This window comes from Terriglobia bacterium (genome assembly GCA_035712365.1).
Taxonomy (GTDB): Bacteria; Acidobacteriota; Terriglobia; order UBA7540; family UBA7540; genus SCRD01.
Genome location: DASTAW010000040.1, coordinates 115,344 through 159,466 on the forward strand (window position 1 = coordinate 115,344; position 44,123 = coordinate 159,466).

At 59.1% G+C, this 44,123-nt stretch carries 42 protein-coding genes and 1 tRNA gene (1 of these 43 only partly in view); 23 read left to right on the forward strand and 20 right to left on the reverse strand.

The window, feature by feature from the left end; genetic code table 11:
• The 9 genes from VFQ24_12645 to VFQ24_12685 form a co-directional block, all read right to left on the reverse strand.
• Positions 1-142 carry the 5' end (the start) of a type 1 glutamine amidotransferase domain-containing protein gene (locus VFQ24_12645; protein HET9179198.1) on the reverse strand. It extends 410 nt beyond the left edge of the window, so only the first 142 of its 552 coding nucleotides appear in the window; its start codon is at positions 140-142; its stop codon lies off the left edge, out of view.
• A gap of 133 nt (positions 143-275) precedes the next feature.
• The gene (gene rsmB / locus VFQ24_12650) at positions 276-1,628 is read right to left on the reverse strand and encodes a 16S rRNA (cytosine(967)-C(5))-methyltransferase RsmB (GenBank protein HET9179199.1); all 1,353 of its coding nucleotides are present in this window, start codon (positions 1,626-1,628) and stop codon (positions 276-278) included.
• Positions 1,629-1,636: 8 nt separating this feature from the next.
• A complete protein-coding gene (gene fmt / locus VFQ24_12655; GenBank protein HET9179200.1) occupies positions 1,637-2,575 on the reverse strand; it encodes a methionyl-tRNA formyltransferase in 939 nt (312 codons plus the stop codon).
• Positions 2,576-2,633: 58 nt separating this feature from the next.
• On the reverse strand, positions 2,634-3,143 hold the full coding sequence (gene def, locus VFQ24_12660) for a peptide deformylase (GenBank protein ID HET9179201.1): 510 nt from the start codon (positions 3,141-3,143) through the stop codon (positions 2,634-2,636).
• A gap of 121 nt (positions 3,144-3,264) precedes the next feature.
• On the reverse strand, positions 3,265-4,329 hold the full coding sequence (locus VFQ24_12665; protein HET9179202.1) for a YncE family protein: 1,065 nt from the start codon (positions 4,327-4,329) through the stop codon (positions 3,265-3,267).
• 85 nt (positions 4,330-4,414) lie between these two features.
• On the reverse strand, positions 4,415-5,590 hold the full coding sequence (aroC, locus tag VFQ24_12670; GenBank protein HET9179203.1) for a chorismate synthase: 1,176 nt from the start codon (positions 5,588-5,590) through the stop codon (positions 4,415-4,417).
• Positions 5,591-5,691: 101 nt separating this feature from the next.
• Positions 5,692-6,471, reverse strand: coding sequence for an ABC-2 family transporter protein (locus VFQ24_12675; GenBank protein ID HET9179204.1), 780 nt, complete (start codon positions 6,469-6,471; stop codon positions 5,692-5,694).
• 163 nt (positions 6,472-6,634) lie between these two features.
• Positions 6,635-7,489: an ABC-2 family transporter protein gene (locus tag VFQ24_12680; protein HET9179205.1), complete on the reverse strand. Its 855-nt coding sequence runs from the start codon at positions 7,487-7,489 to the stop codon at positions 6,635-6,637.
• A gap of 2 nt (positions 7,490-7,491) precedes the next feature.
• The gene (locus VFQ24_12685; protein ID HET9179206.1) at positions 7,492-8,493 is read right to left on the reverse strand and encodes an ATP-binding cassette domain-containing protein; all 1,002 of its coding nucleotides are present in this window, start codon (positions 8,491-8,493) and stop codon (positions 7,492-7,494) included.
• A 195-nt stretch (positions 8,494-8,688) separates the two neighbouring features.
• Here VFQ24_12685 and VFQ24_12690 point away from each other — a divergent pair, with 195 nt between their 5' ends.
• The 3 genes from VFQ24_12690 (at position 8,689) to VFQ24_12700 (ending at position 12,797) form a co-directional block, all read left to right on the forward strand.
• Positions 8,689-9,651: an ROK family protein gene (locus VFQ24_12690; protein HET9179207.1), complete on the forward strand. Its 963-nt coding sequence runs from the start codon at positions 8,689-8,691 to the stop codon at positions 9,649-9,651.
• Positions 9,652-9,950: 299 nt separating this feature from the next.
• Complete coding sequence (locus tag VFQ24_12695; GenBank protein ID HET9179208.1) at positions 9,951-11,309, forward strand: pitrilysin family protein; 1,359 nt, start codon at positions 9,951-9,953, stop codon at positions 11,307-11,309.
• Between the two features lie 12 nt (positions 11,310-11,321).
• Positions 11,322-12,797, forward strand: coding sequence for a pitrilysin family protein (locus tag VFQ24_12700; GenBank protein ID HET9179209.1), 1,476 nt, complete (start codon positions 11,322-11,324; stop codon positions 12,795-12,797).
• Positions 12,798-12,814: 17 nt separating this feature from the next.
• Here VFQ24_12700 and VFQ24_12705 read toward each other — a convergent pair whose 3' ends face one another.
• Positions 12,815-13,228 (reverse strand): secondary thiamine-phosphate synthase enzyme YjbQ, encoded by a 414-nt coding sequence (locus VFQ24_12705; protein ID HET9179210.1) that lies wholly within the window; start codon positions 13,226-13,228, stop codon positions 12,815-12,817.
• A gap of 194 nt (positions 13,229-13,422) precedes the next feature.
• On the opposite strand from VFQ24_12705, the gene pdhA reads away from it, so the two are divergent.
• From pdhA to VFQ24_12750, 9 genes are all read left to right on the forward strand, one after another.
• On the forward strand, positions 13,423-14,487 hold the full coding sequence (gene pdhA / locus VFQ24_12710) for a pyruvate dehydrogenase (acetyl-transferring) E1 component subunit alpha (protein HET9179211.1): 1,065 nt from the start codon (positions 13,423-13,425) through the stop codon (positions 14,485-14,487).
• Positions 14,488-14,604: 117 nt separating this feature from the next.
• Positions 14,605-15,585 carry a pyruvate dehydrogenase complex E1 component subunit beta gene (locus VFQ24_12715; protein ID HET9179212.1) on the forward strand — a complete coding sequence of 327 codons (981 nt, stop codon included), beginning with the start codon at positions 14,605-14,607 and terminating at the stop codon, positions 15,583-15,585.
• A 29-nt stretch (positions 15,586-15,614) separates the two neighbouring features.
• A complete protein-coding gene (locus VFQ24_12720; GenBank protein HET9179213.1) occupies positions 15,615-16,886 on the forward strand; it encodes a pyruvate dehydrogenase complex dihydrolipoamide acetyltransferase in 1,272 nt (423 codons plus the stop codon).
• A 116-nt stretch (positions 16,887-17,002) separates the two neighbouring features.
• Positions 17,003-17,221, forward strand: a complete 219-nt coding sequence (locus tag VFQ24_12725) for a hypothetical protein (protein HET9179214.1) — start codon at positions 17,003-17,005, stop codon at positions 17,219-17,221.
• Positions 17,222-17,753: 532 nt separating this feature from the next.
• A complete protein-coding gene (locus tag VFQ24_12730; GenBank protein ID HET9179215.1) occupies positions 17,754-18,227 on the forward strand; it encodes a hypothetical protein in 474 nt (157 codons plus the stop codon).
• A gap of 49 nt (positions 18,228-18,276) precedes the next feature.
• Complete coding sequence (locus VFQ24_12735; protein HET9179216.1) at positions 18,277-18,516, forward strand: hypothetical protein; 240 nt, start codon at positions 18,277-18,279, stop codon at positions 18,514-18,516.
• 481 nt (positions 18,517-18,997) lie between these two features.
• Entirely contained in the window at positions 18,998-19,501 is a 504-nt protein-coding gene (locus VFQ24_12740; protein ID HET9179217.1) for a ferritin-like domain-containing protein, read from the forward strand.
• A gap of 159 nt (positions 19,502-19,660) precedes the next feature.
• On the forward strand, positions 19,661-19,828 hold the full coding sequence (locus VFQ24_12745; protein HET9179218.1) for a hypothetical protein: 168 nt from the start codon (positions 19,661-19,663) through the stop codon (positions 19,826-19,828).
• A 354-nt stretch (positions 19,829-20,182) separates the two neighbouring features.
• Positions 20,183-21,217, forward strand: a complete 1,035-nt coding sequence (locus VFQ24_12750; protein ID HET9179219.1) for an AI-2E family transporter — start codon at positions 20,183-20,185, stop codon at positions 21,215-21,217.
• Positions 21,218-21,570: 353 nt separating this feature from the next.
• Here the strand turns inward: VFQ24_12750 and VFQ24_12755 are convergent.
• Positions 21,571-21,645 (reverse strand) — tRNA-Gly (locus VFQ24_12755).
• A 249-nt stretch (positions 21,646-21,894) separates the two neighbouring features.
• Positions 21,895-23,247: a neutral/alkaline non-lysosomal ceramidase N-terminal domain-containing protein gene (locus VFQ24_12760; GenBank protein ID HET9179220.1), complete on the reverse strand. Its 1,353-nt coding sequence runs from the start codon at positions 23,245-23,247 to the stop codon at positions 21,895-21,897.
• A gap of 231 nt (positions 23,248-23,478) precedes the next feature.
• Between VFQ24_12760 and VFQ24_12765 the strand changes: the two genes are divergently transcribed.
• Complete coding sequence (locus VFQ24_12765) at positions 23,479-24,861, forward strand: APC family permease (protein ID HET9179221.1); 1,383 nt, start codon at positions 23,479-23,481, stop codon at positions 24,859-24,861.
• A gap of 61 nt (positions 24,862-24,922) precedes the next feature.
• Here the strand turns inward: VFQ24_12765 and VFQ24_12770 are convergent, their stop codons facing one another.
• From VFQ24_12770 to VFQ24_12780, 3 genes are all read right to left on the reverse strand, one after another.
• Positions 24,923-26,341: a Gfo/Idh/MocA family oxidoreductase gene (locus tag VFQ24_12770; protein HET9179222.1), complete on the reverse strand. Its 1,419-nt coding sequence runs from the start codon at positions 26,339-26,341 to the stop codon at positions 24,923-24,925.
• Between the two features lie 120 nt (positions 26,342-26,461).
• The gene (locus VFQ24_12775) at positions 26,462-28,336 is read right to left on the reverse strand and encodes a thiamine pyrophosphate-binding protein (GenBank protein HET9179223.1); all 1,875 of its coding nucleotides are present in this window, start codon (positions 28,334-28,336) and stop codon (positions 26,462-26,464) included.
• Positions 28,337-28,615: 279 nt separating this feature from the next.
• Complete coding sequence (locus tag VFQ24_12780) at positions 28,616-28,936, reverse strand: hypothetical protein (GenBank protein ID HET9179224.1); 321 nt, start codon at positions 28,934-28,936, stop codon at positions 28,616-28,618.
• 263 nt (positions 28,937-29,199) lie between these two features.
• Here VFQ24_12780 and nifS point away from each other — a divergent pair, with 263 nt between their 5' ends.
• The 5 genes from nifS to senB all read left to right on the forward strand — a co-directional run bounded on the left by nifS (position 29,200) and on the right by senB (position 35,143).
• Positions 29,200-30,381 (forward strand): cysteine desulfurase NifS, encoded by a 1,182-nt coding sequence (gene nifS, locus VFQ24_12785; protein HET9179225.1) that lies wholly within the window; start codon positions 29,200-29,202, stop codon positions 30,379-30,381.
• A 45-nt stretch (positions 30,382-30,426) separates the two neighbouring features.
• Complete coding sequence (gene mnmA / locus VFQ24_12790) at positions 30,427-31,575, forward strand: tRNA 2-thiouridine(34) synthase MnmA (protein HET9179226.1); 1,149 nt, start codon at positions 30,427-30,429, stop codon at positions 31,573-31,575.
• A gap of 60 nt (positions 31,576-31,635) precedes the next feature.
• The gene (locus VFQ24_12795) at positions 31,636-32,646 is read left to right on the forward strand and encodes a transglutaminase domain-containing protein (protein HET9179227.1); all 1,011 of its coding nucleotides are present in this window, start codon (positions 31,636-31,638) and stop codon (positions 32,644-32,646) included.
• Positions 32,647-32,690: 44 nt separating this feature from the next.
• Positions 32,691-34,064 carry a selenoneine synthase SenA gene (senA, locus tag VFQ24_12800; GenBank protein ID HET9179228.1) on the forward strand — a complete coding sequence of 458 codons (1,374 nt, stop codon included), beginning with the start codon at positions 32,691-32,693 and terminating at the stop codon, positions 34,062-34,064.
• 74 nt (positions 34,065-34,138) lie between these two features.
• The gene (senB, locus tag VFQ24_12805; GenBank protein HET9179229.1) at positions 34,139-35,143 is read left to right on the forward strand and encodes a selenoneine biosynthesis selenosugar synthase SenB; all 1,005 of its coding nucleotides are present in this window, start codon (positions 34,139-34,141) and stop codon (positions 35,141-35,143) included.
• 69 nt (positions 35,144-35,212) lie between these two features.
• Here senB and VFQ24_12810 read toward each other — a convergent pair whose 3' ends face one another.
• The 3 genes from VFQ24_12810 to VFQ24_12820 form a co-directional block, all read right to left on the reverse strand.
• Positions 35,213-35,746 (reverse strand): macro domain-containing protein, encoded by a 534-nt coding sequence (locus VFQ24_12810; GenBank protein ID HET9179230.1) that lies wholly within the window; start codon positions 35,744-35,746, stop codon positions 35,213-35,215.
• Between the two features lie 119 nt (positions 35,747-35,865).
• Positions 35,866-36,369, reverse strand: coding sequence for a mismatch-specific DNA-glycosylase (locus VFQ24_12815; GenBank protein HET9179231.1), 504 nt, complete (start codon positions 36,367-36,369; stop codon positions 35,866-35,868).
• A gap of 44 nt (positions 36,370-36,413) precedes the next feature.
• Positions 36,414-37,136: a gamma-glutamyl-gamma-aminobutyrate hydrolase family protein gene (locus tag VFQ24_12820; GenBank protein ID HET9179232.1), complete on the reverse strand. Its 723-nt coding sequence runs from the start codon at positions 37,134-37,136 to the stop codon at positions 36,414-36,416.
• Between the two features lie 146 nt (positions 37,137-37,282).
• Here VFQ24_12820 and argC point away from each other — a divergent pair, with 146 nt between their 5' ends.
• From argC to VFQ24_12845, 5 genes are read left to right on the forward strand one after another with little or no spacing between them, the layout of a single operon-like run.
• On the forward strand, positions 37,283-38,371 hold the full coding sequence (gene argC, locus VFQ24_12825) for an N-acetyl-gamma-glutamyl-phosphate reductase (GenBank protein HET9179233.1): 1,089 nt from the start codon (positions 37,283-37,285) through the stop codon (positions 38,369-38,371).
• Positions 38,368-39,165 carry an acetylglutamate kinase gene (gene argB / locus VFQ24_12830; protein HET9179234.1) on the forward strand — a complete coding sequence of 266 codons (798 nt, stop codon included), beginning with the start codon at positions 38,368-38,370 and terminating at the stop codon, positions 39,163-39,165. Before argC ends, argB begins: the two co-directional genes overlap by 4 nt.
• Positions 39,165-40,382 carry an aspartate aminotransferase family protein gene (locus tag VFQ24_12835; protein HET9179235.1) on the forward strand — a complete coding sequence of 406 codons (1,218 nt, stop codon included), beginning with the start codon at positions 39,165-39,167 and terminating at the stop codon, positions 40,380-40,382. The genes argB and VFQ24_12835 overlap by 1 nt, the downstream gene beginning before the upstream one ends.
• Complete coding sequence (argF, locus tag VFQ24_12840) at positions 40,379-41,347, forward strand: ornithine carbamoyltransferase (GenBank protein ID HET9179236.1); 969 nt, start codon at positions 40,379-40,381, stop codon at positions 41,345-41,347. The genes VFQ24_12835 and argF overlap by 4 nt, the downstream gene beginning before the upstream one ends.
• Positions 41,348-41,391: 44 nt before the next feature.
• Positions 41,392-41,925: an N-acetyltransferase gene (locus VFQ24_12845; protein ID HET9179237.1), complete on the forward strand. Its 534-nt coding sequence runs from the start codon at positions 41,392-41,394 to the stop codon at positions 41,923-41,925.
• Positions 41,926-41,930: 5 nt separating this feature from the next.
• Here the strand turns inward: VFQ24_12845 and VFQ24_12850 are convergent, their stop codons facing one another.
• Both VFQ24_12850 and guaB read right to left on the reverse strand, forming a co-directional pair.
• On the reverse strand, positions 41,931-42,398 hold the full coding sequence (locus VFQ24_12850; GenBank protein ID HET9179238.1) for a VanZ family protein: 468 nt from the start codon (positions 42,396-42,398) through the stop codon (positions 41,931-41,933).
• A 52-nt stretch (positions 42,399-42,450) separates the two neighbouring features.
• Complete coding sequence (gene guaB / locus VFQ24_12855; protein HET9179239.1) at positions 42,451-43,908, reverse strand: IMP dehydrogenase; 1,458 nt, start codon at positions 43,906-43,908, stop codon at positions 42,451-42,453.
• Positions 43,909-44,123 lie beyond the last annotated feature (215 nt).

Consider the following 44,123-nt stretch of genomic DNA (forward strand, 5'->3'; position numbering starts at 1 on the left):
TGTCGTAAGTCTTCCCTGCTTCGCCGCCCACGGCAATCGTCTCCGCGCCGCCTTCGCGAAAACGCAGCAGCGGATACCAGACTTCCAGTTCCTGATATTGCTCTGCCACCAGGACTGCAATCTTTTTGCCTTTCAGGTCCATTGCGACCTCCTTTTATAGCAACACATCGTTAGCAGCGGCGGCTTTACGCCGCCACATTGCGGCTATGTTATCACCACCGCGTATCCTTGCGCCTTAGCGCCTTTGCGCGAACAGCGGTTGATGCCTTAGACCCTCATCGCAACATCACCGCTGCAAAAAAGCCGTCCATGCCGTCGAGGTCGGGACGCGTGTGAAAGTATCCGCGCTCATCGATCAGCCGTACGATTTCCGGCTGATCCTCCGCAAGCTCAGCGCGGCCCAGCAGCCGGCAATCGCTGGTCGCGGCCAGCACGCTCTCCACGACCTTCTCATTCTCTTCCGGCTCCAGCGAGCAGGTTGCGTAGACCAGCCGTCCCCCCGGCGCGAGCACCGAAAGCGCGCTCGAAAGGACCGTCCGCTGCATAGCCGGCAGCCGCTCGAGGTCCTTTGGAGTCAGACGCCATTTGATTTCCGGATTGCGCCCCAGCGTGCCGGTGCCGGAGCAAGGCGCGTCCACTAGGACCCCTTGGAAACTTTGCCGGAACGGGAGTGGCTGCGTGGCGTCCAGGCGCACCACACGAACGGCTCTGACGTTGGCCGTTAGCCTCGGCAGGAGCTTCCGAAGCGTCTGGAGACGGCGGGAGCTCGAGTCGCAGGCCACTACCAGGCCGTCGCCCACTGCATCTGCCAGCAAGCTGGCCTTCATGCCCGGCGCAGCGCAGAGATCGAGCACGCATTCTCCCAGTCGCACCTGAAGCAACTCAGGGACGATTTGCGAAGCTTCATCCTGGATGGCCAATCCCATCAGTTCAGCAAGCCGGGCAACAGCCGCCCCGCCTGTTTCCGCGATGAGGGCCTGGGGCACGTACCGTCCCCGGCGGACCTTGCATCCCTTCTCCGCCAATCTCGCGATGACATCGCCCGGCTCGGGCGTCGAGGAGCAGATTCGCAGCGTGGTCGGAGGAACCTGCGTCGAGGCCCATGCCAGCCGGTTTGCTGCTTCCGCCCCGAAGTTCGCTTCCCATCGCTCGAGCAGCCAGGCCGGCGCAGTCCGCCGCACGCTCATGAGAAACTCCGGGTTGTTCAGTTCGGCCGCGCCGGAACGTTGCAGAAGCTTTTCCGGCCGGCACTTGCGCAGCACAGCGTTGACCAGCCCGGCCGCCGACCTCTTGCCCGCCAGCTTGGTGAGCTCCACTGATTCGTTAACCGCAGCGGACCTGGGAATTTTCTCAAGGAACGCAATCTGATAAATGCCCATTCGCAAGGCCGTCAAAACTTCGCGGTCGAGCGATTGCGGGCGCTTACCGGAAAGCTGCTGCAAGCGGTGGTCAATCTCGCCTCGCCAGCGGAGGACGCCGAACGCGATTTCCGTAGCAAGCCCCCGGTCGCGCTCACTGAGGGCCGAGAAGTGGCGGCTTTGGAGCAGGTCGGAAGCGAATGCCTGCCCGGCGTCAACCTGGAGGAGGATTTCAAAAGCGAGTTTGCGGGCAGGCGAAACTTGCGCCAAGGCTTACCTCAGGAACCCAGGGTTTCGCCTGTACGGACGCGGGCGCCGTTTATGAAATCGCGGGCAGAAAGGCGCTTGCGGCCCTCAAGCTGAACGTCGTGGAGAAGCAGTTGCGTGCCCTCGCCGCAGGCCACGGAAAGTCGTCCGCCCTCGGCGGAGACCGCTCCGGGAGCAATGGCCACGGCAGCGGCCGCCGGAACAGCTTCCGCCCGCCAGATGTGCAGCAGCTTGCCCCGAAACGACGTGTAGGCGCCCGGCCAGGGGACCAGGCCACGAACACGCCTCTCAAGATCTTCCGCAGACAGCGACCAGTCGATCAGGCCGTCCCTTTTTTGAAGCCGCGGGGCAAGCGTCGCCAGATGGTGGTCCTGCGGCCGCGGCGCAATCGCTCCCCGCTCCAGCCCCCGCAATGTTTCCACCATCAGTTCCGCGCCAATCGTGCTGAGGCGCTCACCGAGGGTCTCCGATGTGTCATCTCCGCGGATCGGCTCGCGGCGTTCGAGCAGCATGTCGCCGGTATCCATTCCCGCGTCAATCTTCATAGTGGTTACGCCGGTTTCCCTTTCCCCGCGCATGATCGCCCAGGCGATGGGCGCCGCGCCGCGGTATTTGGGCAATATCGAGGCGTGCAGGTTGATGCAGCCAAGCGGCGGGATGTCAATCATCCACTGCGGGACGATCTGGCCGTAGGCAACAATCACCATGGCATCGGGATGGTACTGCGAGAGATGTTCACGGGCCTCATCCGTTTTCAGCTTGGCCGGCTGATAAAAAGGAAGCTCGTGACGCATCGCGCATTGCTTCACGGGCGAGGGCTGGACCGTCTGCCCGCGTCCACGCGGCTCATCCGGATTGGTGATGACCAGTTGAATGGAGAACTTTTCAGCGATCAGTTTTTCAAGAGTGGGGACAGCGAATTGAGGCGTGCCGCAAAAGATCAGGTTCATCCGTCAAGTCCGATGGGAACAGTCTTCTCGGGTTTCGCAGGGCGCGCCGGAATCCATCCTACCACTCGCCCGCCTTGGCCAGTTTGCGGACTTTACGCTTGATGGACTCGCGCTTCAGGCGCGTCAGGTGATGGATAAAGAGCTTGCCGTCCAGGTGGTCCGTCTCATGACAGAAGGCGCGGGCAAGCAGGCCCTCACCCGTCATGATGTATTCCTCGCCTTGAAGATTGCGTGCGCGGACAGTGGCTTTCACCGGTCTCGGCGTTTTGGCGCGGAAGTCCGGAAGGCTCAGGCAGCCTTCTTCCTCTGTCTGCTGTCCTTCGGTGGATATGATCTCTGGATTGGCCAGCACCAGCTTGGCGTTCGGGTCGTGGCCGCAGGTGATGTCAATCACGGCGAGCCGGTGCGCCAGGCCGATCTGCGGTGCGGCAAGCCCGACACCGTTGGCGGCGTACATGGTTTCAAACATGTCGGCGACCAGCTTTTCGAGGTCAGTGTCGAACTCCGTGACCGGCTTCGTGCCGTCTTCCAGAACCTTCTGTCCGTATTTCACAATGGGATAGATCATCTTCAGGCTAGTATCGTCGGCGCCGGGAGCCTCGGCGCGATCGAGTCCCTCGATCGATCAATCGCTTGCCATGAAACATGCTGCGGCTAGTTGTGTTTTCCTACTTTTCAAAATCGCACATTTAGGGCGCGAGCACAAGCAGAGTAAAGCTGTTCGGCACCATGGGCGGCCGGCTCCGCCGTTGCCCGCTGGTTTCGGGCGGAGGCGGCCCAAATTTTGCCGTTACCAGAAAAACGTTGTGGGTCTTCGGGTCCACTTCCATGGTGCGCGCTCCGCGCTCAGTTGCCACGGTTTGGACCACTTTGAATTCCGTTGGCGACACTTCTTTCACCACCGTCAGAGTGCCGTCACCGTTCGAGCTGAAAGCCAGCCTCGTTCCCGGATCAAACCGGTTGGCGTCCACGCCGTTGCCAATGGGGACCGACGCAATCACCTTGCCATCAGCGGCGCTGATCACGGCCATCATCTTGTTGTGGCAGCCGGCAAACAAAAGGTCATGCTTTACATCCATCGCCAGCCCCGAAGGTGAGTCGCAGGGCGCCATCGGCCAGCGCGACTTGATCTGGAGCGTGTGCGTGTCAATCGCAAGTTCGGTGCTCTTGTCTTCCAGGTTGTTATAGAGCATCCCGCGCCCGTCAGGCACGGCAAATTCGGGCTTGCCTCCCAGACTAATGGTACCCACCACTTTCAGGGTCTTCGCATCAATGGCGGTAGCATCGTCGCTGCGGCCGTTGAAGGTGAAAACCCGCTGCGAGGAAGGATCATAGGTAATTCCGTCGGGGTTCTGGCCGGTCACCTTGACAGTGCCGATCGTCTTGAGCGTCTTCAGATCAAAGACGGTCACCTGATCGGCCCTTCCGTCGCTGGTGAATCCGCGATTGAGTTCCGGCGCCACAGCAATGCCATGAACACCTTGCGTATCCGGAATGTTCCCGATCACCTCATAGTTGTCTGGGTTAATAACCAGCACCTGGTTGGCGTGGGAAACGAACAGGTGGCGATTCTGTGGATCAAAGTCTAGATAATCCCAGCCGCCTTCGCCGCCCAGAAGGACCCTCTTGACGATGTGATAATTGGCCGCCGCGGGGCCATTCGAGCGCCGGGCCGCGCTGGCGCCAAGCGGGATCGTGAGCACTGCGATCAGGAATAAACAAAAAAGGGAGCAACTTCGACCAGTGAAATTCATAAGTCCTCCAACGGATAAATCCCTGCCATATCGAATAAGTTACTAAACTCTGCAGCGGTGCGACTGAGCTTCGTTTCCAGCCAGGTTAAAATCGGCGCACCTGCTCCTGATAAGCGTCGAAATTTCTCCGGGTCTCCTGCAACGAGTCGCCCCCGAATTTTTCCAGGAATGCCCGTGCCAGAACCAGCGCTACCATGGCTTCGCCCACGACGCCTGCAGCCGGAACCACGCAAACATCTGATCGCTCGTAGGCCGCCTTCACAGGCTCACGCGTTTCAAAGTCAACCGATTCGAGCGGCCTGCGCAGCGTGGAAATCGGTTTCAGGTATCCGCGGACGACGACCGGCTCGCCGTTGGTCATGCCGCCTTCCAGGCCGCCGGCCCTGTTGGTTTTTCGGGTGAACCTTCTATCCTGCCGGTTATAGCCAATCTCATCATGGACGCCGGAGCCGGGCGTCGCGGCGTTTCCGATTCCGGTCCCAATCTCGACCGCCTTCACGGCCTGGATGGACATCACCGCCTGAGCCAGTTGCGCGTCGAGCTTTTCGTCCCACTGCGCGCAGGAGCCGAGCCCTACCGGAATACCCATGGCAATCACTTCAAATGTGCCGCCGACCGTGTCGCGTTCCTCGGTGGCTTTGTCCACTTCCGCCTTCATGCGGGCTTCGGTCTCCGCGTCCACGCAGTTCAGCATGATGTCCTGGACGTCGCGCAGGGCGAGAATCTTCTCGAAGGGAACATCGTCATCCGCCAGCGCAATGCTGCCCAGCGCCACGGTGTGGCTGGCAATCCTTATGCCGAACTGCAGGAGGAACAGCTTGGCCATCGCTCCCACGGCAACGCGGGCCGCCGTTTCCCTCGCGCTGGCGCGCTCCAGCACATAGCGCGCGTCAAGGAAATCGTATTTCAGGCAACCTGCCAGGTCAGCATGGCCCGGCCGCGGCGACTTCACCGCCTTGTACTTTTCGCGGGTCTCCGGCAGGTCTTCCACGGACATCGACTCCTGCCAGTTTTTCCAGTCGCGGTTCTCAATCAGAATGGCGATGGGCGAACCGATCGTCTCGCCGTGGCGAACGCCGGAAAGGAACTGCGCGGTGTCAGATTCGATTTTCATCCGCCCGCCGCGCCCATAACCGCCCATGCGTCGCTTCAGCTCGCGGTTGACGTAAGCAAAGTCCACGGGCACGTGAGCCGGCAATCCCATCAGGGTCGCCACCAGCGCCTGTCCGTGCGATTCACCCGCCGTGTAAAATCGAAGCATAATGAATGTTATGGAACTTTCCTGAGGGCGAATTCAGGAAGTAGCAATTTTACCTGAAGCTTGCAACGTGGTCAAAACTAAGGGGCATTAAGGTCTGGCCCTCACGATCCCGTGCTGCTGTAATTCTCCACGCCGCGGTTCCAGACAAACAGAGCCAGGATGAAGAATGACGCCGCCACTACGGGGACGAGGTAGAAATAGATATTAAAAGTGTCGCGCCCCAGAAAGTGTGTTGTGGGGTAAAAAGAGGCGAACCCGAAAGGGATGATCCAGCTCAGCATGAACTGGATAAAGACGTTATAGATGGTCAGCGGGTAGCGACCAAAGGTGAGCATGTTGAATACCGGTGGAACGATGCCCACGCGATCCTCAAACCAGAACGACACAGCGGTGAGCATCAGGAATACCGCCAGGTAAATCAGCGCGCCCGAGGCCACCATAAGAATGAACCAGAGATAATCAACGGCCGGCCAGGGGACATTGAGACGCTCGACCGCGACAACCACAACAAAGATGCCTGTAATGACTTCCTGGAGCGACTCGAGCCGGAATTTTTCAAAAAGCACCTGGAAAAGAGTATCAACCGGCCGCAAGAGGAGGCGGTCAAATTTTCCCTGAATGATGTAGAGATCGCCAAACTGATAGAGGTTCCAGCTCACTACGTTGAAGAACCCAAGCGGGATGAGAGAGAATCCATAGAGAAAGAGAATTTCGTAGAATGACCAGTCTTGCAATTTGGGAATTTTGGTGAACAATACCAGCACAAACCCAAAGCCCAGCACCGTCGCCGCCATCGAGGAGAAAAAGGCGATGAAAAAGTCCGCTTTATACTCAAGCCGGACTTTTGCGTATTGAGCGAAATAGAGCGCGAACAATCGCATGTGTCGTTTCATAAGGAAGTATAAAGCGTGAAGGATGAAGGATGAAAGCGGGCCATGCTATTTGTAAAATGGCGGTCCTTCGATTGATTATGAACTCTTGCGGCAGGGCGCAGCATTTCCGCCTTTACTTTCATCCTTCATCCTTCGCACTTCATACTTGGTTTTAACCTCCCTGAATCGTGATCTGCTTGCTCGACAATGTCCACAGCGCGTGCCCAATGGCCACCAGCGCCGCAACCCAGAAAATCTGGATGCCCAGCGCCTTCAGGATTCCAACACCGCTGATCTTTCCCAGGTAAATCAGAACTGGAATGTAGCTGATGTATTCGAATGGCATGTAAGCAAACATCGTCTGGAAGACATGTGGGAAAAAGGAAATGGGAATCAGCAAGCCGGAGAAAAGTTCCAGCAGAAAATACTTGGCCCGCAGCAATCCCAGAATGGATTTCAAGCGCACGGCGAAGGTTCCCACTGCAAAGTTGATGCCCGCCACCAGGAAAAAACTGAGGAACACGCTGATCAGGAAACCCATGAAGTTCCCAACACTCGCCGGCTTGCGCACCGGGAAGACAAGCAGCAGCACAATGGCGGTCGGCACGGTCAGCATGGTCAGGCGGAAAGCCGACTCGCCGAGCGCCTGGGCAATATACATCCACTGCGTGTTGACCGGCTTGATCAGGTCCATGGCCAGCTTGCCTTCCAGCACCTGCCCGGCCATGTCCTGATCGATGTTGTTGTAATAAAACGAGCGGATGGTCCAGCCGACGGCGACGTAAGTCAGCAACTGGCCGAAGTCAAAGCCCTCAATGCTGACACTGTGAGAATAAATGGCCTTCCAGATGAAGTAATAAACAGACACGTAAATAAAATAGGTGACGATGCCGGTGTAGTAGCGCAGGCGGTAGGCCATGGTGTTTACGAAGCCCACGCGCAGGAATCCGCCATAGATGCGAGCCGTCGCCACCAGTGAAAACTCGCTCCGGGGTCGGGCCGGGAGCGCAAAATCGGTGGAGGCCATTGTCAGACCTCGCCCCGCAGGTAGATGCGCTTCACAATGTCCTCGATCGGTTCCTCTTCAACCAGGATGTCCGTTACTTCCAGCGTGTTCACGATGCGGCGGATGATCTCCGCGTTCGAATATCGCTCGCGGTCAAAGCGCATCAGGTAGGTCAATTCATCAACGAGGTCGCAGAGAATTCCGTCAGTCGCAATCTTTTCCACAGCCGCCGACTGGGACCGGTCTTTCAGCAGAAATTTCACCTGGTTGTATTTGGCAAGCCGCCCTTTCATCTCACGCAGCGCCCCATCGAAGAGGATCTTCCCTTTGTCGATCACGATGATGCGGCTGCAAAGCTCCTCGATGTCTGAAAGATCGTGAGTGGTCAGCAGCACGGTCGTCCGCTCCGTGCGGTTCACTTCCTTCAGAAATTCGCGGATGCGGTCCTTGGCGACTACGTCCAAGCCGATGGTCGGCTCGTCCAGAAAAAGCACGGGAGGATTGTGCAGCAGCGAAGCGGCGATGTCGCATCGCATTCGCTGCCCCAGACTGAGCTTGCGGACCGGCGTGCTGAGATAGTCTTTGAGATTCAGGATCTCGCAGAATACGCCCAGCCGCCGCTTGTACTCAGCGTCAGGAACTTCGTAGATTTCCTTCAACAGCTTGAACGATTCCACCACCGCGATGTCCCACCAGAGCTGCGTCCGCTGGCCAAACACCACGCCGATGTGCTTGGTGTAACGGCGGCGGTCGCGCCAGGGGACAAAACCGTTGGCCACGATCCTGCCGCTGGTCGGGACCAGGATGCCCGTCAGCATTTTCACCGTGGTCGATTTCCCGGCTCCGTTGGCGCCGATGTAACCCACAATCTCGCCCGGCGCGATGGTAAAATTCACGCGATCTACGGCGGAGACAGTGATTCGGTCGCGCACAAAAAGGTTCTGAAGGGCGCCCCACACGCCTTCACGGCGCTGGAAGGAACGGAACTCCTTCGTCAGGTCCTGCACTTCGATGATGGGTTGCATAGAAAGACAAAAACTTCGTGGGGCAGCAATTCCTCAGTGGTTCAAGCATATAATCTTAGCAACCGCACGGTTTCTGAACAAGCGTCGCAGAAGCTTGTTGCAGTCCGGGAGAGCGCCGCCAAGCGGGGATGCAGCGAACCAACTGCCCATAAGTTAGACGAGCAAGAGTTCATAACGATTCACCGAGGTCCTGTTTTGAGGCCAAAGAACGCGCTGGTCGGCGTTGATATCGGGGGAACGAAGACCGCAGTTCTCGTCTCGTTAAAAGCGCCGTCGGTCCTGGATCGGGTCGAATTTCCCACAAAGCCCGCAAGAGGACCAGGACCCGCGCTGCGGTTGATCGAGGCGGGAATCCGCGACCTGCTTGCAAAGCACCGGTTAAAGCCGGCTGCCATCGGCGTGAGTTGCGGCGGTCCGCTCGACCGCCTCCGGGGCATCATTCAAGCCCCGCCTAATCTCTCCACGTGGGTGGATGTGCCTATCAAAGCGATGCTTGAAGATGAGTTTGGCGTCGCCTGCCGATTGGAGAATGACGCCAATGCTGGCGCGGTGGCGGAACACCGTTTTGGCGCCGGGCGCGGCTGCCGGAACATGGTTTTTCTGACCATGGGAACGGGACTGGGCGCAGGAATTATTATCGACGGCCGGCTCTACCGCGGCACCAACGACTTCGCCGGCGAGATCGGGCACGTCCGCCTCTCGCGCTCCGGGCCGGTCGGTTATCACAAGGCCGGGTCCGTTGAAGGATGGGTGAGCGGCGGCGGCATGCCACAGAGAGCAGAAACGGCGGTCAAAGCCGCTCTGAAGCGAAGGCAATCCACCACCCTTGCTGAACTTTTGCAGAAAGGCAAGCCGATCACCGCTCGTGAGGTGGCGCTCGCCGCGCGCAAAGGAGATGTTGTCGCGGCGCGCGTTCTTCGCTCGACGGGCGAGCGGCTGGGTGCCGTGCTGGGGATCTTGGTGGACATTCTCAACCCGGAGAAGATTGTCATCGGCGGACTGGCGATGCGCCTGGGCAATACTTTGCTGGGGCCGGCCCGCGAGGTGATGCAGCGTGAGGCCCTTCCGTACTCGTCTGCGGTTTGCCAAATTGTGCCGGCACAACTGGGTGAACGGATCGGCGATGTCGCCGCGCTGTGCGTTGCCATGGGGCTTTGACGGATAGATGGAGGACCTGTCGCCCGGTGACTCCACCGCCAGATTGGTATCGAGGTCAATATCCGCCCGAAACACGGTACGGTCACCCCGGTGTCCGGCTCTCGATGGATTCTGGAAAGGAGCCCGACCCGCAGCCGAAGCTGAGGTATAATTCTGGGCAGTCGCAATCATTGAAACAGGTCGCGTCGAGTTTCCCGGGCAAGCAGGACAATGGCAGACAATTAATTACCCGAATTGACGAAGGGTCCGGCCTCCTAACCGATTCACAGCTTATGATTGAGGCTCCAGGGAGTATGCAAATGAAGAGATACCGAGCAGGTACTTTGTTGCTGGCGTCTGTGTTGCTTTTGGCGCAGGCGCTGGCTGCCGCGGAACTCCGCGTGCCGCACCTGAACTTCACCGACCAGCGCCTCGGGAACGGGTTGAGGGTAATTATCGCGCCCGATCACACGGCGCCCGTCTTCGCCATCTCCGTCACCTACAACGTGGGCTCGCACAGCGAACGACCCGGCAGGACGGGGTTCGCGCACCTTTTCGAGCACATGATGTTCCAGGGCTCGAAAAACGTGGGCAAGGGCGAGCACATGATCCTGATTGAAAACAACGGCGGCGACATGAACGGGACCACCAACGAGGACCGCACCAACTATTTCGAGATGCTGCCGAAAAACCAGTTGGACCTCGCGCTCTTCCTTGAAAGCGACCGCATGCGCTCGCTGGCAGTGAACCTGGCCAACTTGAACAACCAGCGCAACGCAGTCCAGGAAGAGCGGCGGCTGGGCATTGACAACCAGCCCTACGGCAAAGCGTATTTGGAAATCGACAACCTGGCGTACGACAATTTTGCCTACAAGCACTCGGTTATTGGTTCCATGGCAGACCTGAACGCCGCCACCGTGTCGGACGTGCAGGATTTCTTCCGCATTTACTACGCGCCGAACAACGCCGTGCTCACCCTGGTGGGTGATCTTGATCCCGCCGAGGCCCTGGAAAGCGTCAAGAAATACTTCGGCGACATCCCATCGCAGCCGGCGCCTCCCAGGCCAGACCTCACCGAGCCCGAGCACTACGGCCAGCGGCGGGAAACCATGATGGACCCACTGGCGCGCCTGCCCATGGTCTTGATGGCCTTTCACACCCCTCCGGGCAATACCGCGGACAATTACGCGCTCCAGGTGCTGGCCAGTATATTGAGTACGGGGGAAAGCTCGCGGCTGTATCAGCATCTGGTCAAGGAAAAACAACTGGCAACATCAGTGGAAGTGCAGGCGGATGCGCGGACGGGTGACAGCCTGTTCTACCTGCTCGCGATGCCGCGTCCGGGCGTGAAACCCGAAGAGGTGGAACAGGCCATCGAGGACGAAATCGCTGCGATCAAGAAGGATGGCGTTACCGACGCCGAAATGGAGAAGGCACGCGCCCAGTTCCGCCGCCAGCAGATCCAGGAGCGGCAGTCGGACCTCTTCACGGCCATCCGCATCGGCGAATACGCGGTCAAGTTCAACGATCCTGACCTGATCAACACTATCTTTGACAAGTTCAACGCCGTGACGGCGGCGCAGGTGAAAGAAGTTGCGGAGAAGTACCTTATTCCACCACAGCAGGCCGTCGTAATTGACTTGCCTGCCCAACAGGAAACCACCGCGGCAAGCCGCTAGAGGAGGGTGAAAATGAAACGAAAATTTTTTGCTTTGTTCATCGTTATGCTGGCATTTGGAACGTGCAGCGTCACCCTACTGGCGCAAGGCCCCGAGGAGAGCAAGTCGGTTCCGCTCAGCCAGGTGGTGCGGCTCAATCGGGCCCCCGTTAACAAGGAAATTCTGCGCGTCAAGCTGCCCCGCCCGCGGGAGGTCAAGCTGGACAACGGGCTTGACATTCTGGTGTTGGAGCGCCACAAGCTGCCCACAGTCGCCTTCATGCTCTGGATTAAAACCGGGGCCCTGGAAGATCCGCGCGAGCTTCCGGGCCTGGCAGGGTTTACCGCCGATATGCTTCGCGAAGGTACCACCCATCGCAGCAGCGCCCAGATTGCGAAGGACGTTGACGACATCGGCGCCAGCCTTAGCGCGTCGGCGGGTTTCGGCAGCAATCGTTCAAACGTCACTGCATCCGGCCTGGTGGAAAACACCGACCGCATTCTTGAATTGATGAGCGATGTGGTCCTCAACCCAACCTTCCCGGACGATGAGCTTGCAAAATTTAAGAAACGAGAGCTTGCCGACCTGCAGCAGATGCGCTCTGATCCCAGCTTCCTTGCGCGCGAAAGGTTCTACAGCGTGCTCTACGGAGATTTTCCCGCCTCGGAAGTCGCCCCCACTCCCGAATCGGTCAACAATGTAACTCGCGCCGATCTGGATAGATTCCACGGCGAGTATTACGCCCCCAATAACGCCATCCTCGGCGTGGCGGGCGACGTTGATTACGATTCCATCGTGCCGCTGATCAAGAAGTATTTCGGCGGCTGGAAAAACCATCCCGTCAGCGACCCCACGCTCCCGCCGCTGCCCAAACCCGCGGCGGCGAAGGTGGTCCTGGTGGATCGCCCGGATTCCGTTCAGACCAATATTCTGGCCGGCAACCAGGCGTTGCGGCGCAACGACCCCGATTACGTCCCCCTGGTGGTAACCAATCACATTCTGGGCGGCGGTCCGGCCGCGCGTCTGTTTCTGGACCTGCGCGAAGAAAAGGGGTACACCTATGGCGCCTACAGCTCGATGATGCCGGACGTCTACCCCGGTCCGTGGTTTGCTTCCACGGAAGTCCGAACCAAGGTGACTGACGGCTCGATGCAGGCGCTGATGGATGAGTTCCGGAAGATCCGGGATGAAGACGTCCCGGAGAAAGAGCTTGACGAGTCCCGTCGTGCCATCGTCTCCAGCTTTGCCCTTTCGCTGGAAAGCCCCACCACGCTCCTCCGCTCGTGGTTGACCGTGGACTATTACAAGCTCCCGCAGGATTACTGGGACCAGTATCCGGAGGAAGTGGCCAAGGTGACGCCGCAGCTAGTCAAAGAGACAGCCCAAAAATATATCGACCTTGACCATCTCCAGGTGGTCTGCGTCGGCAGCGGCAAGGACATCAAGGACGTCCTGAAAAAATACGGGCCGATCGAGGTCTACGACACGAACGGCAAGCGAATTGAATAAACCCGGCTGCGCCGGGCCTATTCTCCCAGGACCTTGATCAGGACGCGTTTGCGCCGCTGGCCGTCAAACTCGGCATAATACACCTGCTGCCACGGGCCGAGGTCAAGCCGGCCGCGCGTGACGGGCACCAGCACCTGGTGTCCCACCAGCAGATTTTTCAGGTGGGCGTCGCCGTTGGTTTCCCCTGTCTGGTGGTGGCGGTAATCGGAGCGGAACGGTGCGAGTTGTTCCAGCCACTCGTCGATGTCGCCGATCAGGCCGTCTTCAGCATCATTAATATAGACCCCGGCAGTGATGTGCATGGCGGAGGCCAGCACCAGGCCTTCCTGGATGTTGGCGGCCTCCAGCGCCTTTTCAATTTCGGCGGTAATATTGATGAACTCGCGCTTTTTCTTGGTGTTGAACCACAGATATTGCGTGTGAGCTTTCATAGTCCCTCTGCCTTCTATAAATTTTTTCTATAGCTTCAATAGACGGCCTGCATTGACCAGCCCTGCCCAAAATCTTATGCTTATTGTAGAATGTTGCGTTGTCTTAATGGTCGTTTGCCTTACACTCCGCGAGAGACTACACGAGCGACGCTCGCAGAACCTGGGGTAAACAGGGAAATCGCAGGAGGCTTAATATGAAATCCGGCAATTCCAGCCGAGGCGCCGTGCATGTGCCAGACGCCAGCGCCAGCATAGCCGAGGCCCATCTGGTTGAACAGCAGGAGCGTGCCCGTCAGAAGGACCCGCAACTGTTGAGAGACCTTTTGGAGAAGATGTTGCTGATCCGGCGCTTCGAGGAAAAGTCAGCCGAGATGTATACGCTGGGAAAGATTGGCGGCTTTTGCCATCTCTATATCGGTCAAGAGGCAGTTGGAGTTGGAGCCATCGCAGCTCTGGAACCCGAAGACGCCGTTCTTTGCTCTTACCGTGACCACGGCCAAGCCCTGGCGCGCGGAATGGATCCCGGAGCCATCATGGCCGAGCTTTTTGGCAAGCGCACCGGATGTTCGAAGGGCAAAGGCGGATCGATGCACCTTTTTGACCCCGCCGTGGGTTTCCTGGGCGGGCATGGCATCGTGGGCGGCCAGATTCCGCTGGCTGCCGGCGTGGCGTTTGCCGCCAAGTATCTGGGCCAGTCCCGCGTGACGTTGTGCTTTTTTGGCGAGGCGGCGGTGAACATCGGGTCCTTCCATGAATCATTAAACCTGGCCCAACTATGGAAGCTTCCGGTGGTGTTTATTTGCGAAAACAATGAATTCGGGATGGGCACGCCGATTCTCAAGACCTCCGCTATCCGCGACCTGTCAGAGAAGGCCGGTTCGTATGACATGGCCCGGGCGGTCGTAGATGGCATGGACGTGCTTTCGGTTTACGACGGAATATCTGAGGCGGTTGAGCGGGCCCGCAAGGAAGACCTGCCCACGCTGATTGAAGCCCGGACATACCGCTTTATGGGCCACTCGATGTCTGATCCGGCCCATGGCACCTACCGCACGCGGGAAGAACTTGCTGAACACCGGCAGCGCGACCCCATCAAACGCTTCACTTCCACACTGGAATCCCTGGGCATAATCAATCAGGAATATATCGATGACCTGGACAGCAGGATTCGTGAAGTCGTCGATCAGGCAGTGGCGTTTGCAGATGAAAGTCCGGATCCCGCGCCCGAAGATTTGGCAACAGACGTTTATCTCCCGTAGTTCGGCTTGAGCAAAGGCTTTAACGTTTCATCGTGGGCGGCAACCGGGGCCCTGGGACCTTCAGGACGTATGTCCGGGCCGCAACCGCTGCCACAATAAAGAGAGCGAGGAACACTAATGGCAGTTCTGGCATTCAGGGAAGCGCTCAATCAGGCGATGCGCGAAGAAATGCAGCGTGACGAGAGGGTCTTCCTGATGGGCGAGGAAGTGGGCGCCTACAACGGCGCCTATAAGGTCAGCAAAGGATTGCTGGACGAATTCGGCCCCAAGCGCGTTCTCGACACGCCCATCACTGAGCTTGGCTTCACAGGCCTCGGTGTGGGCGCCGCCATGGCGGGGCTGCGGCCTATTGTTGAAATGATGACCTTTAATTTCTCGCTGTTGGCCCTCGACCAGATTGTCAACAGCGCCGCCAAGATGCTTTACATGTCGGGAGGCCAGGTCGGCGCGCCGATGGTTATTCGCGGGCCGGGCGGCGCCGGCCATCAGCTTTCCGCGCAGCACTCGCAGGCACTGGAGGCATGGTTCTGCCACATTCCAGGTCTCAAGGTCGTGACGCCTTCCACGCCCGCGGACGCCAAGGGCCTGCTGAAGACTTCTATTCGTGACAACAACCCCGTCATTTTTATCGAATCGGAAGTCCTTTATGGCCTGAAGGGCGAAGTTCCCGAGGGCGAGTATACGATCCCGCTGGGCGTTGCGGAAATCAAGCGTCCCGGAAACGACGTTACACTGGTGGCGCACGCGAAGATGGTCCATGTGGCGCTCGAGGCCGCCGAGGAGCTTGAAAAGGAAGGGATCGACGCCGAAATCATCGACCCGCGAACGCTTCGTCCGCTCGACACTGAAACCATCCTTCAATCAATCAGGAAAACCAACCGGGCCGTCATCGTGGAGGAGGGCTGGCCTTTCTGCGGCATTGGGGCCCAGGTTGTGGATACGATTCAGCATCAGGCTTTCGACTATCTTGATGCTCCCATCCTGCGCGTAACGGGTGTTGACGTTCCCATGCCCTACGCCAAGCCGCTGGAGCACCTGCACGCGCCGGACAAGGCCCGAGTGATTGACGCTGTTCACCGCGTAACGTACAAGAATTAGCCCGGCCAACTTTTCTCAAGAGGTTTCGTATGGCATCTCGAGTTCTAATGCCCAAGGGCAGCGATACCATGACCGAGGGCAAGGTCCTGAAGTGGCTTAAGAACGAAGGCGAGCAGGTCGCGAACGGGGACGCCCTGGTCGAAATTGAGACCGACAAAGTGGACATGGAAGTCGAGTCGATGGCCTCCGGCGTCCTGCGCAAGGTCCTGGTGCAGGCAGGAGAAACCGTTCCGGTGGGGCAGATGCTGGCCGTCATCGGCAAAGCGGAAGAGGATATTTCATCTCTCGTCTCCTCCAACGGCGGGGCCGCCGCAGCCAAGCCGCCAGCCGGGCCGCAAAAGACAGAAACCGGTTCGAAAGAGGCTGCGCCGCCTCAGCCGCTGGCCAGAGCCGCGGCCCCTGGTCCCGGCCCAGCGCCAACGCCCCAGCCAACAGAGGGTGGGCGCGTTCTGGCTTCGCCGCTGGCTCGCCGCATAGCGCGCGACACAGGGCTGGATCTCGCAGCCATTCAGGGCTCTGGACCCGGAGGGCGCATCATTCGCCGCGACGTGGAATCCGCCGCTGCCACGGGCGCTCCGTCGGCGGCTTCGAGGGTGCAGTTCGCTCCGCAAGGCCCTGAATTTCGCGATGAACCTCTCAGCCAGATGCGCAAGACCATTGCCCAAAGGCTCGCTCAGAGCCTTGGCCCGGTTCCCCACTTCTATCTGACGATTGACGTGGACATGAAGAAGGCGAAGGAACTGCGCGAGTCGGCGAACAAGCTGAACCCCAATTTGAAGCTGACCTACAATGACATCATCGTAAAGGCCTGCGCGGTGGCGCTGATCCAGCACCCCGATGTCAATGCCAGTTTCACCGGCAACGCCATCCGATATCATAACCGTGTCCACCTCGGCATTGCCGTCGCCATTGATGGCGGCGGCCTCATCACACCGGTCGTGCGCGATTGCAATCTCAAAACCCTGCAACAGATATCGACGGAATCCAAAGACCTGATTGCGCGTGCCCGCACCCGCAAGCTGAAGCCCGAAGAGTATACGGGCGGGACCTTCAGCGTCTCCAATCTGGGCATGATGGGCATCGTGGAATTCTCGGCGGTCATCAACCCGCCTGAGGGCGCCATTCTGGCCATTGGCTCGGTTGAAGAAAAGCCCGTGGTGGAAAACGGGCAGATCACCATAGGGTTCCGTTGCAGGATGACGCTCTCCTGTGACCATCGCGTCGTTGATGGTGCGACGGGCGCGCGGTTCCTGCAGTCGCTCCAGCAGATTCTGGAGAATCCCATTCTGATGGCCCTTTAGAGATTCCCTCCTGGCTTGGAGGATGGAGTTGATTCCCGCGGAATCCAGGATGAAGATCCCCGGCGCACGGTCCTCGACCGCGGTGGGATCGCCCAGCCGACATCGAGAAGCGCGGCATGGGTGGAAATCTCCTGCGCCGTCATGCAGCGGCGGGTTTCGATTGCAGCTTCAATCTAAGCTACCTCTGTAGGGGTGAGCTGACGCAGCACGCCCATCGAGCAGGTTTTTTGATTGGCGGCAATCTCACCGGGCGGCGTCATTCCGTCTACCACTGCAACGGGCCGCTCACCAAGGTGGGGCTCGCTCCGCAAAACGGCTTGCAGCGCCAGGCATGAAACCTCCAACCAGAGTATCGATTTCACCCAATCCTGTCAGCAGCAACCATCGAAAGCCGCCTCGCACCATAAGATTCCGGAGGTAAACAGAAGCTGCGGTGAAGCGTTTTTCGATGCGATCAGGCTGCCTGCAACCGTCCCGATACCGTCGGCGCACTCTGATTGCGGCGAGACATAAGCCGCCTGCAACCTCTGATATTTCATGGTCTCACAGACGCATAACCGCGACTGTGCGTAAAAATACTTATGCTCAGAGTACATAGTTTTACGAATTGTAACGACTCGATGGCCCTCCTAAACTGTGAAGTGGGTTGAGGGCCGGGTCAGATCAGAAACAGCACACCGCATTCCTAGAAATCTCGGCGACCTGAACAGGCGCTGAGCTGAGTCGCATCGCCGGCCGTCAAACACATCTATCGTTGGGACAGACGCTAAACCACCTGGACGGTCCAGGAATGGGACTGAAAAGGCGGAGCTAAGTCGGGGCTGGGCATTTAAAGGAAAGTCACTGCAATCAGCGAAGGAGGTCGTCATGTGTGATTATTCGTTAATGGGTGTGCCAAATCGCCTGGCGAAAGCAGGCGAGGAGTTGGTGCTCTATAGGTTTCATACCGGCACGCTGGGGTTCACCTCGCTTCTGGAAGCCACAGAGCGCCAGTGTCCGAGAAGTTTTTGGCATCGGCTGACGAGGAGCTCGTTTTCGCCCGGCGCGGCGGTCCCGGCCGTGTGCATTCCTCCCGGCGCTCGCCTGAGGCTCGAAGATGTGCCGAATAGCCTGCAATTGCGGCTGGAGGTTGGCCAGAAAGAGGAGGTTACGTTCACCCAACTGAGCGTTGAGCCGCACAGGCATCGCGATGCCGTTCGTTTTGACAACGGAAGAACATCCAGGATTCAGGATCTGCGGCCCGGAATGCGAGCCAAGGTCCTGGACCTCTCGCGTGGCAGCGATTCCGAGCCCGGCATGGACGATTCTCTGGAATTCCTGGAAGTCTTCCTTCGGAGCTAGTGCAACTGGCTGGCGCGGAATATTGCCAGCAAATGCATGAGGGCGGGACGTGCTTCATGCCAAGGACCTGGCAGGTGCGCTGCTGTTGGCAGAGAAGCACATGGGCGCGATTACGGGGCGCGCGTTCAACATTGGGGGAGGGCCGGCCAACTCCATCAGCCTGCTTCAAGTGCTGGAGTTGAGTGGCGAAATTTGCGGGCCCAAGCCGCGTTTCACGGTGGGACCCAGCACGCTGCCGCGGATTTTTCCCGTCTGGCCGTCGCCGATCGGACCGCCAACACTCATCTGATCGCGGAAGGCTGAAAGGCTGCGAGAACTGGTGCAGCCGCGGCCTGTTGCAATTTACAGCAGTCCGCTGGAACGCGCGGTTGAATCCGCCGGTATCCTGGCGGCAGGCTCCAACCTGAGGTAGAGACAGAAGAATTCCTGACTGCTCCCTGACTGTTTGCTGGGCAAACTGCGAGGACCACAGCATTGACTGGGGCTGTAATGTTCTGGAACGACCCCAACAATGCGTCTCACTGGTATTCCACCCTCGGTCCCGAACGGACCTGAAACCGACATACCTTTCCGACGAACCTTTACCTCCGCCACATTTCAACCGGAGAGCGCGCCATCACTTTCCCTTGGCCGCGGGGAGCCACGGCAGGCAGGATTGGTGGGCCGGCGCCACTGAAGCTGAAGGGGCGTCGAGCGAATGCAGGGGCGCGCTTGCGTCTGGTTTCCTGTTTGAATTCGATCGACTGAAGCAACCCAAAGGAGGAAATATAATGGCAAAAGCAAAAACGTTGAAGGAACTGTGTCTCCACGAACTGGAGGATATTTACGACGCCGAAAAACGAATCGTAAAGGCCCTGCCCAAAATGGCCGACGCAGCTTCAGGGGCGGATCTCCGCAAGGCGCTGGAACACCATCTCGAGCAGACAAAGGGCCACGTCCAGCGGCTGGAGAACGTATTCCAAAACCTGTCAGAGAAGCCCAAAGGGAAAACCTGCGACGGCATCAAAGGCATCCTCGCTGAGGGCGAAGATACTGTCAGCGATACCGGCAGTGAGGCGGTCCGAGACGCGGCCATCATTGCCGCCTGTCAGAGGGTTGAGCACTATGAAATGGCGGTTTACGGCTCCGTACGTTCCTGGATGAACCAGCTTGGGGAGACCAGTAGTGAAGGTTTGTTGCAACAAACTTTAGAAGAAGAGAAGGAGGCCGACAAGACGCTCACTACCATCGCGATAGGTTCCGCCAATGTTCGCGCCCAGACGGCGCATCCGTAGCGAGGGAGGGCGCCGGAGGCATTCGGCTGCTGCACGGCACCCTCAGTTCGCAGACGCTTCGTTCGGCTTTCAGCGCACCGGATTCAACGCGTTCGCCGAAAGCCGCACGGGGCCAGGCCGCAAAACAGAAGAGTTCCAACATTCCAACCGGAGGCGCCAATGCCAAAGAAACACCTACGCGGAGTGAGCAAGAAAGAACAGCGGGAATACGAGCACATCAAGAACAGCGCGCAGAAGTCCGGACGATACGGCAAGCGCGCGAAGGAGGTTGCCGCTCGGACGGTTATGAAGCACCACAAGCAGGCTGGCCACAAGAAAGGCCAGTAGAACCCGGGACGACCCGCAACCCCGTCGATGCTTATTCGGACTTTACCGCGCGGTGGCGCCACACGGCCCGTCCGGGAGGGCTTGTGTGCCGCGCGCGGGCAAGCTCAGGATTTCGGCGTGGAGTTTGAGATCGGTCTCGCCGACCGCACTACAGCCCACCGGCCCTGCCGCAATCGGAGCATCCGCACACACGCCGCGCTATCGAGCAAACCGTGCGGGATACCTTGCCGGGCGTCTGCATGATTTCGTTCCTGACCATGGAAGCTTTTCTCAACTGATCATTCTCCTGAGGCTTGTTGAGTCCGGGTTCCGGCACGGACATTTGAGCCCGGCGAATTATGAGGTGTCTGCCTTATGCAGGAGAACCCAGTGGGTTCGCCGGTGCGGGATGCAGACTGGCCGAAGCGTCTGGTTTTTTGGGCGTCTGTCGCGGCGTCCCTGTTCCTGTGCGTCTGGTATCGGCTGGACATTATCCTGCTGGCGTTCGCCGGCGCTCTGCTGGCCATCATTCTGCACGCCTGTGCAGACTGGCTGGAACGCCATACTCCACGAGCCATCAGCCACGGGCTGTCGTATGCGGCTATTCTACTCGGCATCGTTATTGTGGCAGCTTTGATCGGATATTGGGTTATCCCCAGCGTCATCGCTGAAGTCGGCCAGATCTCTCAGATCATTCCAAACTCAATCGCGCAAATCAAGCAGTATTTGGGCCAGAGCGGGTGGGGCAGGCACCTCGTAGAAATCGCTCAAAACGTGGCGGGCGCAGCTGGACAGGGAAGGCAACTGACCACCGTCACCAGGATTCTCGAAGGCACGATTGAAGGAGCCGTGGTTATTCTGGTTGTGGGCCTTTACGGGGCTTTTTACGCTCAAGGATACGCTGCGCGACTGCTGGACCTGGTTCCCGACAAGCATCGCGCGCGGGTCACAGAGGCTTCACAGGAAGTGGTGTACACGCTTCGCTGGTGGATGATCGCACAATTAATTCCGATGGTCGTTCTCGGAATTTCCACCGCCATCGGCCTGTGGCTGCTGCAAGTTCCCATGGCGTTAATCCTGGGGATCTTCACAGGTGCGATGATCTTTATCCCGTATGTCGGCTCCTGGCTCGCATTTGTTCCGACTGTCCTCGTTGCTCTCACCAAAGGACCCAGTACGACGATTTACGTGGTCGCGCTGTATCTGGCAATTCACGTGGCCGAGGGCTACGCGCTGACGCCCCTGGTGCAGAAGAAGGCCGTGCTGTTGCCGCCCGTCATGACAATCTTGTCACAGCTTTTCATGTGGAAAGTGGCCGGACTGCTGGGCGTGGCGCTGGCAACGCCCATCGCAGCCGCATCCCTCGTGCTGGTAAAGACCCTTTATCTGCACGAGGAAGTGAAGTCGTGACGGCACATCCGCGACGAGAGACAGAAAGGTTCCTGATTCGCAATCGTACGGAGAAGCCGAATGCGATTTTTGAACTGATTGTAATGCAGCATAGGCCCGTATCTTCAAAGCATAGCCGCTAACCCTCGGCTGATCGTCCTTGGCGTTCTGCCATTCGAAGGACTCCGCCAGCATTGAAGAAGATCGGACCGCAGCAGGATCGACCATAGACTCGGCAGTCTCTTTAGGACCAGCCAAACCGCTCCTCGAATTGACGAGCGGCGGACTGTAGCCTCAACGCCGACCGGTCTCCTGAATATTTTGTTGATCTCGGTTCCTGGGCGCCCGCTGAAAGTTGCAATCCATTGAAATAATGGAGCGGGGGACGGGGATCGAACCCGCGACGTCCAGCTTGGGAAGCTGGCATTCTACCGCTGAATTACCCCCGCTTTACTTTTGCTCACCCTGCCAGCGCACCTGCGCAGCCAGCGGAATCGGTGCGCTTACACCTTCGATATTCGCTCAGTATAACACACGCACTTTGCCTGCCGCGGCAATGCGCCCGCCCTGGTCCGTCCTCAACTGCCACTCCCATCTCAGTGTCCAAGGGAAGGCATTCACCATCCTCGTGCAAAATCAACGCCCAAATCTTAGCGATGCTCGGCCGACCCTTGCGATTGCACCGCACGCAGAACGTCTTAACGCTGGTTCATCATATCCACCAGTCCGTTGACAATCCCTGTTTCCGCGCAGCCGGGCTTCAGGTGCGTGGTTCTGACTTCGTAGCTCACCTGGTTGTAAGCGGCGTCATTCGGAATGTATCCGCTCAATCCGTTTGCGTGCGTCACCATGATGGTGTGGCGGAAGGGCGACTCCTTCTCCAGACGCAGAAAGATGGGAGTGAGGACCTCACCGGAAACGCCGGTGACGGCAATATTGTTGAGCATCAGCAGGCTCAGGCGGATGTCAACCGGGTCGGCATCCTCGAACTTAAACTCCCCGTTGGGATGCGGTCCCGGTACGACCTGGCGCCCGGGACAATTGATAACCCGCTGCCCACCCCAAACGCTTGACTCGGACGACAGGTCCTTAATATTGTTGGCCACACGGACGGTCTCTTCTCCCAGAATCCTTCCCAGGGCATCGACCATGCTGAAATCATTGTCCTGGTCCATAACGATCGGGTTCTGGTCACCGGCCGCCCCGCTGGTCCACAGCGCAACAACACCATTGGTTTTATCCTTTGGCTGGAGTTGGAGGTCCCATCCGCCGTCCGAACGCGTGGGAATATCACCCCGGTAATACTGTTCCACGAACCTCGAGGTAGCGCCGGGCAGATCGCCGCTGACTTCCAGATTGTCGGGACCCATCACCACGCCATGCACGGCATAATTGATCAGGAGAGCGATGGGTTTACCTGCCAGGCTTTCAAACTTTAACACCGCCACGGTTTTGTCAGATGGCCCCTCAGGGTTATATCCCAGGTCCCATTGGCCGTCCGGGAAGCGCTCCCGGCGGTTGATATTCACATAGGCCTTTCCTGTCCCGAAGCCAAATCGCGCCGGCTGAAGGTTGGCTCTTGCCTGTTTCACCGCCTGGAAGGCGTAATCCTCTAATTTTCCCGTGTAAGCGATCGTTTCGGGCGTGCCTTTCGTGTATGCGCCAGCCACCGTAGGAGCGCTGTGGACGTGCTCGCCGGCGAGGATCACATGGTCGGCAGGGATGCCCAGCTCCTTACTGATGCGCTGGGATAGCTGCTGCCACACGCCGTCCGGCATTCCAATCAATTCCCAGGACAGGATGGCGGCCTCATGCGTTCCATCGCTCAACACAATGGCACGCGCGTAAATGTGGTCGTGAATTTTCTGAAAACCCTGTTTGCGGCCCTCGTACCCGCTCATGGGAAGTGCCGCATCAGCGGGCGGAGTGATATCCACACGTGCGGCTCCCACGGAGAGGGTTCCCTGAGGAGCCCCGAACGCAGCCAGAGCGCAGGCCCCGCCGAGAATCATTAAACAGCATCTCATGCCAAGAGAAAACAGGTGGCGCATCGCAATCTCCTGATCCAGGTCGTTTGTGGGGCAAGCTTCAGCAGAGTTTATATGCCTCCTGCACAAGGGTGTCAATCGGCATTTTCCACTTGATTTCCCCACACACGCGGTTGCCCCCTTTCCCTTTACTTTCTCCCTTTCAGCCGGTATTCTCACTAGTCATAGGGTTCCAGGGTGACCCGGCCAGCGCGGCGGGCACAGCGTTTTTGCGCGGATCTTCTAACCGGATTTATGCCAAACGGCGCCACGCCAACAGAGGCCGGCCAGTTGCGACTGCGAAGGGTCCTGACGCTCTGGGACCTTGTCTTCTACGGCCTTGTTCTCATCCAGCCCACGGCCCCGATTCCACTCTTTGGAGTAGCGCAGAAACTCTCCAACGGCCACACTGTCACCACCATTCTGATTGCCATGTTTGCCATGATGATCACCGCCTTCAGCTATGGGCGCATGGCGGCCGTCTATCCATCGGCAGGGTCGGCTTACACGTACGTCGGCAAGGCCCTGAATCCGCACCTCGGATTCCTGATCGGATGGGCCATGCTGCTCGATTACATTCTGCAGCCATTGTTGAACTCCATCTGGATTGCCGTGGCCATCCACAGCCGCTATCTTCCCCAGATGCCCTATGCCGTGGCCGCCTTTTTAGTGGTAGCCTTCATGACAGCGTTGAACCTGCGCGGCATCAGAACCTCGGCCGGCGCCAACAAGATCCTGCTGGTTTGCATGTGTACCGTCATCGCGGTATTTCTTGTCCTGGCGGTCTGGTATCTCTATTCCGGCGGCGGCTGGGGCGGCCTGTTCTCAACGCAGCCTTTCTATAACCCTCAAACTTTCAACGGCCATCAGATCTGGATGGCGACGTCTTTCGCCGCGCTCACCTATATCGGTTTTGACGGCATCACCACGCTTTCGGAAGACGTGGAAAATCCGAAACGCAACGTGCTGCTGGCTACGGTGCTAGTGTGTCTTTTCACCGGCATCTTCGCCGGCATTGAGGTTTATCTGGGGCAACGCATATGGCCCAACTGGCACACCTTCCCCAACCTGGAAACGGCCTTTATGGATGTCTGCCAGCGCGTGGGCGGCATGCCTCTGTTCCAGGCCATGGGAGCGATCCTGGTGCTGGCAGCTCTCGGCAGCGGACTGACGGGTGGACTTGGCGCAGCCCGGCTGCTATTCGGCATGGGGCGTGACGGAGTGCTTCCGCGAAAGTTCTTCGGCCATCTTCACCCCAACACCAGCACACCAACCTACAACATTCTTCTCATTGGACTGGTGGCTTTCGTCGGCGCGGTGTCGCTGAATTACGTCGGTAATGCTTACGAGCACGCGGCCGAGCTGCTGAATTTCGGCGCTTTCCTGGCCTTTATGGGGGTGAACTTATCGACCTTCTGGCACTTCTCGATTGTCCTGCGCAGCGGCCGCCGGCGCATTCTGGGTGACGCCATCCTCCCTCTTATCGGTTTCGTCTTCTGTGCGCTGATCTGGTGGAACCTGAACATCCTGGCCAAAGCCGTGGGCGGCATCTGGTTTGCCATCGGAATCACTTACATCGTCTATTCCACAAAGGGATTCCGCCTCAAACCCAGGATGATCGACTTCAGCGAAACGTAGTCGCAGTGCCCGCGCTCCACCAAGCCTTCCGCAAGGTGAGGGACAGACGTTCGTCTTTTCCCTACACTTCCTCTCGCACCACAAAAGGTTCGCGATAGTGCCCGCGCAGCATGTGGTCCGCTTCTTCATCCCCGATAACTTCCTGCTTAACGGGATCAAAATTCAGAGTGCGGCCCAGACGGTAGGAAGCGTTCGCCAGATGGACCAGCGTGCATGAGATGTGCCCCTCTTCGATGGGCGCATTCAGGTCTTCCTTCTTGCGGCTGCGAACACAATCTATAAAGTTGCCCCAGTTATTTCCGCCTTGACTGGCGCCAGGTCCCGGTTCATGCGCCGGGCCCAGCCACGACCTGTAAGACGCAAAGCTTTCATTGTCCGACGCTGTGTAACCCTTGGAGCCGTAGAAGATGTTACCCACGGTGCCAAAGGGGCCACGCGGCCGACGAGGTTCCTTCCTGGGCGGGCCGATGAAGCCTGGAATTTCGACGCCAAAGCCGGGCGTGCCAATGTCCGCCTCGTGGTTGGTAATCCAGTGGCGCACCTCGAATTCCAGCATCTTGCGCTTCCCGTCCGGCATGTCAAATTCAAAAACGGAACTCAGAGTATTGGGCGTTTGCTGATCGTCACGGAACATGAAATGCCCGCCGATGGCCGATACTTTATTTGGAAAGCCGACTCCCAGCCCCCAGCGGGCAACATCCATCTGGTGGATGCCTTGGTTGCCAATGTCGCCGTTCCCGTAATCCCAGAACCAGTGCCAGTTGTAGTGAAAATGGTTGCGGGTGAAGTCATGGAGCGGCGCCGGTCCCGTCCACAGATCATAGTGGACGCCCGCAGGGACCGGCTCGACGGCAGTGTGGCCGATAGTGTCGCGCCAGTTGTAGCAAAGGCCGCGGGCCAGATAGACTTCGCCAATCAGGCCGTCACGCAGCTTCTGCACTTCTTCAATAATCGCCTCTTCTGAACGCGAATTGGTGCCGTGCTGGACAATCCGATTGTACTTCTGCGCAGCCTTCACAAGCTGGTGGCCGTCCCACCAGTTATGCGAGCACGGCTTTTCAACGTAAACATCCTTTCCCGCCTGGCAGCCCCAGATGGCGAGCAGAGAATGCCAGTGGTTCGGCGCGGCGATCGAAATGGCGTCGATGGATTTGTCTTCCATCAGCTTCCGCGCGTCGATATAGGTGGCGGGTCGCCGCAGCGCCATCTTGTCCATGTCCGACAGGCGCCCGGCAATAATGTTTTCGTCCACGTCACAGACGGCGGCGACTTGAGCGTTCGCCAGGCGTGAATATTCCTTGACGTGCTCGAACCCTTGCCCCCGTATGCCGCACACGCCAACGCGCACACGGTCATTAGCTCCGAAAACCCTGTCCGGACGTGTAATAAAAGTGATTCCCGCAGGAACCGCCAGCCCTGCGGTTGAATCGACCGCCGTTTTGAATGAGTTCCTTTTTATCTCTTTTTCAGTGCCGCTCATCACTCCTCCCGCAATCAGTTTGTGCTTTCAGCATCAGGTTACCCGCTTTGCGGCGGTCGCATCATCCCGAATGGATTTTGTATGAGAACTTCCGCAACCTTCCCAATTCGCTTCGGTACCCTACGATGAACTCACGCCCCCGTGCCAGACCGATTCGGCCCCGGGCCCCGAGCGCGCAGTGACAACTTCAATCAGATAAGGTTTCCCTTTGCGGGTCACCGCCTTTCCGCGCTCGAGCGCCGGTTTCAGCTGGTGCGCATGATCAACTCTCACTCCGCTCACGCCCTGGCTTCCTGCCAAGGCGACAAAGTCAATATCAGGTTCGCCCAGATACGTCGCGGCGTAATGCCCCTCCGCCGCCATCCTGCCCTTATATCCGTCATAAACCAGGCGCACCGTCTGGTAGTTGTGGTTGTTTGCGACAACTGTGAGCACGGGAATGTTGTAGCGGGCCTGCGTCCAGAAGCCTGACGCGCTGTACATCACCGCGCCGTCGCCGATGAAGCAGACAACCTGCCGACTCGGCGTCCCCAGCTTCGCGCCCGTCGCAGCCCCAACGCCCCATCCAAGACTGGCTCCTGCCGTGCCGATAAACACCTGCTCGTTTTCGCGGAAACCAAACGCAAAGGGCCCATAGGGAGCCGTGGTATTCTCGCAAACCACAATTGCGTCTGCATCCAGGGAGTCCGCCAGGATCTGCGACAATTCATCCGGGTGAATGGGCCTCTGGCCAAAGTTCTCCTGCCGCGCCGCGCGATCCTGCTGGGCTGCCTCCGCCGTGAATGCCGAGATTTCTGCCGAACGTCCGTCGGCGATTGCGTTGCGGTTCTCCGAAGCGAGAAGACTTCTTGCATCTTCAAGCAGTTCCCTCAGCGATTCCTTGATATCGCCAACCAGTGCCAGGTCGGTTGGATAATTTCGGCCCATCGCGGCAGTATTCATCCCGATTCGCACCACGCGCACGCCGGCCGGCACGTCATTGGTCTGCAGCACCGCGCGATCGCCGAAGTCCCGGCAGCCGATCGAGACCATCAGGTCCACTCCTCGCTTCACCCAGTCGGAACTCGCCCGGAAGTTGCCCAGGTAATGCGGGTGGCGGACCGGAAAGCTATGGAACGCTCGAAATGGAGAGTCCATGGCGAGCCCCTTCGCAACTATTTCAGCCTGGGCCGTCACCTGGTCCGCCACCGGCAGCCCCAGTTCCTCCGAAAGCTTCAGGAGATCCATCTGCGCTCCCGCTTTCCACACGTCATCCCCGATCACCAGCAGCGGCTGACTGGATTCCACAAGCCATCTGGCTGCCTGCTCCACTGACGCCTTCGAAGGACGCGTGCACGCTTTCAACAGAAATCGTTCGGCGGGCAGCACCTGCGCCCGGGTTCCCCGGCTCTCCAGCGCCGCGTCCTTCATCGCCAGGTAGACCGGCCCGCGGGGCTCGGTGGTCGCTTCTTTGAATGCCCGTCGGACCATCAGTGGCAGCAGGGCTGGCTCGCGAACTTCCCAGCACATCTTGGTGAACGGCCGCACGATCTCTTTTTGGCTGAACCCGGGCGGCGCAGCCAGTTGGACTTCATCACTCCCGGTCTCGCTATCCAGCAGGCCAGCAGTCACCACCAAAGCGGAGCCGTCCCAGTGCGCGTTATAGAGCTGTCCCATCATCTGGGCCGATCCCACCACTGCGTGTACGTTCACGAAACCCGGCTTGCCGGTCACCCGGTGGTAGCCATCTGCCATGGACAGCACAATCCCTTCGTGCAGGCCCAGAATCACGCGCATCGAGGGCACATCCGTCAGCGCGTCATACAAGCCGGACTCAAACGACCCGGGGTTAGCAAAGACATACTCCACTCCGGCCGCTCGGGCCTGCGCCACTACAAGTTCTCCTCCGCTCCCCTCTACCGTGGAAGTGGAAGCCTCCGCGACCGAAGCCGAGCCTTCCGGTGAGTTTGTTTCGGCTCCTTGCTGCGATTTTTCAGAGTTGAAATTGTCTTCCACTGCTTACCCGCCCCCGGGCTCCCGTACAAGTCGGAATGGCGTTCCGATTATGCAGAAGATACCACAGCCTGCGGCGATGGGAGTTTCTTTCGCGAAAATCAGCCGTTTGACTTCCTGCAGGGGTCGTGAAATGAAAAGGCGGGGGCAGATGCCATGCTGGGCGCGGGCATTGGTCTTTAGTTCCCTGAATCAGTATCCTCTGAGGTTTCTTGCTCCGGGAGGGTCCGCCCAGCATGACAGGTTTGGTGTCCGCGTGCCTGCGACTTCGGCAACGTTGCGTCAGGCGGCTTTGCGGACAGAAATCTTCTCGACCGTTGAATTGGTTACCTCGTAGGTTTGAAGCTCCGGTTGGCCGTCCGTGAACTTCTCCAGGGATTTCAAAACGTCGGCATATCCCTGGCGGTTGTACGCCTCGGCGTGTTCCTTGTTGTCCCACAGGCTGATGCCGACGGCTTCTTTACCATCGTTTGAGACCATCACAATTTCACCGGTAAATCCGAGGAATTTCTTCAGAGCGGGGATCGTCTCGGTGTCGATGGCTCGCACAAAGCCCGGCCGGCCGTCAGCCTTCAGATGCATTCGGACATGTCTTGCAAACATAGTCGTCCTCCTTCAATCAAGATAGGATTTGACCCTTATAGTATAATCCCGACAGCACCTCACGCCTGTGGCCATGACCACAAGAAATTCGACTGCGGCCGGCAGAGCTGCGGCGCCCGGGCGTTCAGCGCCCGGGGCCAGTTCCTTTGGGCACAAGGAGTTCCGCGTCGCCTGCGGATCGGTTTGACTTCACGGGTTGCCGTGGGATACTCTCAAAATGATCGGTTTTTCCGCCTTTTATGCGGCATTTCGGGACCCCGGGCATGCGAAGAGTTTACCTCGACAACAATGCGACCACCGCCGTCGCGCCTGAAGTACTTGAGGCGATGAAGCCATACTTTCTGGTTGATTACGGCAACGCCTCGTCCATCCATCTTCGGGGGCAGCGCGCCCGGTCCGCCGTCGAAGCAAGCCGCGAGCAGCTTGCCCGCCTCCTGAATGCCCGGCCGAGCGAAATTGTGTTCACCAGCGGCGGGACGGAATCCGACAATCAGTCTCTGTTCGGCATTGTGCGGGCCTCGAGGTCTGAGGCGAAGCACGTCATCACCACCACCATCGAGCACTCGGCCGTTCTGCACACGGCGAAGGAGCTCGAGAAGCGCGGCGTGCGCGTTACGTATATTCCCGTTGGGTCGGGCGGAGTGGTCGATCCGGCTGACGTGGAAAAGGCCATCCGGCCCGAGACCGTATTGATTTCCGCGATGCACGCCAACAACGAAATCGGAACCATCCAGCCGCTCGAAGAGATAGGGCGCATCGCCCGCGAGCACGATATTCATTTCCATACGGACGCCGTACAGTCGGTCGGCAAAATTCCCGTGGACGTTGAACGCCTGGGCGTCGATCTGCTCTCGCTTTCCGCGCACAAGCTGAACGGGCCCAAGGGCGTTGGCGCTCTCTACGTTCGCAAGGGAACCATCCTGCGGCCGTTGATGTACGGCGGCCATCATGAGCGTGACCGGCGCCCCGGCACGGAAAACGTTCCCGGGATTGTTGGCCTGGGCAAAGCCGCCGAACTCGCGGGCAGACATCTCGCCGACGGTATGAGAAGCGTCGGCCGGCTGCGCGACCGGCTGGAAGAAAGAATTCTTTCCTGCGTTCCACTGGCGACTGTTTCCGGCGATACCACGCGACGGCTGCCGACCACCAGCAACATCAGCTTCGATTACATCGAAGGCGAGGGCTTTGTGATCGCCATGGACTTGAAAGGCGTGGAATGTTCCACCGGAGCGGCGTGTTCGTCGGGTTCTGTCGAGCCTTCGCACGTGCTCACCGCTATCGGCCGAAAGCCGGAGCAGGCGCGCTCGAGCATTCGCTTTAGCCTGGGCCGCTTCAACACCTCCGAGGATGTCGATTACGCTCTGGAAGTGCTGCCGGGAGTGGTGGAACAACTTCGCTCGCTTTCTCCACACTACAAAAAAGATGCCATCAGCGCTCAAGCCTGAGGAGCATGAGCCTCGGCATGGGCTGAACGCAGAGTTTTGATTCCAATGACAATTGCAGTAGCCATGAGCGGCGGCGTGGACAGTTCCGTGGCCGCGGCGCTGCTGGCTGAAAACAACTCGACCGCCGATTCCAATGGCCCGTCCGCCGTCGTCGGCATGACCATGCAGCTCTGGAACCAGCGGCGCCTGCCTGCGCTGCTGGGTTCTGAGGAAGGCGAACCCGGACGCGCCAGCGGACGCTGTTGCTCACTCGACGATGTGTATGACGCGCGCCGCGTGGCCAGCTTTCTGGGACTGCCGTACTACGTGGTCAACCTAGAAGACCGCTTCGAGGAGGGCGTGGTGCGGCCCTTTGTGGAAAGTTACCTGGCGGGCGAAACTCCCATCCCCTGCAGCCTTTGCAACACGGAAATCAAGTTTGCCGAGTTCATCGAGACCGCGCGCAAGGTTGGGGCCGAAAAAATAGCCACGGGGCATTACGCGCGCGTCGAGCAGAACCGGGATTCCGGCCGGTATCGCCTGTTGGCCGGCCGCGATCCTGCCAAGGACCAGTCGTATTTCCTCTTTGGCCTCACCCAGCAGCAGCTTGCGCGCACGCTGTTTCCGCTGGGTGAATTCACCAAGCAGGAAGTCCGCGCCATGGCGCGCGACAGGAACCTGCCCGTGGCCGAAAAGCCCGATAGCCAGGAGATCTGCTTTGTTCCCACAGGCAACTACCGCCGGTTTATCGATGCCTACTTGAGCGAGCAGGGAATGAAGATCGAGGAGACAGCAGGCGACCTAGTCACCACTGACGGCCGCGTCCTTGGTCGCCACGAGGGACTTGGAAACTACACCGTGGGCCAGAGGAAAGGATTGGGAATCGCCATGGGAACTCCGCTCTACGTCATTGGCCTCGACCGCACCCGCAACCGCGTGGTGGTGGGTTCAAACGATGAACTGCTGCAGAGGCGCCTGCTGGTTCGCGAGATCAACTGGATACGCCCGGCAAGCGGGGGCGATTCCTTCGAGGCGCTCGTCAAGATCCGCAACAAGCACGCCCCTGCCGCGGCCCGCGTTGAGGCCCGCTCGGGCGGTGAAGCGATGGTCGAATTCGCTTCGCCTCAGCGTGCCATCACGCCAGGCCAGGCCGCTGTTTTTTACGATGGTGATGAGCTTATTGGGGGCGGATGGATTTCGCGCGTGGTCGATTGACGCCTGCGGTGGCAGGATGGCTAGCCTTAGCTCCTGCGTCCACGCGACCCGGGGAATGAGATGCGTTCGAGCTATGTGGCAACTTGGGGCTTGTTTTTATGTGTGTTCTTCTCGCGTTTGCCGGGCGCTTACGGGCAGAACGCAAGCGGCTCGCGCACCTTCGATTTTACCTATGATGTCGCTCTGAAAGAAATTCCGCCAAAGACGCGGCAAGTGCGCATCTGGATTCCGCTGGCCTCGACGAACACGCACCAGACTGCGCGAATCCTTAAAATTTCCTCTTCTGTTCCCGGCCGTATTACTCGCGAGGCGATTTATGGAAACCGTATGCTCTATGCAACGATGCTGCCGCCATACCCCGCAAAGAGCGAGTTCAAGATTGTTTATCGAATTACGCGGAAGTCCTGGTCCGAGGGAGATTACGCCAGCCTGCAGCGGTACAATCAGGACCCACCGCTCAACCCCGACCTGATGGCGCGCTATCTTGGGCCTAACCGTCTGGTTCCGACGGGCGGAACCATCGCACAAATCGCGCACGCAACGACACAAGGCAAACAGGGGGAAATCGATAAAGCCTATGCGCTGTACAACTACGTCTTTGATAACATGCGCTATGACAAGTCGGGCATAGGGTGGGGACGCGGTGACGCCCTGTGGGCTTGCGATGCGAAGCACGGAAACTGTACCGATTTCCATTCGCTCTTTATTGCACTCGCGCGCGCGGAAAAGGTCCCCGCTGGCTTTGATATTGGGTTTCCTCTGCCCGCGAATACCAGTGAGGGAAGTGTTCCCGGCTATCACTGCTGGGCCAGGTTCTATGTTGGCGGCTTGGGGTGGGTGCCGGTGGATATCTCGGAGGCCTGGCTCAACCCCTCCAGGCGCGATTTTTACTTTGGAAGCCTGGATGCTAATCGAGTTGAATTCTCAACAGGCCGGGATATACTCCTGAGGCCGCGGCAGAAGGGCCCTCCGGTAAACTATTTTGTCTACCCCTACGTGGAGGTTGACGGGAAGCCCTTCAGGGGCCCGATCGAGAAGCGATTCAGTTTTCGCGATGTTCAGTCCCGCTGAGTGGCGATTTGTAACGGCTTGGGGCACACCCGGAAGGATGCAACATGCAAGATCAACTAATCTCTGGTTCCGCGATCGATCTTTCCTCAGCGTTGCAAGAGGCCCGCGAGCGGACGCTCGAGCTGATCTCCGATTTGACGGACGAGCAGATGATTGGGCCGCGGCTGGACATAGTCAACCCGCTTCGCTGGGAGATTGGTCATGTCGCATGGTTTCAGGAACGCTGGATTTTGCGGCATTTCCGGAAGCGGGCTCCCGTCAACCCGCAGGGCGACCAACTGTACGACTCCGCCCGCGTCGCGCACGACACGCGATGGGACCTGCCGCTGCCGACGAAGGCCCATGTAATCGCCTACGTCCAGGAAATTCTGCGGCGTATCCAGGAAGCGCCCCTTGCGAGCGATGCCGCCAAGGAAGTAGATGGGTATGACGAAGCCTACTATTTCCGCCTGGCGCTTTTTCATGAGTATATGCACGACGAAGCGTTCACATATACCCGGCAGACGCTGGGCTACCCCAGCCCAAAGATTGGAATCAGCGAGAGCTGTGACATCCGTCAAGCCTTCCAGGCGCGCTCGACCGACGAGCAGGAGCGCAACGGGCGCGCTCTCCAACCGGTCTCTGACGCTGAAATTCCGGGCGGTACTTTTATGGTGGGCAGCGCTCCCGACTCGAACTTTGTGTTTGACAACGAGCAATGGGCGCACCCTGTTGTCGTAAGGCCCTTTCGCATGGCGCGATTTGCAGTCACCCAGTCCCAGTTTTGTGATTTTGTCGAGGAGGGTGGCTACGAGCGCCGCGAGCTGTGGACGCCGGAAGGCTGGAAATGGCGCGAGAGTTCCGCAGCCTGCCATCCCGTCTACTGGCGAAGGGAAATTCCGGTACGATGGATGCGGCGCCACTTTGATGAATGGGTCCCGCTCGAAGACCGCTTGCCTGTCATTCATGTTAATTGGTACGAAGCAGACGCCTACTGCCGCTGGGCCGGACGCCGTCTGCCCACAGAGGCAGAGTGGGAAATGGCGGCGAGCGCCGAGCCCGCCTCCGGTGGAGGCATCCGGCAATTTAAGCGAACTTTCCCCTGGGGTGGCGAGCCGCCGAACCCCGGCCGCGCCAATCTCGAATGGCGCGCCATGGGTTGCATCGAAGTGGATGCGCTGCCGGGGGGCGACAGCGCCTTTGGCTGCCGGCAGATGATCGGGAACGTGTGGGAGTGGACGGCTACAGATTTCGGACCCTATCCCGGCTTTTCACCCGGCCCCTACAAGGAATATTCCGAGCCGTGGTTTGGCGATCATAAAGTGCTGCGCGGCGGTTGCTGGACCACGCGTCCGGGATTGATCCGGAACAGCTATCGCAACTTTTACCAGCCGCATCGCCGAGATGTCTGGGCCGGTTTTCGCACCTGCGCCGTGTAGAAGGTTGCTGAAGTGCGAGTGGTGGCCGCCGAGCGATCCGAATCACCTGCTTGTTTGCATTCAAAGAAGAGTCGATGCGGATACAAATGATTACCCCCGCGCCCCCTGGGACGCAGCACGGCAACCGTGTCACTGCCCTTCGCTGGGCGGGTATCTTGCGCGAACTCGGTCACCGCGTCAGAATCGCGCAGACTTACGAGGGCGAGCCTGTTGATCTGCTGGTGGCCTTGCACGCCAAGCGGAGTTATCCCGCCATCCGAGGCTTTAACCGCCTTTATCCCGACCGGCCGCTCATCGTCGCTTTAACAGGTACTGATGTTTACCGTGACTTGCGGAAGAGCCGCCGTGCCCAAATTTCCCTGGAGATTGCCACGCGCCTGGTTGTGCTTCAGCCCAAGGCGCTTGACGAGATTCACTCCCGCCTGGGCCAGAAAGCCCGCGTGATTTTCCAATCGGCCCGCCCCGCGTCCCGCAAATTCTCTCAGCACCTCCGCGAAACAAATGACCGCAGCTTCCGCGTGTGTGTCATCGGCCACTTGCGGCCGGTCAAGGACCCTTTTCGCGCAGCGCTGGCCGCCCGGCTGCTACCGCCGCACTCCCGCATTCGCATCCTGCATTTTGGCGCGGCCCTGAGTCCGGGGATGGCGAGCTTCGCGCGCGCCGAAATGGACCGGAACACTCGTTATCGCTGGCAGGGCGAGCGGCCCAGGATGAGCATCCAGCCGATTCTTGCCAGAAGCGCGTTGTGCGTTCTCTCTTCAAAACTGGAAGGCGGAGCCAACGTGCTCTCAGACGCCATCGTCAACCGCGTGCCCGTCCTCGCTTCCAGGATTCCGGGTTCCGTTGGCATCCTGGGAGAGGACTACCCGGGATACTTCCGCGTGGGCGACACCGAACACTTGGCGAAGCTTCTCGAACGCGCGGAAAACGATTCTGCCTTCCTTCGGCTGCTGCGCTCGCGCTGCGCTCGATGCCTTCCGCTCTTTCAACCTGCCCGCGAGAAAGCCGCATGGAGAAAGCTCCTGAATGGATTGCGTTTTCCCGAACGCCCGCGCCGTTCCACGGGCCGATGCAGGTAGCGGTCCTCAGAATTGGAGTTCCACGCTACCTGGATATCTGGGTAGGCACTTTCAGACCGCTGCCGGGCCTCAGGTAATTTTGCGGGCAGGATGTGGGGCAAGTTGCCTGTAGGTCTCTTCAAAAACCTTCAACGCCGCATCGTCATAGAGCACAAAGTAGATTTTTTCCAGGCTGCTGTGCGACTTCAGGTGCTCAAACACTTCACCGATCATGATGCGTGCGCAATCCTGCATCGGGAAGCCGGCAATCCCGGTCCCGACGGCCGGGAAGGCAATTGTCTTCAGTCCCTTTTCTTCGGCGCGAAGCAGACTGTTACGCGTTGAGATCCGCAGGTTTCCAGCGGTGGTCTCTTCGCCCATCTCCATACTGGCCGCATGGATCACGTAGTGGGCCTTCAGGTTGCCCGCCGTAGTCACGGCAGCTTCGCCCAGGCGGATGGAGCCGATGCGGTCGCATTCTTCCTGGATTCGCGGGCCGCCTTTTGTCCGGATGGCGCCCGCAACTCCGCCTCCGAGGATCAGTTCGTTGTTGGCCGCGTTGACAATCGCGTCAACTTCAAGCTCCGTGATATCACCCTTCATGAAATAGATCCTGGCTGGCATATTTCCTCGGGGTCTTTTAGTTAAAGCAAAGGATAGCTGAGATGGCGGCGTGGAGCCAGTCTTTCAAGCCCGCTCCTGACGATAAGCCTTTCGCCACTCGCATTGTGATCCTGATCTCGCTAATCGAGCCACCGTTTGAGTTCGCTGAAATAGCCAAGCTTCTGGGAACGTGAAAGGCTTCCATTGCGTCCGCTGGTTGAGGGCAGGACGTAAATCCGCGAGCTTCCAAAAACGGAGCGCTGCGCACCCAGTTCAGCCTTGCTTCCCTGGAACCACTCAAACCCGGTCTTGCCATTAAACGCTATGGCTGCTGGAGCGGCCTGCAGCAGTTTTGATCTGAGTGCGGGCAGGCCGTGGCAAAGGTCTGCTTTGCTCAAGCCGCTGATGGAGTTGGACCATCGTTTAACGATATCCGTCAAGCCGAAGCCAAATTCGAGTATGCGGTGGTCATCCTCGGGCTTCAGATGCACGGGCGTGAGGCCTGACTCAAAAAGAAAATTCCAGAACTGGTTGCCCCGGCCCGCGTAATAGTGTCCGATCCTGGCCGAGCGCTCGCCGGGATTAAACCCGACGAACACGAGCCTTAACCCGGGACGAAGATAGTCTGGCAAATCGGGATACACGGTCGGTCAGCTTCCGCTCTGGCGCTGGAGACTTCTACAAATGGCTATCGGGATGAGGTCTTCTCCGCCGCGCATTCCCGGCACCTCGCTACAAAATCCTGAAAAATCCTCAGTTGCTCAGGATGTTCACCAATCATCTCCTCAGGGTGCCATTGGACGGCCAGAAAGAAGGGGTATTCCTCCGCCAGTTCGACAGCCTCGTACAGTTCGTCCTCCGAATGCGCCGTGACCTTCAGTCCCCTGCCCAGATGCCTGATCGCCTGGTGATGAAGGCTGTTCACTCTGCACATGCCCGTAAAGAAACCGTGCAGGACCGAGTCCGGCTCCGTCACGGTGACGGAATGAGCGGTCGCGCTGCGGCTGCCCTGCTGCTTGTGATCAATTTCGAGCGCCGTTTCGCTTTTCAAGTCCTGGTAAAGCGTTCCGCCAAACTGCACGTTGATTAATTGGATCCCCCGGCAGATCCCCAGAATGGGAAGCCGTGATCGGAGCATTTTTTGGAGCAGGGCTATTTCAAAATCGTCGCGGGCGCGATTGATCTTCACGCTGTCGTATTTCACCCGCTCACCGTAAAGTTCTGGATCAACATCCTCCCCACCAGCCAGGAGTACCCCGTCAAAGTCACCTGAGGATGGAAGCCCGTTCCCGGAGGACATTATCATCTGGATTTCGTCGGGCTGGGCCCCGGCGGCCACCAGGGCCTTAAAATAAGGCGACTCCTGCCCTTTGGCTTTCTCTTTTTCCGGTATCGAAATTGCGATTTTCATTTTCTTAAAACCCGCCTCGTCCGGCATGCGGCTTCGCCTGCCGGCGTCTCCCCCGGCAGGTACTATTTTCCCTTGACAGGGCGCAGCGTTTCAAGTAGAAACATAATTATGCGTATGCTGCATAAATATTCCTGTCGGGCGAACCCGTGAAGGCGATAGCCGAGGCCGAAATCGTCAGCACCCCAGGCAAACACGAGGGCTCATCCACGACCGTCCGCGTAGCTGTTGCGGGCGCTACCGGTTATGCGGGGCTTGAGCTTCTGCGCCTGCTGGGCCGCCATCACCATGCGCGGGTTACCCGGCTGATGTCTTCCGGACGGGACGGCAAAAAAGAGTTTCCTATAGAAGACTCTCACCCCTCCCTGCGGGGAAAATTCCCGGTTCCCTGCCAGCCGCTTTCTGTGGAAGCCTTGCCGCCTTCGGAAGTAGACCTGGTTTTTCTGGCCACTCCGCACCACACGGCCCTGGAAATCACGCCCCAGTTGCTGGAACGCAATCTGCGCGTGATTGACCTGAGCGCTGCCTTCCGGCTGAAGGACGCGTCGGTTTATCCGCGCTGGTACGGGTTTGAGCACAGCGCCCATGAAGAATTGGTAAAAGCCGTTTACGGCCTGACGGAGCTGAACTCTGCGAGTATCGCAAAGGCGCGCCTGGTTGCCAATCCAGGCTGCTACGCCACGTCGGTGATTCTGGCGCTCGCGCCCGTCATGAAGCGGAGCTGGATTGACGCGAAGGCAGGCGTGATTTCCGATTCCAAGTCCGGCGCCAGCGGAGCGGGCCGGGGGGTGAGTGAGAAGCTGCATTTTGTGGAGGTCAACGAGAACTGCCGCGCTTACGGACTGTTCAGCCATCGTCACGTTCCGGAGATGCTGCAAGAGCTGGGCCTGGGGGAGAAGGATTTCGTCTTCACGCCCCACCTGCTGCCGATCACTCGCGGGATTTTGAGCACCACCTATGTCCGTCTGTCGAAGTCCCGGGCGCATGAGGAAGTGGTCGCTCTCTACCGTGATTTCTACGCCGGGGCGCCTTTTGTCCGCGTGCTGGATGCCGGCGTGCCGGAAATTCAATCGGTTGCCCAGACCAACTATATGGATATTGGCTTCTCGCTTGACACTGACGGCACGCGCATGATCATCGTATCCACCCTCGACAATCTGATTAAAGGAGCGGCGGGGCAGGCCATCCAGAACATGAACGTCATGTATGGCTTTGCCGAAGGAACGGCACTGATTTGAAAATTGTTGTCAAAGCAGGAGGCCAGTCGGCGGAAGAACAGTTTCGGCGCCAACACCTGGCGCGGCAGATTGCTGGTCTGGCCAGGGCCGGCCATCGCGTGGTGGTGGTCCACGGGGGCGGCAAGGCGCTGACCAGCACGCTCCAACGCCTGGGAATTGAGACGGTGTTTCATAACGGCCTGCGTGTGACCGACGCCGCCACGCGCGACGTTGCCTTGATGGTGCTGGCCGGCATCATCAACAAGCAGTGGGTGGCCGAACTCGAGGGGCAGCGACAGCCCGCGATGGGCATCTGCGGCGGCGACGGCAAGCTGGTGACGGCGCGCCGCCTCTCGGCAACTGCCAATGGGACTAAAAAGGACTTGGGTTATGTTGGCCGTCCGACAAAAGTGAACACCGCCATTCTCAATCTGGCCTTCTCGAAGGGGTTCGTACCCGTGGTGGCGAGCCTGGGGCTCAGCGCCGGCGGTGAATACCTCAATATCAACGCCGATGACCTGGCGGCGGCGCTGGCAATCGCCATGGAAGCCGACCGGCTGCTTTACCTGACCGAATCCGGCGGTGTGTGGGACGCAGAACGGCGATTGCTTCCCCTGGTACGGCTCAAGGATATTCAGAGCCTGATTCATAAGGGCACGGTGCGGGACGGAATGATTCCGAAGCTGCGGTCCTGCGCGCGAACCCTTCGGCAGGGCGTCCATGAGATCGACATCATTTCTCCCGACGAGCAAGACTCTTTGCTTCGGACTGTCATCAAACGTGAGAGCGTGGGGACACGGATCGTAAGGTCATAATGAACTACCAACAGATCGCCAAACTTGAAGAACGCAGGCTCGTTCCCACCTATCAGCGCCTGCCTTTTCTGGCAACGGGCGGCGAGGGCTGCTGCCTGTATGACGATCAAGGCCGGAAATATCTGGACTTCCTCGGCGGCCTCGGAGTAAACGCCCTCGGCCACTCGCACCCGGAAATCATGGCTGTCTTGCGCGATCCCTCGGAGGACCTGCTCCACGTTTCGAACCTCATCTACCATCGTTTCCAGGCGCCGCTGGCCGATCAACTGGCAAAGCTCTCAGGACTCGACCGCGTATTCTTTGCCAACACGGGCACCGAAGCCGTCGAGGCCGCTCTCAAGCTGGCCCGCGCTTACGGTCGCGAGCATTCGCCGGACCGCACCGGCATCCTGGCCATCGAGAACTCATTCCACGGCCGCACCATGGGCGCCCTGGCCGTAACCTGGCCTGAAAAGTACCGCAAGCCCTTCGAGCCTCTGCCGCCGGGCGTGAAGTTTATCCGCCAGGATGACGTGGTCCATCTCAAGAGAAACTTTTCGCCGGACGTTGCCGCGCTGGTGGTGGAAGTCATCCAGGGCGAAGGCGGCATTGTGGAACTCGACGAGGAATTCCTGAGGACCGGCCAGGAACTCTGCCGCGAGCACGGCTCGGTGTTCATCTGTGATGAAATCCAGTGCGGCATGGGCCGAACCGGCAATTTCTTCGCCTATCAGCGGATGGGCCTCAAGCCAGACATCGTTCTGGTTGCCAAGCCCCTGGCCGGCGGCTTGCCGCTGGCGGCCCTGGTGGCTCGCGAAGAAGTGGCCCAGGCGTTCCATACCGGCATGCACGGCACGACTTTCGGCGGCGGCCCGCTGCAATGCCGTCTGGCCCTGAAGTTTCTTGAAATCCTCCAGCGGCCCGAATTTCTGGAGCATGTCCGCGAGGTTGGCTCGTATTTTAAGGACCAGTTGCTGGGTCTTCAAAAAGAACTACCCGTCATTCGCCAGGTCCGCGGCCAGGGGCTGATGCTCGCCGCGGAACTCTCCATCCCCGGCAAGGAACTCGTCCAGCAGGGGGTGGAAGCCGGGGTCCTCTTCAATTGCACGCAGGAGCAGGTCCTGAGATTTCTTCCTCCTCTAATCATCCAGCGGCAGCACGTCGATCAACTGATTGAGGTGCTGCGCTCGATTTTAATTTCTGCATCACGCATTGAAACGAAAGGGGTGCGCGCATGACGCCCGTTGCGACTATGGAAAAGATTGAAAAAAAAGAACAGCTCAGTGTTCATGATTTAATCGCGGACCAGGATCTCACTGCGAACGACGTTCAACTGATTTTTGATCTCGCAAATCGAGTGAAGTCTTCGCCCGCAGCATACGCACAGGCGCTGGCCGGCAAGCAACTGGCCATGATCTTCGAAAAGCCGTCACTCCGCACTCGCGTGACTTTTGAAGTGGGCATGACCAGCATGGGAGGATTTGCCGTCTACCTGGACCACTCCAAACCGCGCCTGGGAGAACGGGAATCGATCAAAGATGTGGCCCGCAATCTGGACCGCTGGGTGAACGGTATCGTAGCCCGCACGTTCTCTCACAACTCCGTCGTCGAACTGGCCGAAAACGCCGCTATTCCCGTGGTCAATGCCCTTACGGACCTGCTGCATCCCTGCCAGGCGCTTGGCGACTACTTTACCCTGACGGAAAAGTTCGGCGGCGTGAAGGGCTTGAAGCTCGCCTTCATCGGCGACGGCAACAACGTCTGCCATTCGCTGATGCTGACCGGCGCAAAGCTGGGCGCCACGGTGCGGGTTGCGACGCCCTCCGGCTTCGAGCCCAAAACGCAAATGGTGGAACAGGCCAAAGCCCTGGCTCGCGCGACGGGCGCCAGGATCGATCTGTTCCGCGATCCGCTGGAGGCCGTTGCCGGCGTACAGGCGGTCTACACGGATGTATGGGCCAGCATGGGCCAGGAATACGCCGCTCATCTCCGGACGCAGGTCTTCGCCCCATACCAGGTGACGGAAAGCCTGATGCAGGCTGCGGGGCCCGACACCGTTTTCCTCCACTGCCTCCCGGCGCACCGGGGGCAGGAAGTCAGCGACGCCGTGATCGATTCCTGCAGGTCGCTCGTCTACGACCAGGCTGAGAACCGTTTGCACGTTCAGAAGGCGCTTCTCCTGCTGCTGATGCAGTCCCATTGAGCATGGAGATTATCACCATCACGCCGTCTCCCGTGGAGGCCCCTATGAAGGCTTCCAAGTCGAACCAGAGCGCGAGTTCGCCAGTCCTCCGCAAGGCCCGCCCCGGCGACGTTCCCGCTCTGTTCAAGCTTATCCATCAGTACGCTGCTGAGGAGGTCTTGCTTCCACGCGCCCTCCCCGAGCTCTATGAAAACGTCTGGGAGTTCACGGTGGCGGAGATCGACGGCCAGGTGGCCTCCTGTGGAGCGCTTCGCGTGTACAGCGAAGAGCTCGCGGAAGTCCGCTCGCTTTGCGTGGACCCTCAACAGCAAAGCGCGGGACTGGGCCGGGCGGTGACAAACCGGTTGATGCACGAGGCAGAAGATCTCGGCCTCAAAAGGGTCTTCGCGCTCACGATGGTCCCTGATTTCTTCTCCAAAATGGGTTTTTACCCCGTCGAGCGCGGCGCGCTGCCCCAGAAGGTTTGGCGTGACTGCCTGCAGTGCGAGAAGTATTTCCGTTGTGATGAAGTGGCCATGGTCTTCGATCTTGCGAATCTGGGCAGCATGGACGCCTCCGCGCGCTCCGGAGCAGAATAGACCGCTCAGGTCACGATTGGTTTGTCATCCCCGGATGCTCCCCCTTGGCGTTCGCCGTCGGGTTGGAGCGGATCCCTCCCCGCGATATACATCACCAGCATTCCGAGCGCCGCGCCGATGGTGTCAAAGCCGCAGTCCATAAGCGAGGGGCCGCGGCCGGGTACGAACCGCTGATGGAATTCGTCGGTCAGCGAGTAAAGCCCGGCGAGCAGAATGCAGGCCAGGGCCCTCCTGGGATTCCAGGCGCTGCGACGACCGCCAGCCAGAGCGTAATAGAGGAAAATGGAAAATATCGCGTATTCCGTGAAGTGGCCCAGCTTCCTGACCGCCGTAGCCAAAAAGGCAAACGCGTGGGGAGATACCCTCAGATGAAGGGCAGCCAGAATCTCGCGAAGGAGATGGTCGGTGAAAGACGCACCAAAGGTCCGGGTGGACATGTCGAAAATGACGCCAGCCCAGACGATAGCCAGCACCCACCACCAGAAGGCCTGCAGCTTTGTTTCGCCTCTGACCGGAGTGGAGGTTTTATTCGAGGCGATAGTTCGGGGCCTCCTTGGTGATGATGACGTCGTGCACGTGGCTCTCACGGAGCCCCGCCGATGAAATCCTTACAAACCGGGCGCGCTGTTGAAGCTCAGGAACTGTAGCGCAGCCGGAATAGCCCATGCCGGACCGAAGTCCTCCGACAAGTTGCTGCACCATGTCAGCCAGCAGGCCTTTGTAGGGCACGCGGCCCTCAATGCCTTCCGGAACCAGTTTGGAGGTTGAATCTTCCTGGCCATAGCGGTCCCTGGAACCTTCCTGCATTGCCCCCAGGGAGCCCATCCCGCGATACGATTTGAAGGTCCGCCCCTGGTAGAGGATGGTTTCCCCCGGGCTTTCTTCGGTGCCCGCAAAAAGGCTGCCGATCATCACCACGCTTGCCCCAGCGGCGATAGCCTTGGTGATGTCACCGGAAAATTTGATGCCGCCGTCCGCAATCAGTGGAACGCCTGCCTTGCGCGCCGCGCGCGCGCATTCCGCGATGGCCGTGATCTGCGGAACGCCCGCGCCGGAAACCACACGCGTGGTGCAGATTGACCCGGGGCCAATCCCAACCTTGACCCCCGAAACGCCAAGCTCGATCAGATCGCGCGCCCCTTCAAAGCTGGCCACATTGCCCGCAATCACCTCAGCATCGGGCAAGGCCTTCTTGATGGCCGCCACGGCGTCCAGCACGCGCTCGGAGTGGCCGTGGGCAGTGTCAACCACTATTACATCGGCCTGGGCGTGGGCAAGCTCCTGCGCCCGCTCCAGAAAATCTCCCGTGACGCCGACCGCCGCCCCCACTCTTAACCGCCCGTGCGAGTCCTTGGCCGCGCGCGGATACTCGATCTTCTTCTGGATGTCCTTGACGGTGATCAGCCCCTTCAGCACGTAGTTCTCATCCACCACTGGAAGCTTTTCGATCCGATGCTGGTGAAGGATCCGTTCCGCCTCCTCCAGAGTGGTTCCCACGGGAACCGTGATCAGGTTCTCGCGGGTCATCAGTTCTTCCACCTTCAGGTCCGTGCGGGTTTCAAACCGGAGGTCGCGGTTGGTGAGGATGCCCACCAGCTTGCCGTTCTCCGTAACGGGCACGCCGGAGATTTTGTACTGCGCCATGATCTCGAGCGCCTCGGCAATCTTCTGCCGGGGACCGATGGTAACAGGATCAACAATCATGCCGCTCTCAGAGCGCTTGACCTTGTCCACTTCCATCGCCTGCCGGTCGATCGGCAAGGTGCGGTGGATGACGCCCAGCCCGCCCTGCTGCGCCAGCGCAATAGCCAGGCTCGACTCCGTCACCGTGTCCATGGCGGCGCTGACAATGGGAATGTTGAGCGTGATTCGAGCCGTCAGTTGCGCCCGGGTGTCAGCCGTGGCCGGCAACACACCCGACCGGGCGGGCAAAAGGAGAACGTCATCGAAGGTGAGTCCTTCGGGGATGGGACCATCGAGCATAGCGCCTCTTGCTGGAATCCTTTCTGAAGGGTAAAGGTTCAATTTTAGTTGCCTTCACCGGGAGCGTCAAGGTAACGTATGGAGACATGTTAAATGTAACTGATGAGAGGCTGTCGAGACATTTAAGGATGTAACCCGTCGCGCCGTTTTAGGTGTAACCCGAATCCAGGGAGATGGAGGAGGGTTGCCATGAGTCGTCACTCGAGACGGGAGTA

Coding starts and splice junctions, on each gene's coding strand:
- VFQ24_12835 (HET9179235.1), top strand. CDS start 39,165: ATGAACTACCAACAGATCGCCAAACTTGAAGAACGCAGGCTCGTTCCC.
- VFQ24_12745 (HET9179218.1), top strand. CDS start 19,661: ATGCCAAAGAAACACCTACGCGGAGTGAGCAAGAAAGAACAGCGGGAA.
- VFQ24_12705 (HET9179210.1), bottom strand. CDS start 13,228: ATGAAAGCTCACACGCAATATCTGTGGTTCAACACCAAGAAAAAGCGC.
- aroC (HET9179203.1), bottom strand. CDS start 5,590: ATGCTTCGATTTTACACGGCGGGTGAATCGCACGGACAGGCGCTGGTG.
- VFQ24_12765 (HET9179221.1), top strand. CDS start 23,479: ATGCCAAACGGCGCCACGCCAACAGAGGCCGGCCAGTTGCGACTGCGA.
- VFQ24_12820 (HET9179232.1), bottom strand. CDS start 37,136: ATGAAAATCGCAATTTCGATACCGGAAAAAGAGAAAGCCAAAGGGCAG.
- VFQ24_12780 (HET9179224.1), bottom strand. CDS start 28,936: ATGTTTGCAAGACATGTCCGAATGCATCTGAAGGCTGACGGCCGGCCG.
- VFQ24_12680 (HET9179205.1), bottom strand. CDS start 7,489: ATGGCCTCCACCGATTTTGCGCTCCCGGCCCGACCCCGGAGCGAGTTT.
- VFQ24_12740 (HET9179217.1), top strand. CDS start 18,998: ATGGCAAAAGCAAAAACGTTGAAGGAACTGTGTCTCCACGAACTGGAG.
- VFQ24_12770 (HET9179222.1), bottom strand. CDS start 26,341: ATGAGCGGCACTGAAAAAGAGATAAAAAGGAACTCATTCAAAACGGCG.
- VFQ24_12720 (HET9179213.1), top strand. CDS start 15,615: ATGGCATCTCGAGTTCTAATGCCCAAGGGCAGCGATACCATGACCGAG.
- VFQ24_12700 (HET9179209.1), top strand. CDS start 11,322: ATGAAACGAAAATTTTTTGCTTTGTTCATCGTTATGCTGGCATTTGGA.
- VFQ24_12750 (HET9179219.1), top strand. CDS start 20,183: ATGCAGGAGAACCCAGTGGGTTCGCCGGTGCGGGATGCAGACTGGCCG.
- def (HET9179201.1), bottom strand. CDS start 3,143: ATGATCTATCCCATTGTGAAATACGGACAGAAGGTTCTGGAAGACGGC.
- VFQ24_12760 (HET9179220.1), bottom strand. CDS start 23,247: ATGCGCCACCTGTTTTCTCTTGGCATGAGATGCTGTTTAATGATTCTC.
- VFQ24_12695 (HET9179208.1), top strand. CDS start 9,951: ATGAAGAGATACCGAGCAGGTACTTTGTTGCTGGCGTCTGTGTTGCTT.
- pdhA (HET9179211.1), top strand. CDS start 13,423: ATGAAATCCGGCAATTCCAGCCGAGGCGCCGTGCATGTGCCAGACGCC.
- VFQ24_12810 (HET9179230.1), bottom strand. CDS start 35,746: ATGCCAGCCAGGATCTATTTCATGAAGGGTGATATCACGGAGCTTGAA.
- guaB (HET9179239.1), bottom strand. CDS start 43,908: ATGCTCGATGGTCCCATCCCCGAAGGACTCACCTTCGATGACGTTCTC.
- VFQ24_12665 (HET9179202.1), bottom strand. CDS start 4,329: ATGAATTTCACTGGTCGAAGTTGCTCCCTTTTTTGTTTATTCCTGATC.
- VFQ24_12845 (HET9179237.1), top strand. CDS start 41,392: ATGAAGGCTTCCAAGTCGAACCAGAGCGCGAGTTCGCCAGTCCTCCGC.
- nifS (HET9179225.1), top strand. CDS start 29,200: ATGCGAAGAGTTTACCTCGACAACAATGCGACCACCGCCGTCGCGCCT.
- VFQ24_12725 (HET9179214.1), top strand. CDS start 17,003: ATGGGTGGAAATCTCCTGCGCCGTCATGCAGCGGCGGGTTTCGATTGC.
- VFQ24_12730 (HET9179215.1), top strand. CDS start 17,754: ATGTGTGATTATTCGTTAATGGGTGTGCCAAATCGCCTGGCGAAAGCA.
- mnmA (HET9179226.1), top strand. CDS start 30,427: ATGACAATTGCAGTAGCCATGAGCGGCGGCGTGGACAGTTCCGTGGCC.
- VFQ24_12685 (HET9179206.1), bottom strand. CDS start 8,493: ATGCAACCCATCATCGAAGTGCAGGACCTGACGAAGGAGTTCCGTTCC.
- VFQ24_12675 (HET9179204.1), bottom strand. CDS start 6,471: ATGCGATTGTTCGCGCTCTATTTCGCTCAATACGCAAAAGTCCGGCTT.
- senA (HET9179228.1), top strand. CDS start 32,691: ATGCAAGATCAACTAATCTCTGGTTCCGCGATCGATCTTTCCTCAGCG.
- argF (HET9179236.1), top strand. CDS start 40,379: ATGACGCCCGTTGCGACTATGGAAAAGATTGAAAAAAAAGAACAGCTC.
- senB (HET9179229.1), top strand. CDS start 34,139: ATGCGGATACAAATGATTACCCCCGCGCCCCCTGGGACGCAGCACGGC.
- fmt (HET9179200.1), bottom strand. CDS start 2,575: ATGAACCTGATCTTTTGCGGCACGCCTCAATTCGCTGTCCCCACTCTT.
- VFQ24_12795 (HET9179227.1), top strand. CDS start 31,636: ATGCGTTCGAGCTATGTGGCAACTTGGGGCTTGTTTTTATGTGTGTTC.
- VFQ24_12715 (HET9179212.1), top strand. CDS start 14,605: ATGGCAGTTCTGGCATTCAGGGAAGCGCTCAATCAGGCGATGCGCGAA.